We start from the raw sequence: 51,525 nt of genomic DNA on the forward strand, positions 1-51,525 counted from the left end.
CCCATGCGCCACCGTGTACCCCGCGACCACCGCAGGCCCCTCATAGGAGCCTGCGATCGGCACCCCTTTGGCCGTGAACACCGGCGCCGCGCTCCCCAGCCGCCCGCCCGGCTCGCTGGACCAGACCGCGTACGTGTGCTTCGTCAGATGCATCCCCACCCCGGTCACCAGCCCGTGCCCCGACTGCGCCCGCAGCAGCCCCGCCATCGTCGCCGTCGAGTGCAGCACGTAGTCGCTGGCCGGCCCGCCCGCGTACGGCAGCCCGCCCGTGACCGTCAGCCCGCGCCGATCCAGCGGGTCGAGCCCGATCGCGTCACACGCCTGCCGCAGCGCGATCGCGAAACAGCTGTAGAGATCGATCGCGTCCATGTCTCCGAGCCCGAGCCTGGCCCGCTCGAAGGCGGCCTCGGCGACCCGCGGAATCGCCTGCGAGGCGCCGAGCGCGGGCCGCGCCGCCACCTCCCAGGTGTCCTCCCCGTAAGCCCACCCACGCAGGTACACCCGCCCCTCGGCGGGCACGCCGAGCCGGTCGGCCAGCCGCGAACCGGCCAGGACGACCGCCGCCGCCTGGTCGACCTCCAGCACGGCCACCGTGTCCCTGGTGTAGGGCCAGCCGACGAAGCGGTCGCCGTTCACGAGCTGCTCGGGGGTGCGGGCGGTCCTGCGCCACGCGTACGGGTTCGCGGCGGCCACCTCGGTCATCGGCGCCATCAGCCGCCCCCGGTCGCGCATCTCCTCCTCGATCGCGATCCCGAGCGCCGCCCGCCGCGCCGTCTCCATGATCGCGTACGTGTGCACCGGCAGGAACAACCCGTGCGCCAGCTCGGCGGGGTGCGGCGGGCGCTCCCAGCCGTACGGTGGCTTGGGGTCGGCGGGGTGGCTCCACGGCACGTGCTCGCCCGCCAGCCGGTACGCCCGCCGCGTCGCCAGCGCCTCGGCCCCGGCGACCAGCGCGCAATCGAACTCACCCGCCGCGATCCCGGCCGCGGCCGCGCCGATGAGCAGCTGCGGGGCGGTACCGCTGACCTTGGAGTACGCCCGGTGGCGCGGCGTGGCGCCGAGGCGCTCGGCGAGGCGGCCGACCGGGGAGTCGTACTGCCAGGAGTCGGTGTAGACGATCTGGATCGAATCGAGCCGCTCGACGGGGAGCCGGGCGTCCCCGGCGGCCGCGCGCGCGACCTCCTCCCACAGATCGAGCGGTTCCGGCCCGGGCTGCTCGCGAACGGTGCGCTGCGCGATACCGATGAGACAGGGGGTGCGTGGGTCCATAACTCCATTCAACCAGAACAAGATTCGGTTGATAAGCAGTGGCTTCTGATAATTAGCGTTACCGCTGTTACCAGAGACAATTCAACAGCCCCGCTGCCTGCGGAAATGCCTTCTCGGAATACATGCGATTTCGCTATTTCTATAACGGAATGGAACCGGGCCATGCTTTTTCGCGTCGTTTCCTGGCCGCCGGGTCGCGCCATTCATTAACGTTCCGATCGTTTTCCTGGCCCACCGGGGCGCAGTACCCCGCTCTGGGCCGCCGAGAACTGAGAGGAGCTCCATGTTTTCCCGAGCAAGGCGCATCGCGATCCCACTCGCCGGCCTGGTGGCCATCGGGCTGACGGCGGGAACGATCAGCGGCGCCGCGGCGAACGCGACGGCACCCCGAGACGTCGTGTCCAAGAACGCCACCACCCCCGCGGAGCAGGCGATCCAGTTCTGGACGCCGGACCGCATCAAGCTGGCCACCGACTACGACGACAGCCTCGATCTGTCCACCAAGGGCGTCAAGGGCAGCAACGACACCCCGGACGGACCTCCCGGCTCCGTGCCGCCGATCGGCGCGGAGAAGACGAAGACCAAGAAGAGCAAGCACGTCAACCTGCCGAACACGGTCGGCCGGGTGTTCTTCACGCTGCCGAAGGCCGACCCCCGCGATCCGAGGAACTGGCGCTACTGCTCGGCCAGTTCGGTGCAGAGCAAGTACCGCAACCTCGTGGCGACCTCCGCCCACTGCGTGTACGACACCAAGAAGAACACCTTCTACGACAACTGGATCTTCATTCCGTCGTACTGGGACGGCGACAAGGTCTGGGAGGGCAAGGCTCCCTACGGCATTTACGCCGCCAAGACGTTCAACGCGCACGACGACTTCGTGGTGAAGGAGGACTACGACTTCGACTACGCGTTCGTCAATGTCTACAACGGCATCAAGGTCTCGTGGGAGAAGGTCAACGGCCGATGGAAGTGGACCGTCAAGAACGCCGGCCGGCTCGGTGACAACGTCGGCGGTCAGGGCTTCACCTGGAACCGGAGCACGAAGCTGAACGTGTTCTCGTTCGGCTACCCGGCAGGCGAGCACCCGGACGGCGACAAGCCGTTCACCGGCCGCACGATGAAGTACTGCTACGGCAAGACCAAGCCGATGCCCGAGGCCAGGAAGTACAACCTGCAGGAGCACATCGGCTTCAAGTGCTCCTTCACCGCCGGCGCCAGCGGCGGCCCGTTCCTCTACAACTACAAGAGCGCGTCGCGCACCGGCTACCTGGTCGGCGTCAACAGCGTCGCGTGGGACACCGACGGCAACGATCGCTACGACCACATCTCGTCGCCGTACTTCAACACCGACACCTACAAGGTCTACAAGGCCGCCGCCAACCGGTGGACCGGCAACATGCCGTGACGAGTTGGCACCCTTGGCCCCGGGTCCCGCATGGGATCCGGGGCCTTACCCCATCCCCCATTCGGGGTGGTGTGCGCCACTCGAGAGGCTGAAAGCGACGCTCAATTCGGCCACGCGCCCACCTGGACCGCCTCCCTCCCGACCTGCGGCGATGCTCAAAAGTTATGATCGTTTAGGCGTATCGGGAGTGGTCGGCTGAGGATGAACTTATAGTTCACGGTGGACGCTAGATCAGGTAACGAATCTCTATCCAAGCTGCAATAGAGTCTGGACATCTGGAAAAATCCACCCTTACGACCTTAAGAAAGGCATTTCATGATCTCCCGGGCCAGGCACATCGTGGCCGCCGCGCTCAGCGGCGCGCTGCTGATGCTGCCTGCCTTCACGGGGATCGCCAACGCCGCGTCGGCCGGCAAGGTGTACCCCGTCCCGCTGGCCAAGACCGCGGCGGACGTCAAAAGGGTCGCCGACCACTGGAAGCCCGACCAGCTCAAGAAGGCCGACATCTACAGCCCGGCCACGCCCGGCGCCGCCGCCGCACCGGCGAGCTCCGCCGCCGGCGCCGCCGCCGGCCCCGCCGCGCCCGCCGCCACGGTCAAGCGGACGACCGCCGCGGTGCCGAGCGCCACGCCCGTGCTGCCACGCAAGGGCCAGGTCGCCAGCACCATGGGCAAGGTCTTCTTCCTGCTCGGGGGCAAGGAGTTCTGGTGCTCCGCCAGTGCCGTCACGGCCAAGAACCGCAGCGTGGTCGCCACGGCCGGGCACTGCGCGTACGACCCGCGGCAGGCCAAGGCGGCCGAATTCTGGATCTTCGTCCCCAACCCCGGGCCCAACGGCGAGACGCCCGAGGGCATCTACGTGGGCTCGTCGATCAGCATGCACGAGGACTGGGCCGGGAGGGGCGACTACGACTACGACTACGCGTTCGTGACGGTGCACCGCGGCTTCACCTGGGTGGCCAAGAACGGCACCTTCGTCATGCAGGACGTGGGCCGGCTCCAGGACAACGTGGGCGGCCTGGGTCTCGAGCTGAACAAGAAGCCGGACACGTACGCGGTGGTCGCGTTCGGCTACCCGGCCGGCACCCAGCCCGACGGCAGCCGCCCGTACGACGGCAGGAAGCTGCACATGTGCCTCGAGGGACGGACGCGCTGGACCGTGGCCCCCAGCCTCGACCTGCAGAAGGGCGTGCAGCTCCAGCGGTGCGACTTCAGTCCCGGCGTGAGCGGCGGCCCCTGGCTGATCGGCTACGACAAGGACCGCAGGCTCGGCAGCCTGGCCGGCGTCAACAGCCTGACCTGGAACAGGGACGCCAAGGACAGGTACGACGCGGTGTCGTCTCCGTACTTCGACAACGCCACCGGAGACGTCTACCGTCGCGCCGCCGCACAGACCACACCGGCAAATGTGACGTAAGTCACAGCAACGGTTTGATCACTGGTCGTGATCAGGCGAGATCTTGGTCTCGAGAAGGTCACGACGGGCATTGGGAACACTGACATGATCTACCCAAAATTCACACAACCATGGTCAACGCTGTAGGTTCCGGCTGACCGTTTGCTGAGATTTGGGGGTGCACGAGGCGCCTCATGTCAGCGCAACCTGGAGTTACCTTGAAGCGAATCCTTCTCCCCGCCGGTAGTGCCGTTCTGGCGACCGGCCTGCTCGCCGCCGGCCTGTCCGGCACCGCGCAGGCCGAGCCGGACGTCGCCCACGACCCGATGGCTCGCAACACCTCTCAGGCCGCCTCCGTGGCCTCCTTCTGGCTCGCGTCGAACGGCGCCGCGCTCCGCGCCGCCACGCAGTACACCTGGGACTCGAACGAAGTGCGGAAGGTCGTCTCCAAGGGCGGCGCCGACCCCGACGGCCGGCCCGGCACCACGGCCCCCACGGGTGAGACGAAGTCCACCGGCCGCGCCCAGAACGTCAACCTCCCCAAGACCATCGGCAAGGTCTTCTTCGTCGACGGCTCCGGCAAGTTCCGCTGGTGCTCGGCCACCTCGGTCCAGTCGAACTACCGCAACCTGGTCTCCACCGCCGGCCACTGCGTCTACGACACGGACAGCAACAAGGCCGTCCTGGACAACTGGGTCTTCGTCCCCGGTTACTACCAGGGCAAGGCTCCTTGGGGCATCTACGTGGGCAAGCAGGCCTTCACCCACTACGACTTCGACGTGTACGAGGACTACGACCGCGACTACGCGTTCGTGACCGTCTACAACGGCATCCTCTTCAACGGCGTCAAGCAGGTGGACCGCAAGGACTACGAGGGCTTCACCGGCCCCAAGCGCCGGTGGGGCGGCCACTACTACATCCTGCTGTCCAAGGATGCCGGGCGCCTCGGCGACAACGTCGGCGGCCAGGGCTTCGCCTGGAACCAGCCCACCGGCAAGGCCGTCCGCGCCTTCGGCTACCCGGCGGCCCCGCACCCCGACGGCGACAAGCCGTACAGCGGCGTCACCCCGAAGCACTGCTACGGCAAGACCACGGCCAAGACCGTCGGCGCCCCGTGGCTCAAGATCGAGGAGCACATCGGCCTCAAGTGCGCCGTGACCCCCGGTTACGACGGCGGCCCGTGGCTCCTGAACTACAGCAACGGGAAGCGTCTCGGCTACGTGAACGGCACCACCAGCACGTTCGCTGACCAGGACGGCAACGACCGCGTGGACTACATCACGTCCCCGTACTTCGACGGCGAGACGTCGGCCGTGTACAACGCGGCCAAGAACGTGTGGTCCGGCAAGATCGTCGGCCCGCGCGGCGAGCTGTACAAGTAATCCCTGCCAGGGGAAGCGAGGGTCTCGGCTACCGAGGCCCTCGCCTTGGTTCTAGGCCACAAGCATGGCCTTCCGCTGGAGGGCGCTGCGCGCCTCTGAGAGCTCCAGACAGCGCCTCCCAAGAGGACTCCGCCCCCTTTCCTTTCGATCCCCCGGACAAGCACGCTCGCTCCGCTTGCCGGACGCCCAACCTTGCCCCATGACCCAGCGAGCCCGCCTCACCTCACTGTTCGCCAAATCGACGGCATAACAGATGGTGATGATCTGGCATCGCATCGTGACTGTCCACATTCGAAGCATGGAAGAGAACGTTGATGCCTCAGAGGTGATCGACTACGAGGCAATTCGTCGGCGCTTTCCCTGGGTGGGCCTGGGTCCCCGCGGGGAACATGATTTCTCTCAGAGCTATCGGGACGTGATGGCCGAATTACGGCTTGGCCGGGAGATCATCCAGGCGGTCGAGACCATCAGGCGTGGCGCATGAGGGAACTACTGATCGACTCCGGGCCGGCGACCCGGCGGGCCGAATTCAACGCCATGATGGTCAACTTCTACCGGACCAAGGACGCCACCGCCGCCTTCGCCTTCCTCGCGTCATGCCATCCGGATTTCGAGGAGTCGCCGGGCATCCTGTAGGCCGGTCGCCTGGTCAGAGAATCATGCGGCAAATCAAGGAGTCGGAGGTGCCGCGCAGGGCTGCCGTGACGGCAGGAGCCCGCGTGGTCTGTCGGCACGTTGACGGGCTTCCACTCCTGGGTCCCGACGAAGCGGTACTGAACAGCCTGCGCGCCTGCGGGAAGCCCTTCGAAGTAGCCGTGGACCTTGAAGGTCACCGGACACTTCGATGCGGTTGTCCGCTCGGAGGCGATGCTGGCCTTTCGTACCAAGTTCTGAGCCGGCTGGTCATCGTCCTTCCCGGCCGGAGGCGGGGTAGCCGAGTCGTCCGGCTTGTCGGCTCCATGGGCGGAGATGGCCAGGCTGTCCCACGCGTCGCCCGTGCTCTCCTCGCCACCAGCGCAGGTGACGGCGAACGAGGCCTTCTTGGAGGTCTTCTTCACCGGGCTGACGAGGCGAACCGCGCCCCAGCCACGGGCGTCGCCGGTGACCTTGATGGACGTGGACAGCTGAACGGTCTTAAGGCCCTTGCCCCCGACCTTGGTGGCCGTTGGCAAGATCGACCTGCACGATCAGACCTGCATCGGTCACACTGGAGACATGGACACTAGGGGATACGGAGCACTCCGGCCTTACGTCGTGCCGACAACCTTGGAAGAGCTCACCGGACCCATCAGGGGTGTCATATCGCTTCCCCGCCACCTCGACTGGGGGCCGAAGCGCAGCTACGACTTGGAACAGACCGCCGACGCGCGGCTGATGTACATGCGTGTGATCAGGGAAAGTGCCACGCCTGACGACCTGCGACGCTTCCTGAACGCCTCGCTCCTACGGAGGCTCTGGCCCGAGTTGGTTTTGCCGCCGCGGGTTCGCGCCCTATGGCTAGACCGATTCCCCGAACTCCAGCGCCAAGCCGCCTGATGGACGAATTCCACCGTCGCCTGGCCCGTATCGCACTGGCAGCAGCCGCAGACAACGGATTCGCCCTGGCAGGCGGCTATGCGGTCCAGGCCTATGGCGTACTCCAACGGCCCAGCGAAGACATCGACCTGTTCACCTCGAGCCTCCGCGACGACTTCGCTGACGGCGTCAGCAAGATATGCGCCGCCTACACCGCTCAAGGCCTTACCGTCAAAGTTGATCTCGACAGCTCTCATTTCGTACGACTCGGCGTGTCCGACCCTGCAATCGGTCGAACCAGCAAGGTCGAATTGGCCACCGATCTGCGATCTCACCCACCGGTCACCATGGAGATCGGTCCAGTTGTCCACCTCGAAGACGTCGCAGGCGGCAAGGTCGAGGCCCTGTTCACCCGAGCAGAAGTTCGCGACTTCATCGACGTCGACGCGTTTCTCACCAGCGGTCGGTTCACCCGCGATCGCCTGCTTGAACTCGCTGCGTCCCGCGACCTCGGCTTCGACCGGGCCGTGTTCGCACAGATGCTCTCCGCTCTGGAGCTCTATCCAGATAGCGAGTTGCTCGCCTATGGTCTGACAGAACCCGAGGTGCGCGAGCTGCGCTCGCGGTTCAACGCGTGGCGCGCAAATCTGGCCCAGGCCTAGCCTCGAACCCAAAGCACGACATCCAACAAGGGGATGAGCGCTGTCAACATCTCCTGGAGGCCATTCCAGGCGATCAAGGTTTGCACACCCGCGATGGCGGCGGCCGCACGGTAACGATCATCAAGATCAGGGCCTTTCCATTCGATCGAGCAGTTGCTTGTAGTCGTCCCAGACAACGGTGTGACCAGCGTCCTCGGTCAGCGCGAGCTGAGATCCATCAACGAGAACGGAAAAAGCACGTTGGTATCGACGAAGACCCGCGTCATCGGCCAGCACTTCTCGGAAAGTCAGTAGGGCAGTTCTGCCTCCTCCGCAGCATCCATGATCCTGCGACTGCCTTCGGCGCGGCCCTGCTCCCTCATTTCGGCCACGTGGTACACCGGCTGATGTGAACCAGTTCCGCCTGGCAGGACAAGGTGGCCCCTAGCGTGACGGCATCCGGCTGCCGCACAGTCTCGACAACCCCGGCGATCCGCATCTGATCGGTGATCGGGCGCCGCAACTCGGCCACCCACCCCAACATTCCAGCCACGTCGGTTCTCTGAACGTAAATCTCCCAGCCGGGGTAAGTGGTCCGCAGGGCGGTAAGCTGGCGAGCCACTCAATCGGCTGACGTGCCGGCCTCCTGCGCGACGCTCCGTAGATCCGGAACTGCCCCCTCCGGATGAGCGTCCAACTCGCCGCCAGTCATTCTCTCGCCCCACCGTCGCCACCGGCCTCGACCAGGAGCGCACCGGTGGCCTTGTCGCGGCGGATGCGCACCAGGACTTCGCCATGGATGTAGGACGGCTGACGGGCGTACCGATCGAGACGTACCAGCCGCACCGAACCTCGTGCGCCGTGCGAGAGGGTGTTGACCGCGGCATTCAGCAATGCGGTCGCCCTACCAGCCTCATCGGTGATACCACCGGCCCCTCGGCCCTCGCCATCGCGAGCGTGCCACGAGTAGAAGCAGTCCGAATCCAGAGAGTTCCCATGCATGTACGCAACGTACGGTCGCAGTCGAGGGCCAGCGGGTGCCACGTGCACCACTGCCTCGCCGGGTGCACAGTGCACCCATTCCTACAGGGGCAGTCCGAGATGCTCCGCAAAAGTACGGGCCCGGCGTTGGATCAGTGGTCCGCCGTGCTCAACCGCCTCGGAGGCCATCTGCCGCCCGGTCGGGCTGTAGTGGACCGAATCATGCGAGATCGAGTACGCCTGATTCAGCCAGTCGAGCATGGATGACCAGTCGCGTCGTTGGTGATACGTGCGGGCGATCTCGACATGCAGCCGGGCTCGCCGTTCACGGCTGGGGATAGAGTCCGGATCGATCTGTTCGGCACGTTCCTTGGCAGAGGCGGACTTGGTGAGGTCAGCACCGATCGACACCGCGTGCAGGGCGACGTTTGAACGGCCGAACTGGGTCCATGCATGGTGGTAGCCGTCGGGAAGGCGTTCCGCGGTCGCGGCGGCCTCGTCCCAGTACCGCCACGCGTCACCCTCGCGTCCAGCACGCGCGGCGGTCGTGGCGGCGTGGAGCTGCATGGCGCCGTAGAGAGCACGCAGCTCGTCGGTGCCCTCCTGCAGCCGGTCGCGCAGCAGGTTGGCGGCATCGGTGGCAAGGGTCAGGGCTCCTTCGGTGTCACCGCCGGACCGCTGAACCATGGCGTAGGTCCATGCGGCCCCGGCAAGCGCGGCTGGCTGGTCAGCTTCACGGGCAGCGGCCATGGCTCGATCGGCGACGACCCAGATCAACTCCGGCTCGCTGGCCCAGACGATGGCGTGCTGCACGAGCGCCCATAGGTCGGCGAGCACGGCGTTGGCGTCGCGGCGTTCCTCGCCTTGGGCTTGGCGGGCGGTGGCCTGGGCGTCACGGATGAGGGCAGGCAGTACGCGGCCGACGTCGGTGCGGTGGGTGCGAGATGTGTGCCACACGTGCCAGGCTTCGACCGTACGCCGGCGAAGCGTGGCGACGGGAAGTGGCTGATCCGTGATCGTGAGGAGAGGATCTCGAACGGCATCCCGGATGGCGGGCACGGCCTCGTGCGGTATCCGCGCGAAGGCGCTCACGGGGATCGTGGTGTGCCCGCCGAGGTCCATGTCACTCCCGGCGAGAACGGCGACATCGCCGACGGCGAGCACCTCGGCGAGGCGGATGAGCACCGGGAGGCGGGGCGGCAGGCGTCGCCCGCTTTCGATGCCCTTCAGCCACTCCGTGGAGTAGCCGACGAGTCCGGCCAGCACGGGCCGGGGCATCCCTTTGCGTTCCCGGATGATGCGAATCCGTTCGCCCGTCTTCTTGCCTTCGAGATCGTCAAGCATGGGGAACACTCCCGCTTGGCTTCTTGTCGACAGCCAGGTTACGTCTTCGGGCTTGTCGCGTGACAGGGATCGAGCACCCTGCCAATACAGCAGCCAGTGCAGGCTTACTCCAGTGGGCCGGTATCTATCGCCTCCAGGCGATCGACCGGTCGGAGTCACCATGCGGTGCCGTTCGAGATGCGCAGCCAGAGGCGTTCCGCCGCAGGGGCCAACGTCCAAGGACTCTCTACGATGATCGCCGCGTCGCTCTCGTCCGATATGCGGCGAACGAACGACAGCCCGCCGGCCGCGCATAGCTCAAAGAACGGGGCTCGGCACATACACGTGTAATCGCGAACCCGTACGCGAGGCACGCGGCCGGCGCTTTGTACCCATGCCACCCGTTCGGCATCAGGTGGAGCGGCCACGTGGAGGCCGTGGCACAGCGGCACGGAGAAGGGTGACGTACTCATTCATCACCGCCTGGCGCTCCTTGCAGCAACGCCATGAGCGTGGCGACATCATCGGCGCTCACCGTCTGCCGCAGCCCACGCTCCAATGCCCTGCCGCTCAACACCACCCCCGCCTGGTGGCGTAGATGGCGCCCGCGTCGCTGCGGAAGCATGCCCAATCCGGAAACGCGGCCCGGACGGCATCGAGGTCATCGCTGGATGTTGCCATGGGGGAAGGCTAAGGGCCTACGGTCTACAGTCGTCTATAGAGCACGTAGGACATCTACAGATCAATGGAGATACAGAGGTCCCTACAGTGGTAATGTGATCGAGTTTCGCGAGGATCAGCCCAGATGGCAGCAGGTTGCCCAGATGATCCGCGAACGCATCGCGGCAGGGACCTACCGCCCCGCCTCGCGAGTGCCGAGTGAGAATGACCTCATGCAGGAATTCGGCATCGCCCGGATGACGGCCCACAAGGCCATGAAAGCCCTCCGCGCGGAGGGATCCATCTACACCGTACGCGGCATGGGCAGCTTCGTCAGTCCACCTGACGACACGAAGAACTCCTGAGACAATGTGGCGACTCGACGCCACCCGGCCAGCTCGGCTCTCGCGTGAATCTATGCCGCTTGGCTCGACCCCGACGCGTGGCTGTCTGTCCGAAGCCATCGTGGCGTGCCGGGCACGCTGGACCTCACATGCGGACCCCTGAGGGAATTCGGACCCTTGCGGCTCGCGCAGCGCCACCAGCGTGGCATTCACCGAGGCTCTCGGCACGGCTCGCGGACGATGGCTCCCAGGACCCGCCCGTCTGCCCGCTCAGCTCTCCGTACGGCCCTCCCCTCTGTCAGGAGGATCCCCCTTGCCTGTCGACATGGATCTCTTCTCGAGCAGGATGATCGGAATAGTACATAGAGCAAGAATACTGCCCATCCACACGAGCACCAGCGCTGACGCCCTGACGTCGACCATGGTAGCGAGGATCATGACGAACCCCGCGAAGAACGCCGAGCCCGAGGCCAGGCCCACCATTTGCCGCAGGACGGTTATTCTGGACCGGCGCCTACTCACTGCGATCCAATCTTTATCTCTGTCGGTGCTACAACGGGCATTCCGGACTGCTGATCGTAATACGTCGTGGTCTTGAACGAGAACCAGATGCCATTGCCCTTGTTGTGGCTGAGGACGGCTGCCACGCCCATTCCGATCAGGGCCGCCCCCGCCTCGCAGACAAGGGCTATCGGAATGCCGACCAAGCTGAACCCCCCTACAGCGCAGACGCCCGCGGCGAAGCCCGCCACGCCCGTCAGGCCAGCCGCCAGCATGTTCGCCGCGAAGTTGCTCAGATAGTAGGTGCAGCCGCTCTTGTTGCATTTCTTGCCGGTGAACCCGCCCCCCTCGGTGCAGTCCCGCTCCGACTTCATCTTCGCGCATTCGAGATACACGTCGTCGACCCACCAGCAGTCCTTCGCCGCACTGGTCTTCATGCAACCCAGCTGGCTGTCGAAGGCACTGTTGCAGAACGGGGAGCTGTGCCGGCCGTACTTCTGCGAGGACAGGCAGTCCAGGTAGGAGTCGGCATACGATGCGCACCCGGCGTGGTCGGCCGCCTTAGCCTGATCACGGCACTTGATGTAGTAGTCGACGTCCGTGGCGCAGGTGGACTGGTAGTGCTTGTTGCCGTAGCGGCAGTCGCGGTATGCCTCCGACGCGTTTCCGCACATCTCCTTGGAATAGTCCGGCCGCGAGTTGTGGCCGACGCGGCAATCCCGGTAGACGCCGGCGTCTTCCCCGCACACGGCTCTTCTGTTTCCCTGGGACCGGCACTCGATGTAGTTGTCCTTCACGTCGAGACAGGTAGATTTGCTTGCTGTGGGCCGGCAACTGGCATAGGTGGACGCCGCGTCTCTGCAAGCGCCCTTCGTGCTGCCTCCTGAAACGACCCCCATGTGCGAGGTGCCGTCGGCCCGACAATCACCGTAGACGTCCTTCGTCGCAGTGCAGTAGGTCTTGCCATGCCCCTTCCGGCAGGACGTGTATTCCTTCTCGGTTTCCGTACAGTACTGCTTGCCGTAGTCTTTCACGCACCGGCCGTGGTCGACGATGATCTCCGCACAAGCCTTACTCTTCTTCGACTGCTGCTTGCACTCGCCGTACGTGTCGACCGGATTCTTCGTCTTCGTCTTCGTCTTGGTCTTGGTCTTGTGGCCGTCCGGGTCGACGTTCGTCAGGGGGTTGTCATTGGCGTAGGCGTAACGATTGAGCTGGATGGAAGGGTCGGGGCTCTGGGTGAGCGTGTCGCGGGAGACGAAGCTGCCGGTCGTGGGCTGGTACCAGCGGGCGGCCATGTTGACCTTGCCCGAGTCGGGGTCGGTGTAGGCGCCCTGGTAGCCGAGGGCGTGCACGTTCCCAGTGCGGATGATCACCTCGCCGAAGGGGTCGTAGGCCACCGAGTCTGCCAGCGCGGTTCCGCCGGCGGCGAAGGCACCGATCAGGTCGCCGCGCAGGTCGGAAAAGGCGAGCTGGGCGCCACCGCCGTCGCTGATGCCCAGCGTGCGGCCAAGGGCGTCGCGGCCGAAGGACGCCGTCCTGGCGCCGTTGGCGTCGGTGACGGCGACCAGGTTGTTGGTGAGGCCGTCGTAGGTCATGCGGCTGGTCTGGCCGCTCGCGGTGCGTGTCCCGACGCGGTCCAAGGCGTCGTAGTCGTAGGTGATGGCGTCATCGGTGATCAGGCGGTCGAAAGCGTCGAACTTGGTGAGCCGGACGATGCCCGCTGAGTCTTCCTTGAGGGTGCCGCGGGCGGTGTAGGTGTAGGTGTGGCCGTCGCCCGATGTGAGGCGGTTGCGTTCGTCGTAGGTGTAGGTCTTGTCGCCGGCCCTGGTTCGGTTGCCGGCGGCGTCCCACTCATAGGCGGTCTTCTTGCCGTCGGGGGCGGTCCAGGAGGTGAGCCGGTTGGACCAGTCGTGGGTGTAGGTGTTGGTCCCCGCGCTCGCCGTTCCCGTGGTGGTCTTGGAGGTCAGGTTGTCGTCGAGGTCGTAGCCGTACTCGATGGAGGCGATGGCGCCGCCTGCGGAGGTGGTGAGCTGGTCCTTGGTAAGGCGGTTGAGGGCGTCGTAGGTGTAGGACCGGCGGGCGCCTGAGGCGCCGTAGGCCATCGAGGTCAGGCGGGAGGCCTTGTCGTAACCGTAGTCGATGGTGGTGGCGCTGACCGAGTCGACCGACTGGGTGAGGCGGTCGGCGTCGTCCCAAGCGAAAGTGGACGTGCCGGTGACATCGACACGCTGGACGAGGCGCTTATTGGCGTCGTAGGCGTAGGCGTTGAGGTCGCCGCCCGGGCCTGCGCTCTTCAGCAGCAGGCCGCGGTCGTCGAGGGTGAAGCTCAGATCGTCGGCGCTGACCAGCCGGCCCGCGAGGTCGTAGGCGAACGTCTTGTCCTCGGTGGCAACCTCGGCGCCACTGCCGGTCTGCTTGACCAACCGGTTCAGCTCGTCGAAGGTGCGGTCGACGCGGACGCCGCCGGGGACGAGGCTGGTGACCGGGTTGCCCGCGGCGTCGTAGACGGTGGTCCAGGTACGGTCGGCCGGGTTCGGGTGGGCCGCGGTGCTGGGCTCGATCATCGACTCGGCCAAGCCCAGGCTGTTGTAGGTGGTGTAGCTGGCGTTGCCGCGGCCGTCGGTGGAGCGGGTTCGCGCTCCCGCGGCGTCGTGGCCGAAGGTGGTCGTGATCGTCTCGGTGGCCGAGACCGGCTCCTTACGCTCGATCAGCCGGTTCGCGGCGTCGAACACCTGCGTAGTGGTATGGCCATCAGCCGACGTGTGGCTGGTGGGGTTGCCGACCGTGTCGTAGCCGTATTTCAGGGTGCGCAGCACGGTCCCGTTCGCGTCCAGTTCCTGGGTCTGAGTCTTCCGTCCAGCCAGGTCGTAGTCGGCGGTGCTGACCGCGCCCAGCGGATTGGTTGTCTTGACGACGCGTCCGGCCATGTCGTACTCAAACGCCGTGGCGTTGCCAAGCGCGTCGGTCTGGCTGGTGAGCGCGCCGAGGGCGTCATAGGCGCGGGTGGAGGCGTCCCCCGTGGGCCGGATGGTCTTGGTCACCCGGTCGGCGTCGTCGTACTCCAGTCTGGTGACATAGGCGGCCTGGGAGGGCTTGCGCTCGATGGTGGTCAGCGTGATCTGGCGGCCCAGATCGTCATAGGTGGACTCCGAGCGGGCGCCGGTCGGGTCGGTCTGCGACAGTAGCTCCCCGAGCAGGTCGTAGCCATAGGTCCAGACGCCGGCCAGGGCCGTGGCGGTCTTCGGTGCGGTGACCTGCACCATGTGGCCGAGGCCGTCGTAGACCGCCTTGGTGGTCTGCCCGCGCTGGTCGGTGGCGCTGATCAGATCACCCGCGGCGTTGTAGCCCGCGGTGGCCTTGGGCACGATCGGCTGCCCACCGGGCGGCGTGTACGTCGGGATGGCCTGTTCCACGACGCGCCCGGCCCGGTCCACGGTCGAAGTCGTGATCCGGCCCTCGGCGTCGACGTGGTGGGTCTTGTCGCCGAAGGTGTCGTAGCCGAGCTTGGCGACGGGCCGTTCCGTCGCCGGGGCGCCGCCCGCCCGCTCCACGGTGACCGGCGGCAACTGGACCTGGGTCGGCACGCCGAGCGCGTTGTAGGTCATGGTGGTGGTGAAGGCTGCCGGGTCGGCGCCGGAGGCGTTCCCGCGGGGGTCGGTCATCGCCGTCACCAGGCCGCGCTCGTCGAGCGTTAACGTGGTGATCAGGTCCTGGCCGTCATTGTGGGCGGTCTTGCGGGTGACCTGGTTGCCCGCGTCGTAGGCGTACTCGGTGATCTCGGTCCGACCGGCGCCGGCCGCGGTGAGGCTGACCTTGGTCACGTTGTCGTTGGCGTCGTAGGCGGCCGTGGTGACGCGGTTGAGCTTGGCCGGGTCGACGGTTTGAGAAGTGAGGCGTCCGGCGGCATCGTACGCCGCGTCCACGCGCAGCGTTCCGCCGTCCGTGGTCTCGCGGGTGATGTTGCCGGCGGCGTCGTACACCCTGGATTCCAGCACCACGTCGCGGGGAGTGTCCGAGCCGTTGAGCCGCGAGCCCTTGGCTATCTTCTCAGCGGGCAGGTTGTCGTTGTAGTAGGTGTAGACCGTGGTGTGGCCCATCGCGTCCGTCTGCGAGGCCAGCCGTCCGGCCGGATCGTAGGCGAACGACGTCATCACCACGTCCGTGGCCGGCTGCGGGTCGGCCGGGCTGCCGGTCCAGCCCTTCAGCGTGGTCGTGGCCTGCTCGCCGCGCGGGGTGTAGCCGTAGTGGAAGGTTGTGCCGCGCTCGTTGGTGAGGCTGGTCTTCTGGCCCTTGTGGTCGTAGGCGAAGCGCTGCACGCCGCCCTCGGGGCCGGTGACCGTCTCCACGCGGCCGTAGGAGTCGTAGGTGTAGGTGGTGGTGCGGGCCGCGTCGCCGCCGGTAAGGTCCTCCTGCGTCTCGGCCAGCGGCAGGCCGTCCGGGTCGTAGGCGGCGCTCCACTTCGAGGTGTGCGTCACGCCGGTGACCTCGTTCTTGACCCCGGTGCCGGTCCGAGAGGTGATCTTGCTCAGCGCGTTGTACGTGACGGTGGTCTTGATGCCCTGCGGATGGGCCGTTGAGATCTCGGTCTGGGTGGTGACGCGTCCGAGCTCGTCATACTCGTACTTCTTGACCAGCCCGGTAGGGGTGGTCTGCACCGCGGAATCGCCGGCGGCGGTGTAGACGTAGGTGGTCTCGTTGCCCTTGAAATCCTTGGACGACTTCACCAGTCCCGCCGGAACGAGGCCGCCGCCGACCGCGGGTTCGGTGCCGTCGGTGTAGGTCTTCGTCATTGAACGGCCCTGCGGGAAGTCTGGAGTGCCCGGCGTCGTCTGCTTGGCCTCCTCCCCGAACGTGCTGTAGGTCCAGGAGGTCTGGTATGTCTCATCGGTTGGCGAAGCCGACCGGGCGTCCCGATGGGCGGTCTTCAGGTCGTTGCGTGGGTCGAAGGGATTGTCGACGTTCAGGTAGTACGTGAAGTACTCACTGGAGCAGCTGTCGCTCGTCCGGCAGGTCTTCCTGGCCAACAGGTTGCCGCGGACGTTGAACGACACCTCCACGACGTTGCCGTTGGGGTCGAAGACCTTGGCCGGGAATCCGCCTACGTCGTAGGTGTATCTCGTGGTCTTGCCGAGTTGGTCGATCTGAGAGATCGGCCGGCTGCCATGCAGGGCGTCGTCCACGTACGTGAGGGTGCCGCCGTGCGGATCCGTCACCGTCGTCGTGGCGAAGATCAGGACCGTGGTCTCCTTGCTGTACGCCTGAGCCGACAGCTTCCACGCGCCGCCGTTGGCGTCGGTGTGCTGGGTGAGGCGGCCGCCGTCAGCGGCGTAGACGTTCTCCGTCTCCGTTCGCCCCGACGGGGTCAAGGCCTTGATGAGCTGCGGTTGCGGCGACTTGGCCGCATAGTGGGTGTTGATCACCTGCTCGCCCAGCGGCTTGCCGTATACCGCGACCTCGTCGATGTCGCCCGTGAACGAGAAGGGCGCCGTCGAGGTCGTCGTGGCGGGCCAGGTGGGTGAGCCGAAGCCGGAGCCGATGCGCGTCTCCCACTGGCCGGCGTGCGTGATCTGCCCGGCGAGCGTGCCGACGGCCTGACCGTCCAGGTAGAGGGTCTGGGTGTTCTCGGCGGCCGACAGCACCACGTGGTGCCAGCCACCGTCATTCACCGGGGCGGCCGAGGTGATGGGGGCTGGAGTGCCGGTGTAGAACTGGCCGCGCAGCTTGCCGTCCGTGCCGACGTACAGCAGGGGGGTGAAGGCCGACGGGAGGCGGGAGGCCGCGTTCTGGTAGCCGACGATCGTGCCCGCACCGGTGGTCTTGAACCACGCCTCCACCGCCACGCTGCCGCCGCGGCCGCTGATGGTGGCCTGGGGCAGGGTCACGTACGCGGAGCTGGACGTGCCCTTGAAGCGCATCGCGGTGTCCGGCGAGCCGGTCAGCGCGCCGGGGTTCCCTGTGGTGGCATCGGCCGTGGTGCCGCTGACCTTGGCCTCGTCCCCGGGTTCGGGAATCCCGGGGGCCGCGCTGTTGATCTTCGTGCCGATGGTGGCGACCGTCTCGTTCAGCCGCCAGTACCCGAGGGGTCCGGAGTCCAGGACTGCGCTGCGGTAGCGGGAGGCGTCGCCGTAGGTATAGGTGGCGCAGGCAGTGTCCGAGCCGGGCGGGCAGACCTTCACCAGCTTGTCGCCGTCATAGGTGTACGTCCACGTGAGGGGGGCCCCATTCAGTGGATCGGTGGACACGCCGGTCACATGGTTGCCCGTCCAGGTGAACGTGAGCGCCCTGTCCCCGGTCGCGGTCGCCTTGGCCAGCTTGCCGTCGCTCCCGTAGGTCAGCTGCTGCGTGCGGTTTCGGTGGTCGGTGACCTTGGTCAGGCGGCCGTTTGCGTCGAACCAGTACGAGGTGGCCGACTTGTCCATCAACCGCCAGCCACCCTCCGGGAGCGTGGCCAAGGTGGCGAACGTGCCCTCCGGCGGCGCGTAGGTGCCGTCGCCCTTGGCGGCGAAGCGCATCTGCTCGCCTCCCGGATAGGTCACCAGCAGCGTCGACGTCTTCGGGTCCGGCTCGATGCGCATGTCCCAGCGGGTCGACCAGCCCGCGCCGAACGCCCCGGCGGTACGAGGGTCAAGACTGTTGTAGGTGCGCGTGACGTTCAGCGGCGGCCCCACCACTGAGACCGACGCGTCGGTCTCAGTGTGGGTGAAGTTGCCGGAGGAGTGGTTGAACGCGCGGCCGTCAGTGCCCGCGGCCAGCGACGCGTTGATCGTGCCCTGCTCCGGCGTTGGCGTGAAGGATCGCCACGAGGAGGTCACGGTCGTGGTGCCGGTGGTCGCCTTCGCCTGCCACCAGTAGGTCTGCCCCCAGGCTAGCTTGTGCGCGCCGGCGATTCGTGTGTTAAAGGGCGTCCAGGTTCCCGACTTCTCCCAGGTGGGGGTGCTATCACACCAGGTCCAACTCGACGGCGTGCCTGCGCAGAGCTGGAACCAGTAGGTGACCGGATCCTCGTTCGCGGACTGGGCGTGCGCCGACAGCGTCGGCTCCAAGGTGCCGACCTGGCTGTTGTGAGCGGGTGCGAAGCCGATGAACGGCAGCGCGGTCACAACCCCCGACTGCCACTCCGACCAGGGGCCGCTCACGCCGGTCGTGGTGACGGCGCGCACGCGCCAGCGGAAGAGCCAGTTGTCCTGCAGCTTGGCGGCGGGGACGGCCATCCAGGCGTTGGCGCCGGAGGGGTAGGAGGTTGTGGACTTGCCCGCGTAGATCAGGCCGGTGCCTTGCTCGGTGGCGGCCGGGTCGTGCTCCACCTCTATGGCGAGTTGGGAGGCGCGGTTCTCAGGGTCGGTGACCTTGGCGTACAGGGAGGGTGTGAGCGTGGTCGCCGACCAGGACGCGGTGCCCCGCCTGGCCGGGGCCATGCCAAGCCCTTCAACGGACGGGACGTTGAGGTTCACCCGCGCCGTCTGCCAGTCCGACCAGGGGCCGTTGACGCCGGTGGTGGTCACGCCGCGGGCACGCCAGCGGACCTGCCAGCCGTCCGTGAGCTTGCCCGTCGGGACCTGAAGCCAGGCGTTGGCGCCGGACTCGTACGAGGTGGTTCCCTGTCCGGCCCAGATTAGGCCCGAGCCCTGGGCGGAGGCGGCCGGGTCGTGCTCGATCTCGACGCCGAGGTAGGAGGCGCGGCCCTCGGACGAGGTGACCTTGCCGAACACCCACGGGGTGAGCGAGGGGATCGTCCAGCCGTCGGCGCCCGACGTGCCGGGGGTCATGCCGACGCCTGCCACGCTCGGCTGGGTGAGCGCGACCACGGCCGACTGCCAGTCCGACCAGACGCCGGCGGTGCCGGAAGTTGGGACTCCACGGACCCGCCAGCGGATCAGCCACCTGTCCTGCAGCCTGCCCGAGGGCACCTGCACCCAGGCGTTGGAGCCCGACGCGTACGAGGTCGTGCCCTGTCCCGCCCAGATCAGGCCCGAGCCCTGGGCGGGGACCGATGGGTCGTGCTCGATCTCGGCGCCCAGGACGGAGGCGGCGCCGTTCGGGCTGGTGATCTTCGAATAGAGCCACGGAGTGAGCGAGGACAGCGTCCACAGGCCTGCCCCCTGGGTGGCGGGGACTGCGCCGATCCCGGTGCCAGCCGGGTTGTTGACATCAATCCTGGCGGTTTGCCAGGTCGACCACGGCCCGTACAGGGTCTGGGAGCTCTCGGTCGGGGTGATGCCGCGCGCCCGCCAGCGGATCAGCCAGCCGTCGCGTAGCTTCCCCGAGTCGATGGTGAAGCGGATGGCCGAGCCGGACGGGCTCGCTGCGCCGCCGGTGTAGCTCCATATCGTGCCGCTGCCCTGCCCTGGGACGGAGGGGTCGTGCTCGACCTCCACCGACAGGCCGACGTTGCGTCCCGCGGTGTCGCTCACGGTGGCGCCGAACGATGGTGTCACCGAGGTCAGTGTGGACAGGGTCGTCCCGGACACGCCGGGCGTGGCCGACAACGCGGACACGGCGGGTTTGGTGATGTCCACTCTGGCGGTCTGCCAGCCCGACCATGGCCCGTATAGGGTCTGGGAGTTCTCGGTCGGGGTGATGCCGCGCGCCCGCCAGCGGATCAACCAGCCGTCCTTCAATGCGCCCGAACTCACCGTGAAGCGCACCGTGGACCCGTTCGTGCTGCCCGCTCCCCCGGTGTACGTCCAGATCCGGCCGCTGCCCTGCGCCGGAACCGACGGATCGTGCTCGACCTCCACGCTCAACCCGACATTGCGCCCGTCAGGATCGGAGACCTTCGCCTCCAGCCACGGCGTCAACGTGCTCAAGGTCGTCAGCCCCGAACCCGTCGTACCCGGCCCCGCCGCCAGAGTCGACGCCGCAGGCTTGCTGATGTCGATCCTGGCGGTCTGCCAGCCCGACCATGGCCCGTATAGGGTCTGGGAGCTCTCGGTCGGGGTGATGCCGCGCGCCCGCCAGCGGATCAACCAGCCGTCCTTCAATGCGCCCGAACTCACCGTGAAGCGCACCGTGGACCCGTTCGTGCTGCCCGCTCCCCCGGTGTACGTCCAGATCCGGCCGCTGCCCTGCGCCGGAACCGACGGATCGTGCTCGACCTCCACGCTCAACCCGACATTGCGCCCGTCAGGATCGGAGACCTTCGCCTCCAGCCACGGCGTCAACGTGCTCAAGGTCGTCAGCCCCGAACCCGTCGTACCCGGCCCCGCCGCCAGAGTCGACGCCGCAGGCTTGCTGATGTCAACGCGGCCGGCCTGCCAGCCGGACCATGGGCCGTACAGGGTGTCGCTGGTCTCCGTCGGGGTGATGCCGCGGACCCGCCAGCGAATCAGCCATCCATCTTTGAGCAGGCCGGAGGGCATGGTGTATGAGACATACGATCCCGAAGGATCGGCGGAGCCGCCGGTGTACGACCAGATGCGACCCGTTCCCTGACCCGCGGCCGACGGATCGTGCTCCACCTCGACGCTCATGCCGACGTAGCGCCCGTCTGGGTCGGTGACCCTGGCCTCGAACCACGGGGTCAATGACGACAGGATCGACTGCCCGTCCCCCGAGGCGCCGGGCCCGGCCGACAGCTGCGACACGGCGGGCTTGCTGATGTCCAGCTTGGCCGTCTGCCAGCCCGACCATGCGCCGGTCGAGCTGGAGGTCAGCCCGTGGGCTCGCCAGCGGATCGTCCAACCGTCCTGGAGCTTGCCCGAGTCGATCGTGTACCGGATCGTTGAGCCCGACGCACTGCCCGTCCCTCCGGTGTAGGTCCAGATCTGGCCGGTGCCCTGCGCGGGAACCGACGGATCGTGCTCGACCTCCACGCTCAACCCGACGTTACGTCCATCCGGGTCGGTCACCCTGGCCTCGAACCACGGCTTCGGCGACGACAGAATCATCATTCCCGAGCCGGGGGTGCCGGGGCCTGAGGTCAGCAGGGACACAACGGGTTCTCCTGCGGACGCCTCGGCGGCGGACCGGGCCGCGGCCGGGCGGGGCGGCGGGGCGGCGGCCGGCGCGTTCTCTGTGGGAGGGGCGGCGAGCTCCGGCTCGGATTCATCAGGCAACGGCGGCGGAGTCATCAGGCCTTCGATGGACGATTCGGCCATTTGGTGCGGCTCGTCCAGCGGTAACGCGCCCTTGGGACGCTTGCCGGCCTTCGCGGCGGGGGTGTCGATAACGGTCTTGGTGGCCTCGGGGCCGACCAAGTGGGGCAGGTTCTTGGCGGTGCCGGTCTGCTGGACCGGAACGCTGCTCGACGCGCCCTTGGCGGGCGACTGGGGGATCTCGTAGCGCGTACGGACCGGATCGGCGACCGCGGGCTCGATCTGGAGCTGGACGATGCTCGGGATCAGCGCGGCCGCCAGGACGACGGTGATCCTTGCTCGCAGGCGGCCCTTCGACTTCAGCCCGAACCCACTGCGTCCCATTACGCCAGTCGACCGATTTCGCGCACGCCAAAACGTCATGCGTCACTGCTCCTGCCGTACAAGGACGCTCGCGCAACGAGAGGCGCGTCCGATCCGATGCCCGCTGTAAGATCGACATAAAGAAGATCACCTCTGTATAACCGAGCGGCCTATCGCCGCATAGATCGCGCGATGAACGCCCGCCCCTACTTTCTGGAACGGAACAAACGCGATTCGATATCGGCGCAGCTTGCAGAGCGCGCATCGGCAACGCCTGTGACCAACGTCACACTGGTAAGCGGTTGTGCCTGATCAGAACGGGCGCGTATCTACTGCCCGCCCTCCTGCTTAGCCTCAGGTATTCAAGCGGTCGGATGTAGCGGCCTAAACAAGAGAAAGGTGCCCCTGCGCTGCAAGGATTCGAGTGTCGACGTCGTATCCGCTACAGAAGCAGGTGCAGCCTTCCCAGCCGCCCGCCGGGCCCGCCGTCCCGGGCCTGGGAGTATGCGGATCTTGGCCAGCACGGTGCGCAACTGCGGGCTGTCGCCGTACTGGGCGGCCGTCAGCACCAGTGCCAACGGCCGGCACCGACCATCGGTGGCAAGGTGCGGCTCCGTGCTTCGTGATGAAGGCGCCGCAGGAGCGTCCTAAGCACTCGCCGCCTTGACCACCTCCGCCAGCCGAGCGCGCAGACCGGCCCGTATCGGATCGCCTCGCTTGGTCCGAACCGCCTCCTCTTGTTGCCCGGCCGGTGGGTGCGGCGCCTGGCGGGGCGCGCCAGCCGCGTGCCTGTGGGCGCGTAGGGGGGTGGAGTCCACCGCCACGTCCCAGTCCAGCCGACCCGCCTCGTCGGCGATCGCTTGCATCTCGGTCAGCAGTCGTTCCCAGGTCCCGTCCGCCCGCCAGCGGCGATGCTGCTTGTAGACGGTCACCCAGCAGCCGTAGCGCTCGGGCAGGTCACGCCAGGGCACTCCAGTACGGATCCGGTAGAGCACTCCGTTGATCACCGTCCGGTGGTCGTTCCAGCGACCACCACGCGTGCCGTCGGCGGGCAGCAGCGGCGCCAGTCGTTCCCACTCGGCATCTGTCAGATCACCACGACCCATACGCCAAGCGTGACAGCATCGCCACTCAGTGTCAGCAGATCCAGCAAACAGTTCCTATCTCGACTACATAGGTTCGCGGCTGGAACCGCACCTACTAACAGGCAGCACCACACGGCCCTGGGCCGGCGCGCGCACACCCCAGGAGCCCACCCGCACCTCTCACCCAGACGACCTCGCCACACCCCGCCGAACCGGACTGCGAAGGAGAAGTCGGAACGCTCCATGACTCAACCTGAAGATCACCTGTGAAATGGGGAGCAGTTTAGACGGAGTTGGTTCCAATCTGGTTCCTGTGATCTAAGTCACATTAGAGTGACTACACTATGCGTCGGATCACTAACGGAACTTTCGTTCCAGCAGCAACATCCCCCACATATCCTGCAAAAACGTGACCCCTCGATCACGGCGCGCAAAGATCTCTGACTGATAACAGCACGGTAACGGCGGTCACGCCGACTATCCGATCACTCAAACCGGGTTCCACCTGCGGAGATCACCACGCTATGTTCCTTGCTATCCCTTTACTGACGCATGGGACGCATGTTGCGACCCACGACAGAGCAAGGAGCAGTTCCCTTGAAGCGCATCCTCATCCCCACCGGTGGCGTCATCATGGCTACCGGCCTTCTGGCCGCCGGCCTCGCCGGTGCGGCCCAGGCCGACCCGACGACCGCCGCCGACCCGATGGCGGCGTCCGCGGCCAACGCGAAGGCCATCGCGGAGTTCTGGGCGGACAACAACGGTGCTGCCCTTAAGGCCGCTACCGCGTCCGACATCTGGGACAAGGCCGACGTCGCCAAGCTGCAGTCAAAGGGCGGCTACAGCTCGGACACCAAGCCGGGCTCGACCGCTCCGATCGGCCAGGAGAAGAAGACCACCTCGAAGGTCCAGAACGTCAACATGCCGAAGACCATCGGCAAGGTGTTCTTCGTCAACAGCAAGGGCGAGAAGAAGTGGTGCTCGGCCACTTCGATCCAGTCGAAGTACCGCAACCTGGTCGCCACGGCCGGTCACTGCGTCTACGACACGGCGAACAACACCGAGGTCGTGTCCAAGTGGGTCTTCGTCCCCGGTTACTACCAGGGCAAGTCTCCTTGGGGCATCTACGTGGGTAAGCAGGCCTTCACCCACTACGACTTCGACGTGTACGAGGACTACGACCGCGACTACGCGTTCGTGACCGTGTACAACGGCGTCCAGCTCGGCGCTGGCAAGGCCACCAAGGTCACGATCGAGGAGTACAAGGCCGCGACGGCCAAGGGTCAGGTCACCGACATCAAGGCGACCCAGGTCAGCAAGGAAGAGTACGAGTCGGCCATCAAGGACCCGACGAAGTACCCGTACTACGACATCAAGCCCGGCACGGCGAAGAAGGTCACCGGTCCGGACTACCCCGGCGCCATCGTCGACAAGAAGGAAGTCACCAAGGCCGAGTACGAAGAGGCCGCCAAGAAGGGCACCGGCCGCGGCCAGGGCTTCATCTACGGTGACCCGGTCGTCGAGATGGTCGACAAGGACGCCTACGACGCCTGGAAGGGCGAGAAGAAGACGGACGCCGCCGGCAACTACCTCATCACGCACTACTACGTGCAGGAGTGGTACGTCCCCGGCACGGACACCAAGTACTACCGCCTCGACTACTACGTGATCGAGGGCTTCGCCAAGGACGCGGGTCGCCTTGGTGACAACGTGGGTGGCCAGGGCTTCGCCTGGAACCAGCCCACCGGCAAGTACGTCCGCGTGGTCGGCTACCCGGCCGCACCGCACCCTGACGGCAACAAGGCCTACACCGGTGTCACGCCGAAGTGGTGCTACGGCAAGACCACCAAGAAGCTGGTGGGCTCCGCCGCGAAGAAGATCGAGGAGCACGTCGCCCTCAAGTGCGCCATGACCGAGGGCGCCGACGGTGGTCCGTGGCTGTACAAGTACAGCAACAGCAAGCGCCTCGGCTACGTCAACGGTGTCACCAGCACCTTCAACGACCAGGACGGCAACGGCCGCGTGGACTACATCTCCTCGCCGTACTTCGACGGTGAGACGAACACGGTCTACAAGGCTGCGGCCAACGTCTGGTCCGGCAAGATTGTCTGATTGACGGACAGTGACCGGCCCTGAGCCGTTCGTGTAACCGTTCCAAGCGAAGGGCCCGGCATCCGCCGGGCCCTTCCGCTTTTCCGAGCCAAAAGTGAAGGCGTTTGGACGCATGGCACGCCCAGACGGTGCCATCAACTCGGTGTGATCTGCATCACACCACATCGCCGGCTCGCATCAAGAGGTCGACTCAGTCTCGAGAGTCACACTCACAACTTCCTTATGTTGATCAGGGCAAATGGCCACGCGGCGATCTCTGCTCGGCTCCTGCGCATCAGCCACTCAAACATCACAGAACGATCACGCCCGGCTTGTCACATCTTTTCCCGCCAAAGCGGCTACCGGATTTCAAGATCGACACTGTATGTTCCTGGCTATCCCTTTACTGACGCCTGGGACGCAAGAGGCGTTCCACGACAGCGCAAGGAGTTACCTTGAAGCGCATCCTCCTCCCCGCCGGTGGCGCCATTCTGGCCACCGGCCTGCTGGCTGCTGGTCTGGCCAGCACCGCCGTCGCCGACGACACCATCGCGACCGACCCGCTCGCGAAGACCTCGGCGCAGGCAGCTGAGACTCTGGACTTCTGGACCGCGTCCAACAACGCGGCGCTCAAGGGCGCCAAGGCCTTCAGCCCCGACGCCCTCGAGGTCGACAAGATCAAGAGTGGTGGAGGCTATACTCCGGACACCAAGCCGGGCTCCACTGCCCCCATTGGCGGCGAGAAGAAGTCCACGGTCAAGGTTCAGAACGTGAACCTGCCGAAGACCATCGGTAAGGTTTTCTTCGAGAGCGGCGGCAACCTGTACTGGTGCTCCGGCACCTCGATCCAGTCGCAGTACCGCAACCTGGTCGCCACGGCCGGTCACTGCGTGTACGACCTCGCGGCCAACGACGAAGTCGTGTCCCGCTGGGTCTTCGTCCCCGGTTACTACCAGGGCAAGGCTCCTTGGGGCATCTACGTGGGTAAGCAGGCCTTCACCCACTACGACTTCGACGTCTACGAGGACCTCGACCGCGACTACGCCTTCGTCACCGTCTACGACGGCATCGGCGGCGTGCTCAACGTTCCCTCGAAGGTCACGTACGAGGAGTACAAGGCCGCGACGGCCAAGGGTCAGAAGACTGACATCGTGGCCACCGAGGTCAAGGAAGCCGAGTACCTTTCGGCCGTCAAGGACCCGACGAAGCTTCCTTACTACGACATGAAGCCGGGTACCGCGAAGAAGGTCACTGGCCCGGACTTCCCCGGTGCCGTGGTCGACAAGGTCGAGGTCACCAAGGCCGAGTACGAAGAGGCCCTCAAGAAGGGCGCCGGCAAGGGCACGGGCTTCGTCTACGGCGACCCGGTCGTCGAGATGGTCGACAAGGCCGCCTACGACGCCTGGAAGGGCGAGAAGAAGACCGACGCCGCCGGCAACTACCTCATCACGCACTACTACGTGCAGGCGTGGTTCGTCCCCGGCACGGACACCAAGTACTACCGTCTCGACTACTACGTGATCGAGCACAAGGTCAAGAGCGTTGGTCGCCTCGGCGACAACGTTGGCGGCCAGGGCTTCGCGTGGAACCAGCCGACCGGTAAGTTCGTCCGGACGTTCGGTTACCCGCAGGGCGCGCACCCCGACGGCAACAAGCCCTACACGGGTGTCACGCCGAAGTGGTGCTACGGCAAGACCGGCACCAAGACCGTCGTCATCCCCAAGTACAAGGTCGAGGAGCAGGTCTCGCTGAAGTGCGCCGTGACCGGCGGCTACAGCGGTGCGCCGTGGCTGTACAAGTACAGCAACGCCAAGCGTCTCGGCTACGTCAACGGTGTCACCAGCCTCATCATCGACAGTGACGGCAACAACCGCTACGACACCCAGACGTCGGCGTACTTCGACGGTGAGACCAACACGGTCTACAAGGCCGCTGCGGCCGTGTGGTCCGGCAAGCTCATCCCGTAGTTCGACGCGGATCGGAACGACGACCTGATCTTCGTTCAGTAGCAGTAACCAAAGGGCCCGGCCTCCAGCCGGGCCCTTTGGCCTTTTTCGGTGAAAAATCTGAGATGAAGCCTCACCAGAGTGACTAATGGGACGATAGGGTCTTTACACAGTTTCTTGACAACCCGTAGTGGAGTCTCCCCTTGAAGCGCCTGCTCATCCCCCTCGCCGCCGCCGGCTTGAGCGCCGCCGCCCTTGCCTTCCCCGCCAACGCCGAGCCGCACTGGGCCACAGACAACCTCCAGCCCAAGCCCGCGGACGCGTACGGCGCCGCCTACTTCTGGCTCGACTCCAACGGAGCCGCCCTGCGCAAGGCCACCCAGTACCGCCTGGACGCCAAGGACGTGCCCAAGCTGGTCACCTCGCAAAGCAAGGGCGCCCCTGACGGCAAGCCCGGCATGACCACCCCGACCGGCACCACCAAGCCCACCGCGTCCAAGAACATCAACCTGCCCAAGACCATCGGCAAGGTCTTCTTCCTCGACCAGGCGGGCCGCTACCGCTGGTGCTCGGCCACCTCCATCCAGGCCCGCCACCGCAACCTGGTCGCCACGGCCGGCCACTGCGTGTTCGCGAACGGCAAGAACGATGTCTATGAGAAGTGGATCTTCGTTCCCGGCTATTACCAGGGCAAGGCTCCTTGGGGCGTCTACCCGGGCGCATACGCCTTCACCGCCTACGACCTCGACACCTACGACGACTACGACGGCGACTTCGCCTTCGTGGCCGTACACAACGGCTTCTCGCTGGCCGGCGAGAAGGAGGTGTCGCACAACGAGTTCAAGGCATGGGCGGGCGACAAGTGGATCAAGCCGCGCGAGATCGATGCCAAGGAATTCCTCAAGTGCCAGATCAACTTGGGCGAATGCTGGTCGGAGGGCGAGGACAAGCCCGCTGACCTGGTCGGCCCCGACTACCCCGGCGCCGTTCTGGAGAAGGTGGAGGTCTCCAAGGAGACCTACAACGCCGCCAAGGCCAAGGGCACCGGCCGCGGGCAGGGCCTCATATTCGGTGACCCGGTTGTAGAGCAGGTCACCAAGGACCAGCTGGACGCCTACAAGGGGCCCGGCGACAGGGGGACCGACAGCCTCGGCAACCACACCATCACCCACTACTACACCCAGAAGTGGGTGAGGCCCGGCACCTCGCGTAAGTACTACGAGGCCCACTACATCATCGGCATCGCCAAGGACATGGGCCGCCTCGGTGACGTCGTAGGCGGTCAAGGAGTCGCCTGGAACCAGCCCATGGGCCAGAAGGTGATCGCTTTCGGCTACCCCGCCGACCCGCACCCCGACGGCGACAAGCCCTTCTCCGGCGTCACCCCCAAGTGGTGCTCCGGCAAGACCGGCACCAAGACCTACCAGGTCAATACCTTCAGGGTCGACACGCACCAGGTGCTCAAGTGCTCCATGACCGGCGGCGCCGACGGCGGCCCCTGGCTCATGCGGTACGACAACGGCAAGCGCACCGGCTACGTCAACGGCGTGACCAGCATGTTCCTCGACCAGGACGGCAACAACCGGATCGACTTCATCAGCTCGGCGTACTTCGACGGCGAGGTGGCCAGCGTCTACAACAAGGCCAACTACGCGGAGACGAAGGCGATCGTCGGTCCCAAGGGCGAACTGCTCCGGTAGACGAAACAAGAACGACGGCCCGGAGCGAAGAAGGCTCCGGGCCGTTCCCGTTTCAGATGATCATTAAGCGGCCCCGCACCGAACAACCGTAGGCCGAGAACCGTTTCACACGGCGGTGAGCTCGCGCGTCCGCTCGCGCAGCGCCCTCACAGGCCGCTCGTTCTTGTACGGCTCCAGCCGCCGCCTCAAATCGGCCGCGTACGACCGCGAACGCGCCGACTGCAGCTCCCCCGCCAGCGCCAACGCCTGGGCGGCCGTCGAGCAGGCCTCATCCAGCTCCCCGGACTGCAGCAGCCCCGCCGCCAGCAGCGACAGGTTGAACATCCGCCCCCGGACGTACCGGGAGTCCATGTCGAGCGAGCGCTGCGCGTGGCGGACGGCCCGCTCCCCCTCCCCCAGGTCGCGGAAGCAGTGGGCGAACTTGGCGGACAGGTAGGCCTCGTCGAAGTAGCTCAGCCACCTGGGCTCCTGGGCGGGCTTGCGGGCGTCGAAGGCGCGTTCCGCCTCGTGCAGGGAGGCACCGCAGGAGCGCGCGTCGCCCCGGCCGGCGTGCGCGTGGGCCTCCAGGACGTGCGCGGAGGCCAGCAGGGTGCTCACGCCCGCGCTGCGGGCCGCCAGCTGGGCTGCCCGGGCCAGGTCGAGGGCGTGGGCCGGCTGGCCCATGTAGATGGCCTGGTGTGCCATGCCGGCCAGGATCTCGCCGCCCAGGGTCTGGTCGTCGGCGCCCCTGGCGAGGCGGAGGGCCTGGATGAGGTAGCGCTGGGCCAGGCCGTGCTGCTCCATGTCGTAGGCCATCCAGCCGGCCAGGCGGGTCAGCTCGGCGGCCGCGGCGGCGAGGTGCCGGCCCGTGGACTCGCCGTACGAGCCGTCCTTGAGCAGGGGCGAGACGGCGGTGTCGAGGTATTTGACCACGGACGAGCGGACGCGGCCGCTGCCGAAGCGATTGTCGAGCTCACCGAAGGACCGGGTGACCTCGTGAATGGCGGCGATGTCGGCGCGGCCCACCCGCCGCGTTCCCCTGCCGCTCGGGCGTCCCTCTGACGGGGACGTCAACCAGCGTACGGCTCCTACGGAGCCTGCTCCTATCGCGAACGTCGAGTCGATCAGAAACCTCCGTCTCTCTACATCGGCCCGCCACAGCGCGGTCACAGTCGCGACCCCCTCCTGCCACGTGTGCGTGAACTCCTGTCCGAGATCGAGGGGTGTAATGATGGCCGGCATGCCCAGGTCCTCCGAGCTCACCGGCCTGCCCAGTCGCATGGCGAATATCTCCGTGAGCAGGCACGGAACAGGATCCCGCGGTCGCTGGCCACCGATCCAGCGCAGCACTGAGCTGTGGTCGTACTTCAGGCCCGGGGTGCCACGAGCGGCTCCCAGGTCGTTGAGGCACCTGGCCAATCCCTTGTGAGAAAAACCCGCCTCCGCGATGAGCTGCTGCAGCAGTCGATTCGGCTCGCGTACCATCGCTCTCCTCGTCACAGGAGTCGGCGCCCACATCATTACAGAGAGCTCCTGTTATAGCACCTTGCGTAAATGATTTATGGCGGTTCCCAAAGGTCGTCCAACTCCGTTCGGCTTTCGCCGCCGGCCCTGCTCAGGGAGGAGGGCAGGCGACGACCCCAGTCTCGGGCGGATACCTCACATACCCATGGGAAAGCCAAGCAATCTGAAAGCGGTCTCTACCTGGGACGAGGGTGGCGAAAGGGGTGAGCGGGGGCCGAAGGCCCCCGGCTACTCAGACGCGGGCGACGCCGTCGGCGCGGGCCTGCGCGGCCACGGCGGCCGTGACGGCGGGGGCGACGCGCTCGTCGAAGGGGCTCGGGATGACGTACGTCGCCGCGAGGTCGTCCCCCACGACGCCCGCCAGCGCGCCGGCCGCGGCCACCTTCATGTTCTCGGTGATCGTGGACGCCCGGACGTCCAGGGCGCCCCTGAAGACGCCGGGGAACGCCAGCACGTTGTTGATCTGGTTGGGGAAGTCCGAGCGCCCGGTCGCGACGACCGCGGCGTGCCTGGCGGCCACCTCGGGGTGGACCTCGGGCGTCGGGTTGGACAGGGCGAACACGATCGAGTCGTCGGCCATGGCGGCGATGGCCTGCTCCGACACGGTGGATCCGGACAGTCCGACGAACACGTCGGCGCCCGCCAGGGCCTCCTCGGTGGAGCCGGTGAGGCCCGCGCGGTTGGTGTCGCGGGCGAGCGCCTCCTTGACCGGGTTGAGGCCCTCCCTGCCCGCGTAGATCATGCCCTTGGAGTCGGAGACCGCGATGTCGCCGATGCCGGCCTCCAGGAGGATGCGGGTGACCGCGACGCCGGAGGCGCCGGCGCCGGCCACGACCGCGCGCAGGTCGCCGAGGCCGCGGCCGGTCAGGCGGGCGGCGTTCTGGAGCGCGGCGAGCACCACGATGGCGGTGCCGTGCTGGTCGTCGTGGAAGACGGGGATGTCGAGCAGCTCGCGCAGCCGGGCCTCGATCTCGAAGCAGCGGGGCGCGCTGATGTCCTCGAGGTTGATGCCGCCGAACGACGGCGCGAGGCGCACGACGGTCTCGACGAGGGCGTCCACGTCGGTGCAGTCGAGGCAGATCGGGACGGCGTCGACGTTCGCGAACTCCTTGAACAGCAGCGCCTTGCCCTCCATGACCGGCATGGCGGCCGCGGGGCCTATGTCGCCCAGGCCGAGCACGGCCGTGCCGTCGGTCACGACGGCGACCACCCGGGAGACCCAGGTGTAGTCGTTGACCAGCGAGGGCGTTTCGGCGATGGCGGTGCAGACCCGGGCGACGCCCGGCGTGTAGGCGAGCGAGAGGTCGTCCGCGTTGCGGACGGGAACGGTGGAGCGGACCTCGAGCTTGCCGCCGCGGTGCAGTGCGAAGGCCGGATCGAGATCGAGAGTTTCGACGGAAGCAGAAGCGGGCGTGGCAGCCACAGCGACCCCTGTAGTCATCGGAAGCGGAAGAACCTTCGGCGGACGAGCGCGAGCGGGCTGGCTTCGGTAGCTGCCAGGATCCCCTCGGCGATCATCTCGGGAGGGGGGTTCGGGGGTCACCCGTGATCCCATAGTGCCACATGCTGAGATGATGTTCGGTGTCGGAGCCGACGCCGTTCTGTTGACGCATTGTTAAATAGCCGATGACGGACCGCAGCTAAACCCCATCTAAACTGCACAAAACGCAAGTTTCATGGCATTTAACTCCAAGGAGGCCGTACATGGCCCTCAGCTCTATGCGCCGCCGGGGCTACACCGCCGGTGTGCTCGCGTTGACCGCCGCTTTCGCGCTGACCGCGTGCGGCAGTGACACCGGCTCGGGCTCCGGCACCACCAGCGCGAGTGCCTCCGCGGCCGGCGGAGCCAAGCTGGTCCAGCCCGGCAAGCTCACGGTCTGCACGAACATCCCCTACGAGCCGTTCCAGTTCAAGGACGCCAGCGGCAAGATCGTCGGGTTCGACGTGGACATCGTCGACCTGGCCGCGAAGAAGCTGGGCGTGACCCAGAACATCGTGGACATCGACTTCGCGGTCATCAAGAGCGGCGCCGCCATGGCGGCGGGCAAGTGCGACGTGGCCGCCGCCGGCATGACGATCACCGAGGATCGGAAGAAGAACATCGACTTCTCCGACCCGTACTTCGACGCCACGCAGGCCCTGCTGGCCAAGAAGGGCACGGGCGCGACGTCGCTGGCCGACGTCAAGGCGAAGAACCTCAAGCTCGGCGCCCAGGCCAGCACCACCGGCCTCGACTACGTCAAGGGGCAGGGCTTCGACCCGACCGAATACGCCGACTCCGCCAAGGAGCTGCTCGCCCTGCAGTCCGGGCAGGCCGACGTGATCGTCCAGGACCTGCCGGTCGTGCTCACCTGGCTGAAGAAGCCCGACATCGCCGCGAAGTTCGAGCTCATCGGCAGCCTGGACACCGGTGAGCAGTACGGCGTCGGCCTGAAGAAGGGCGCCGACCCGGTCCTGCTCAAGACGATCAACGAAGAGATCGCCAAGGCCAAGCAGGACGGCACCTACGAGAAGATCTTCGTGAAGTGGTTCGGCAAGAAGCCCGGCGAGCTGGGCTGATCCATGGCCGACCAGCCGAAGACGGCTGAGCCTGCCCGCGCCAGGCTCAGCCCCCGGAAGAGGCAGCAGATCAGCCGGGGCGTCCAATACGCCATCCTGGTCGTCGCGCTCGCCGCCCTGGTCCTGTACGCGGACTGGGGCGGCCTCGCGCAGAACTTCGCCAAGGCTGACGTGGCCCAGGAGGCGCTGCCCGAGCTCTTCACCATCGCGCTGCGGAACACGATCATCTACACGATCAGCGGATTCGTCTTCTCGTTCGTGGTAGGTCTGCTGCTCGCGCTCATGCGGCTGTCGCCGGTCCGGCCCTACCGCTGGATCGCGCTCGTCTACATCGAGATCTTCCGCGGCCTGCCCGCGCTGCTGATCTTCATCATGATCACCTTCCTGCCGCTGGCGCTGCCCGGCTTCCAGGTGCCCTTCGGCACGTACGGCCAGGTCGCGCTCGGCCTGGGCCTGATCGGTTCGGCCTATCAGGCGGAGGTGTTCCGCGCGGGGCTGCAGGCCGTGCCCAAGGGGCAGACCGAGGCGGCCAGGTCGCTGGGCATGTCCGCCTCCCGCGCCCAGTTCACCGTGGTGATCCCGCAGGCCCTTCGCATGGTCATCCCGCCGACCACCAACCAGTTCGTGGCCTTGCTCAAGGACTCCTCGCTGGTGCTGTTCCTCGGCGTGTCCAGCGAGTACGTCGAGCTGGCCAAGTTCGGCAACGACCTGGCCTCCCAGTACGCCAACGCCACGCCGATCATGGTCGCGGGCGTGACGTACCTGATCGTCACGATCCCGCTGGGATACCTCGCGTCCCGGCTGGAGGGACGAAAGGGGAGGAACCGATGACGCACGCCATCGAGATCAAGGACCTGCACAAGTACTTCGGCTCCAACGAGGTGCTCAAGGGCATCGACTTCGCCATCGACCCCGGCCAGGTCGTCTGCGTCATCGGCCCGTCGGGCTCGGGCAAGTCCACGCTCCTGCGCTGCGTGAACCTGCTGGAGGAGCCCACGAAGGGCAAGGTGTACGTGCGCGGCGTCGAGGTCACCGACCCCGACGTGGACATCGACGCCGTACGACGGCACATCGGCATGGTGTTCCAGCAGTTCAACCTGTTCCCGCACATGACCGCGCTGCAGAACGTGATGATCGCCCAGCAGCGGGTGCTGAAGCGCGGCAGGAAGGAAGCCGAGATCGTCGCCAGGGAGAACCTGGAGAAGGTCGGCGTGGGCGAGAAGTGCGACGCCTATCCGGCGCAGTTGTCCGGCGGGCAGCAGCAGCGGGTGGCGATCGCCAGGGCTCTGGCCATGAACCCGGACCTGATGCTGTTCGACGAGCCCACCTCCGCGCTCGACCCCGAGCTGGTCGGCGACGTGCTCACCGTCATGCGCAAGCTGGCGGAGGAGGGCATGACCATGATCGTGGTCACCCACGAGATGGGGTTCGCGCGCGAGGTGGCCGACCGGGTGGTGTTCATGGACGGCGGCGTGATCGTCGAGGACGGCCCGCCGGCCCAGGTGATCGGCGACCCGCAGCACGAGCGCACCCGGGCGTTCCTGCACCGCGTCCTGCACCCCGAGGGGTAGCCGCGGGCGGGCGGGGCGCCGCGGCGCCCCGCCGTCTCGTGTAATACTCCGGCATGGACCTGACCTCTTACGCCGAGTGGGCGGTCCGCCTGGCCAACGACCCCGCGCCGCCACCCGAGCTCAGAGGGCTGCGGGACGAGCTCGTCGCGGTCTTCGACGCGGCCGGCGACGAGCGGGCCGTGGCGGGGCTGCTGAACGCCCTGCTCGTGCGTTATCCCGTACGCCCCCAGCTCTCGGACCACGACGGCCGGCGCTGGCACCTCCACCTGGCCGAGGACCCCGCGGCCACCGCCGTGATGGGCCTGGCCGCGGTCGTGGCCGAGCTGGGCGTGGAGCGGCTGGGCCGCTGCCGGGAGCCGCGCTGCGGCCGCGCCTTCCTCGACACCTCCTCCAACCGCTCGCGCCGCTACTGCTCGGCCCGCTGCGCCAGCCGCGCGAACGTGGCCGCCTTCCGCGCCCGCCGCAAGGACGATTCCTAACCGCCAGAACAGGTTCTAACGACGCGCGCGGGGGGCCCGGCGAAGGAGCGGCCAATAGCGCAGGACCACGCGGCCGACGATGTCGTGGACCGGGCCGAAGTCCCAGCTGTCGCGCCGCCCGCCGGCCCGCTGGTTGTCGCTCTCCAGCCACCACCCGTCCTTCCCATGCCACTGGGCCCGTTTCACGATCAGCTGATCGGGGTCGTCAGGAAGCCTGGCCACGACGAGGTCGCCCGGGTGGACGGTGGCGTTCCTGCGTACCAGAAGCCAGTCGCCGGGAAGCAGCGCAGGACGCATCGAATCGCCTTCGACACGCACTCTCATGGGCTGTGACCCCCCACTCCGCAGGCGTTGGGACCCGAGTAAGGTCGGTTGTGGACCAAGCTGATTCAGCATCCAGGAAGGATTTTCTGATGCTCGCACGACTGCTACGACCCAAGCATGTCGCTTCCGCACACTGCGACCTGCCCTGTGGGGTCTACGACCCCGCTCAGGCCCGCATCGAGGCCGAGTCGGTCAAGGCGATCATGGAGAAGTACGCGGCCAACGAGGACGCGGTCTTCCGCGCCCGCGCGCTGACCATTAAGGAGGAGCGCGCCGAGCTCGTCAAGCATCACCTGTGGGTGCTGTGGACCGACTACTTCAAGCCACCGCACCTCGAGAACTACCCCCAGCTCCACCAGCTCTTCTGGGACGCCACGAAGCTCGCGGGCGCGGCTGGCGCCAAGGGCACGGTGGACGTCGCCAAGGCCGAGGACCTGCTGGGCAAGATCGACGAAATCTCCAAGATTTTCTGGGAGACCAAGGCCGCCTAAAACGGCACATAAGGCTCTGCGCGGTCGCAGGCCGCGCAGAGCCTTTTCCGTTGACGGCGAGTCTGAATCGTCCAAGCACCGCTCCGGGGCGGTAAGTTGCAGTTGGCGTCGGATACGCGAGGAGGAACGTGACCGAGGAAACCGAGACGCGCGCTGAGGGCGTGGCCGGCATTCGTGACGTGGTGAGCATCCGGCTCCCCGCCGCGAGCGCCTACCTGTCCGTGCTGCGTACGGCCACCGCTGGGCTGGCGGCGCGGCTGGACTTCACGCTGGACGAGATCGAGGATCTGCGGATCGCGGTCGACGAGGCGTGCGCCATGCTGCTGAGCGTGGCGGTGCCAGGCACCGACCTCACCGCCGAGTTCGAGCTGACCGGGCATGAGATGCAGGTCAGGGTCGAGGTGGCGACGGTCGGGAGCTCCGCGCCGAAGCGCGACGACTTCGCCTGGATGGTGCTGACCGCCTTGGCCGACGACGTCGACGCGGTGAACGACTCCCCCGATCGCATGGCGATCGTCCTGCGTAAGCGCCGAGGCGCGGCCCATAGAACGGCGGGGCCGGCGTGACGGAAAGGACTGGAGCCATGGCCACCAGCGAACACGCCGTGCCCGACAGGGTGCGCGCCCGCATGCTCTTCGCCGAGCTGGCCGAGCTGGGCCCCGAGGAGCCGCGCCGCCAGCGCATCAGGGACGAGCTGGTCGAGCTTCACCTTCCCCTGGTCGAATACCTGGCCCGCCGCTTCCGTAACAGAGGCGAGTGGCTCGACGACCTCACCCAGGTCGCCACCATCGGTCTGATCAAGTCCATCGACCGCTTCGACCTCAACCGCGGGGTGGAGTTCTCGACCTACGCCACGCCCACCATCGTCGGCGAGATCAAGCGGCACTTCCGCGACAAGGGCTGGGCGGTCCGCGTGCCGCGCCGCCTGCAGGAGCTCAAGCTCTCGCTGACCAAGGCGATAAGCGATCTGTCGCAGCGCGAGGGGCGCGCCCCGACCGTGGCCGAGCTGGCCTCCTACCTGAAGATGACCGAGGAGGAGGTGCTCGAGGGCCTGGAGTCGGCGAACGCGTACTCGACCGTGTCGCTGGACGCGCCCGACTCGGGAGACGACGACGCCCCCGCGGTGTCCGACTCGCTCGGCATCGTGGACGAGTCACTCGAGGGCGTCGAATATCGCGAGTCGCTCAAACCGCTGCTCGAGCGGCTGCCGCCGCGTGAGAAGCGCATCCTGCTGCTGCGGTTCTTCGGCAACATGACGCAGTCGCAGATCGCCACCGAGCTCGGCATCTCGCAGATGCACGTCTCGCGCCTGCTCGCCCGCACGCTGGCGCAGCTGCGCGAGGGCCTGACGGCCGACGACTAACCCCGCGGGGCAAGCCCCGCGAGCCCCGGATGGCGCTTCGCTCTTCTTTTCGGAGCGACTGAACGCTGCGCGTTCAGTCGCCGTAGAGCGCATGGGTGGTGGGAGGCGCAAGCAGCGTCGCGAGCCCGGCCAGGGCGAGCACGATCAGCGGGATCCCGAGCTGCGGCTGGTCCGACTGGATGAGCGTGACGGCGACGGGCAGCATGAAGATCTGGGCGAGCACGCCCGGCGACCTCCCCCACCGCTCCATCTTGAACAACCCGCCCCAGGCCACCCAGAGCAGCCCGGCGCCGACCAGCACGCCGAACGCCGCCTCTGCCACGGCGGTCGTCAGGTCATCGGGTGTCCCGGTCAGGGTCTCCACGGCGACGAAGACGCCGAGCCCGAGTGCGACGAGGCCCTCCAGGGCGACGACCGCGGCGGCGATGACGAGAGTGAGCGGGCGACGATTCACGCCCGTACCCTACCTCGCACCTGCCACGATGGGACTTTCGGCCGATAAGGCGGGCGGCGAGCACGGGCTACGCTGGCGATATGCGCGCGATGCTGCTGGTGAACCCCAAGGCCACGACCACGAACGCCCGCACCCGTGACGTGCTGATCCGTGCGCTCGGCGCGGCCGTGGACCTGGCCGTGGAGGAGACCCGGTACCGCGGGCACGCGGCGGCGCTGGCTGCCACCGCCCGCGCCAAGGGATACGACGTGGTGGCGGTGCTCGGCGGCGACGGGACGATCAACGAGACCGTCAACGGCATGCTCAACCCGGTGAACGGCGATGATGCGCAGACCCTCGCCGATCCCAGCGCCGGGCGGCCCGCGCTCGTCGTCATCCCCGGCGGCAGCGCGAACGTGTTCGCCCGCGCCCTCGGCCTGCCGAACGATCCGGTCGAGTCCACGGGCGCGGTGCTGGAGGCGCTCAGGGAGGGCCGGCGCAGGACCGTGAGTTTGGGGCAGGCCCTTTGGGAGGGGCAGAGCCGCTACTTCACGTTCTGCTCGGGGATGGGATACGACGCCGAGGTTGTACGGGCCGTAGAGGGCCTGAGGGGCACCGGCCGGAAGGCTACCCCGGCACGGTATGTGAACACGGCTCTACGGCACTATCTGGCCACGGACAAGCGGCATCCAGCCATGACGCTGACCGGCCCCGGGATCCCGGCCGCCAAGGGCGTCTTCATGGCGATCATCTCCAACACCTCGCCATGGACCTACGTGGGCAGCAGGCCCGTGACCCCGACCCCGTGGGCCGGCTTCGAGACCGGGCTCGACCTGCTCGGACTGCGCCGGATGGGGCTGATCTCGCTCGTGCCGGTGCTCCAGCACATCCTCACGGAGAGTGACACCCTTCCGTCCGGCCGGCACCTCGTGCAGCTCCACGACGAGGCCGAGTTCACGCTCACCGCGGACCGCCCCGTGGCCTTCCAACTGGACGGCGACTACCTGGGCGAACGCGAAACCGTAACATTTCGGGCTACACCGAACGCGTTACAAGTACTGGTCTAGCCGGTTACATTCGGTCATTGTGTGACGCATCCGACATCTATATCGGGCAAAACTTCGCTCCAACCCTCTTGCGTGCACTCTCCGTGGCTGAAAAGCTCAACACTGACGTCGGAACGTAGGACCTTTAACAACCCCAAGGTTCTCCGATGATCAGCGGACGACCCCGGTCCTCACAGGATTCGGGTACTCGTTCGCGGAGGTTAGTGAAACTCTTCACAAAGTAGTGGCCGCACGGAGCCGACCAAGGCTTCATCTACTAAGGAGTGAACGCATGGACTGGCGCGACCGAGCTGCCTGCCGTGACGTGGACCCCGAGCTGTTCTTCCCAATCGGCAACACCGGCCCCGCACTCATGCAGATCGAAGAGGCCAAGCAGGTCTGCCGGTCCTGCTCTGCCGTCGATGCCTGCCTGAAGTGGGCGCTGGAGTCCGGACAGGACGCCGGCGTCTGGGGCGGTCTGAGCGAGGACGAGCGCCGCGCTCTCAAGCGCCGCAGCGCCCGTGCCCGGGCCCGCGCCACTGCCTGACGAAACCGTCGTCAGGCCGCGGGGAGCGGGATAGACAGCACGGCCTCCGTGCCGCCCTCGAGGCGCGGCCGGATGGAGATCTTGCCCGACAATTCCCCTTCGACCAGCGTGCGGACGATCTGCAGGCCGAGGCTCGTAGAGCTGTCGAGGTCAAAGCCCACGGGCAGACCCCGCCCGTCGTCCCACACGGTGACGTTGAGCCGGTCCAGCGCCGGCTCCACCACCACCTCCAGCCGCTTGGGCCGTCCATGTTGCAAGGCGTTCTGCAACAGCTCGGTCAGCGCCATGGCCAGCGGTGTGGCGATCAGCGACGGCAGCACGCCGAACCCCCCGACACGCCGCGGCGTGACGGCCGCCTCCGCCGCCCCCACCTCCCCGGCCATCGCGATCACCCGGTCGGCGATCTCGTCGAAGTTCACGAACTCCTCCGGCGCATGAGAGAGCGTCTCGTGCACGATCGCGATCGACCCGACCCGGCGTACCGCCTCCTCCAGCGCCTCCCTGCCCTCCGGCACCTGCAGCCGCCGCGCCTGGAGCCGGAGCAGGGCTGCCACCGTCTGCAGGTTGTTCTTCACCCGGTGGTGGATCTCGCGGATGGTGGCGTCCTTGGTCATCAGCTCCCGCTCGCGCCGCCGCAGCTCGGTCACGTCCCTGATGAGTACCAGCGCGCCGATCCGGCCACCGCCGACGATCAGCGGGATGGCTCTGAGCTGCACGATCGTCCCGCCGGATTCGACCTCGGTCTCCTTGGCCGCGCGACCGCTGGCCACGATCATGAGGTCCTCGTTGATCGGCTCGTCCGAGTAGCACAGCGTCGCCGTGACCCGGCCCAGCTCGGCGCCGACCAGGTCGGCGTGCAGGCCGAGCCGGCGGTAGGCGGACAGGGCGTTCGGGGAGGCGTACGTGACGCGCCCGGCCCGGTCGAGCCTGAGCAGGCCGTCGCCGACGCGGGGCGAGCGGACCAGGATCGGCTCCTCGCCGGAGAACGGGAAGCGCCCCTCGGCCACCATCTGTGCCAGGTCGGAGGCGCTCTGCAGGTAGGTCAACTCCAGGCGGGAGGGTGTACGCGCCGAGGACAGGTTCGTGGAGCGCTGGATCACCGCCAGGAAGCGGCCCTCGGCGCCTTCGACCGCACGCCGGACCGGGATCGTCTCCTCCCTGACCGGAACCCCTGTGGACCAGTCGGGGTCGCCCTCGCGGCAGATGCGGCGCTCGTTCCACGCGGTGTCGATGAGCTGCCGCTCGCCCTTGGCCGCCACGCTGCCGACGATGTCGTCGTGGTAGACGGTGGGGCCGGTCGTGGGGCGCATCTGGGCGATCGCGATCCAGCCGTTCTCCCCCAGCAGCGGCGCCCACAGGACGAGATCGGCGAACGACAGATCGGCCAGCAACTGCCAGTCGGAGACCAGCGAGTGCAGCCAGTCGAGATCCGCCTCGTCGAGAGCGGTGTGGCGGACGACGAGGTCGCTGAGAGTCGGCACGACTGCATCATGCGTGCTTTTCCCCGCAACAACCAAACCGGCCCCCTGAAGGAATGCGCACGTGACCGAGCGGGCAGTAGTCCGCCGAGGGCCGCCGCACGCCCGCTCACTCGCGCAGTGAACATGGATACGGCATCGTTCACTCAACTGGTCTTTTTGCGAAATCTCATATTGTGAGAACCGTCACATTGCTGAAAGCGCTCGGGTCCCAGGACGGGGCTGTGCGGGGCAAGCCGGAGGTGATCTCCACGGGCACGTGGTGCCGCCGCGACACGGGTCGCGTAGGTGCGCAGACCGCTACCTGCGGCGGGCCGCAGGACGGAGCCACCGTAGGTGCTACCTGTGGCGGGCCGCTGGGCGCGGCCATCGCACCGACCTCGGTTGCGATCGCGATCGCCGCTGTGGATATCCTTCACCATCGGCCTGAGCAGCCCGGATTCGCGCGTGCCGGGCGCTCGGTGTTGGTGGGCTGCGATGGCCCGCGGTTGACCGCCCGGGCCAAAGTGAGTTCCGATGATCTCGCGGTGATCAGACACGCCTCACCGCCGTGGCAGAAGTGAAGGTGAGCGCGTGACAGACGACAGCCCCCGCGTACCGAAGTACTACGACGTGAAACGCAGCCTGCTCGAGCTGACCAAGAGCCTGCCTCCGGGCACGGCGCTGCCGCCCGAGCGGACGCTGGCCGTACGGTTCGAGACCTCGCGCACCACGGTCCGGCAGGCGCTCACCGAGCTGGTGGTCGAGGGGCGGCTGCTGCGCATCCAGGGCAAGGGCACGTTCGTGGCCCAGCCGAAGGTGGCGCAGGTGCTGCAGCTGACCTCGTACATCGGGGACCTGCGCACCGCCGGCCTGGAGCCGGACACCAAGATACTGGAGATGGGCTACATCACCGCGGACGAGCCGCTGGCCCGCCGGCTGGCCATCAACCCGGGCGGGCGCGTGCTGCGCATCCACCGGCTCCGGCTGGCCAACGGCGAGCCCGTCTCGATCGACACCACCCACCTGTCGGCGCGCCGCTTCCCGCGGCTGCGGCGGGAGCTGGAGGTGCACGCGTCGCTGTACGAGACGCTGCACAACGCCTACAACGTGCGGCTCACGGACGCCGAGGAGATCATCGAGACCGTCCTGGCCACGCCGTACGACGCCAAGGCCCTCGGCGTCGACGTCGGCCTGCCGATGCTCCTGCTCACCCGCCACGCCTTCGACGCCGACGGCAACCCGGTCGAGTGGGCGCAATCCCTCTATCGCGGCGACCGCTACAAGTTCGTCACCCGCCTCAGGAGGCCGTAGGCTCCTGAGCTCCATCATGGTCGTTCCCGTGGCTGGGAAGGAGCCTGTGGGACCTTTGGCCGCACGTGGCCGCATGCTTCCTGCACGGCGAGGCCCGATGAGGAGCCCAGGTTGAGCGGGCACCACGTCTAGGCTGGTCACGTGAGTGTTCTCGTCGTCACAGGGACGGACGCGGCGGTCGGCAAGACCATGGTGACGGCGGCCGTGACCGCCTTGGCGCTCGGCAGGGGTTCGAGCGTGGCGGTGATGAAGCCCGCGCAGACCGGGCTGCCACCGGGAGTGGCCGGTGATCTGGATGAGGTGATCCGGCTGTCGGGGGTGATGACCACCTTCGAGCTCGGACGGTTTCCCGAGCCGCTCTCACCCGCGGCCGCGGCGAGACTGGCGGGGTTGCCGCCGGTGTCGCTGGCGGATGCCGCTCGCCAGGTGCGTGAGCTGGCCGAAAGCAACCGGCTGGTGATCGTGGAGGGGACCGGCGGGCTGCTGGTGCGCTTCGACGAGGACGGAAGCACGATCGCCGACCTGGCCAGGTCGGTCAACGCTCAGGTGCTGGTCGTGGTGCGGGCCCAGGGCGGGACGCTCAACCACACCGCTCTCACCCTCGAAGCCATGGCCCATCGAGGGCTGGATCTGGCGGGGGTGGTGATCGGCGCGTGGCCGCACGAGCCGGGGCTGGCCGAGCGGAGCAACGTGGCCGATCTGGAGATGCTGGCCGCCCGGCCGCTGGCCGGCGCCCTGCCCGAGGGGGCGGGCGGTCTCGGCAGGGATGCGTTCGCGCAGGCGGCACGCAGGGGGTTGGGCGCCACGCTGGGCGGCACGTTCGATCCCTTGGTGTTCCGCCAGCAGGTTCTCTAACGGGGCACGGAAGATAACAGCCTAAATCGCTAGACTCCAGATCTTCGTGGACGACGGGAGCGCACCCTTGAGGCTGAAGATCAGGTGCCTTGGCCCTTGGGAGGTCGAGGCCGACGGTGTCTCGGTCAAGATCGTCGGACGGCGGCGGATCGGGGTGCTGGCCCGGCTCGCCCTGACCGCGGGGCAGGCCGTGCCCACCGACCGGCTTCTCACCGACGTGTGGGCACGCAGTTCCGCCGCGACCGCGGCCAAGCAGTTGCACATCGTGGTGTCGAAGCTCCGGGAGACACTCGCCTCCCACTGCGGTGCGGAGATCATCGAGACCGTGCCCGGCGGTTACCGGCTCGCGGTCGAGCGTGACCACGTGGACGCCCACGCCTTCACCCGCCTGTCCGGGAGGGCACGCGCCGCCCGCGCCGAGGGCGCCACGGTGACCGCTGACGCGCTGTTCCGCCAGGCGCTCGGGCTGTGGCGAGGACCGGCGCTGGCCGAGGTGGACGCGCCCTGGGCGAATATCGAGGCCGACCGCCTGGAGGAGGAGCGGCTGGCCGTGCTGGAGGACCATGCCGACCTGCGCCTGTCCGCCGGTGACCATCGCGCCGTGGCCGCCGACCTCGCGGCGCACGTCAGAGCACACCCGCTGCGGGAGCGACCTGCCGCCCAGCTCATGCTCGCCCTGTACCGCGACGCGCGGGTGCCCGAGGCGCTCGAGGCCTACCAGCGCCTGCGCCGGGTCATGGTCGAGGAACTGGGCATCGAGCCCGGCTCTGAACTGCGCCGCCTCCACCAGGCCGTCCTCGTCAAGGATCCCGTGCTCGACCTGGCGCCGGGGCGGCAGACCACGCCGGCCGGACACGTCGCGCCGGCTGAGCTCCCCGCCGATACCCGGGCGTTCACGGCGCGGGCGGCCGAGATCGAGCGGCTGCGTGCCGATCTGGTGAGCGGTGCCGCAGTCACCGTGATCGACGGGCCGGGCGGCATCGGCAAGTCCGCGCTGGCCGTCCATGTCGCCCATGCCGTCGCCGGGCGCTTCGGCGACGGCGTCATCTACGTCAACCTGTACGGTTCCACCGCCGGGCTCGCCCCGCTGGCTCCCCTCGAAGCGCTTCGCCATCTGCTGCGCACCCTGGGGTTGGACGGCGCCGCCGTACCCGCCGACCCCGGGGAGGCTGCCGCGCGCTACCGTTCGCTCACCGCCACGGGCGACCTGCTGGTGATCCTCGACAACGCCCGCGACGTGCGCCAGGTTCGCCCGCTCATCCCCGCCGGGCAGGGCTGCCGCGTCCTGGTCACCAGCCGCGACCCGCTCGCCACTCTGGACAACGCCCAGCACCTGCACCTCGGCAGGCTCGACGCCACCGGCGCGGCCACGCTGCTCACTCGGATGGTCGGATCCGATCGCGTGGACGCCGAGCCGCGGGCGGCGGAGGAAATCGTACGGCTCTGCGGCGGTTTCCCGCTCGCCCTGCGCATCGCCGGAGCCCGCCTGGCAGTCCGCCCCGACTGGTCGCTCTCTGATCTCGCGGTACGGCTGGCCGACGCCACCCGGCGGCTTGACCTGCTGGAGTACGCCGACCTGGCCGTACGCGCGAGCATCGCGGTCAGCCACCAGCAGTTGCGCGAAGAACCGGCCGGACGGGACGCGGCGCAGTTACTCGCCCTGCTCGGGCTGCCGGACCTGACCACGCACACTCCGGCCACCACGGCCGCGCTGGCCGGGTGGACCGAGCACCGTGCCGAGACCGCGCTGGAAGACCTGATGGACGCCCGCCTGCTCGAACCTGCCGGACCGGGCCGCTACCAGTTCCACGACCTCGTCGGCCTGTACGCACGGGAGCAGGACGTCCCCGCCGAGGAGCGGGTGAGCGCGGTCGGCCGCGTGCTGCACCACTATCTGGCCACGTCGCAGCGGGCCTCCGCGCTGGTGAACGGCAGCGCGGAAGCCGCCATGTTCCCCACCGAGCAGCCCGGGGAGGAGCTCGCCACCCTGGAGGCCGCCAACGACTGGGTCGACCGCGAGCGGGACAACCTGCTGGCCGCAGTACGGCAAGCGGCGCGCGAAGCCGATCGCTCGGTCACGGGACTCGCCACTGCGGTCCAGTGGTTGTTCGAGCGTCGAGGCTGGTTCTCCGAGCTCGTCGAGGTGGTCGAGGAGGCGGTGCGGCGCGCCAGGGAAGAGGAGGACTGGGAGGCCCAGGCGATCTTGCTCCGCGGGCACGGCTCCGTCCACCAGCAGCTCGGGCGCTTCCAGGAGTCCGTGTCCCACCTGGAGGAGGCCCTGGTCTGCTGGGACAGGGCCGGGCAGGTGCACCGGAAGGCGGGCACGCTCAACGACCTGGGCATCACCTACACGATGATGGGGCGCTACGACGACGCACTCGCCGCTCTGGAGAGCGCCCTCGCCCTCATCGAACGGTCGGGACGCAGGGACCACGAGGCATTCGTTCGTAACAACAGGGTTCACGTCTACTACCGCCAGGGGAGACACGAGGAGGCCGTGGACGAGGCGCGGCACGCCCTGGCGATGGCGGAGGAGCTGCTGGTCGACACCGGCAGTCTCGGCACCGCCTTCGACACTCTCGCAGACTCCTACCGGGCGCGCGGCCTGCTGCACGAGGCCGTCGAGGAGTACCAGCAAGCGATCAAACTCCAGCGCGAGGCCGGATTCACCATGGGCACCGCCGTGTCCCACTGGTGGCTCGGCCACACCCTGCACGACCTGGGGCGGCACGAGGAGGCCAGGAAGTCCTGGCGGGAGTCGCTGGAACTCCTGCGCGAAGCCCGCCTCCTCGCCCCCGTGGAGGTGGCGGACTACCTCGCGCAGCCGGTCCCGGACACACCGGAACCGATCAGGAACCAGCTGTGACGATCCGAACAGCTTGAGAGGAAGCAGAACCTCCCCATTCGTCTGATCGAATCGTGAGACGTCGAGAGAGGTGGTTTTGTTCGAGGGTGGGGCTAACCCCACCATCCGTCCGCACACCAGACCCATTTCACCTACACCTCCCCCGCCAATACCGTTGAGCCATGAAAGTCCCCCGTCCGTGGTCGGCACGGGCCTGGCTCGACACGGCCCACGTGATGATCGGCCTGCCGATCGCCGTGGTGCTCGGCGGGCTGACGCTCGTCCTGGTCGCGGCGCCTCCCCTGCTGTGGCGCGGGCTGCCGCGGTTCACCGGGGTGCAGCGCTCCAGGTTCGCGGCGTTCCTCGGGGCGCACATCGCGCCCGTGCGCTCGCCGAGCAACTGGCGCAGCGCGGCCACGTGGCGGCAGATCGGCTACCACCTGCTGTCGCCGTTCGTGGGCCTGGCGGCGGCGTTCCTGGTGGCGGTTGCCTGGGGCGGGGCCATCGTGGGGCTGCTGGCGTTTCTGCCGGCGAAGCTGCACGGCCCGCCGCTGGAGTTCGTGTTCGATCTCAGGGACCAGCGGGTGGTCATGGTGTTCATGGCGGTCGGGTTCGCGCTGCTGCTGCTGGCGCCGGTTCTGGCGCGCGGCATGGCGGCGCTGGACCTGTCGGTGGCGCGTACGCTGCTCGGCCCCAGCCGGTCCGAGCTGGGCCAGCGGATCGACACGCTGACCGAGAGCCGGGCGGGCGTGATCGACGCAGCCGACGCCGAGCGCCGCAGGATCGAGCGGGACCTGCACGACGGCGCCCAGCAGCGGCTGGTCTCGCTCGCCATGAACCTGGGGCTGGCCAGGGCCACCCTGACCGACCTGCCCGAGCCCGCCCGCGAGGCCATCGTTCAGGCGCACGAGGAGGCCAAACAGGCGCTCAAGGAGCTGCGCGACTTCGTCCGCGGCCTGCATCCGGCCGTGCTCAACGACCAGGGCCTGGACGCGGCGCTGTCCGGCGTCGCCGCCCGCGCCCCCTTCCCCGTGAAGCTGCGCGTCGACATCGAATGGCGTGCCACTCCTACCATCGAGGCGGTGGCCTTCTTCATCGTGTCCGAAGCACTGACCAACATCGCCAAGCACGCCGCGGCCACCAAGGCCGAGGTACGCGTGCGGCGCGAGCGCGACCGGCTGCACGTGCTCGTGTACGACGACGGCTGCGGCGGCGCCCGGCTGGACGGCGGCACCGGCCTGCGCGGCCTGGCCCAGCGCATCGACTCCGTCGACGGGACGCTCCGGCTGTCCAGTCCGCTCGGCGGCCCGACGACGATCGAGGTGGACCTGCCGTGCGAGTAGTGCTCGCCGAGGACTCCGTGCTGCTGCGCGAGGGGCTGATCCGGCTGCTGGACGCCTCCGGCATGGAGGTGGTGGCGGCCGTGGACGAGGCCGAGGGGCTGCTGCGGGCCGCCGAGAAGCACCGGCCCGAGCTGGTGATCACGGATGTCCGGATGCCGCCCACGCACACCGACGAAGGGCTGCGGGCCGCCCTCGTGCTACGCCGCCAGCAGCCTGGCCTGCCGGTGCTGGTGCTCTCGCAGTACGTCGAGGAGCGCTACGCCGCCCAGTTGCTCGCCTCCGCCGCGAACGGCGGCGTCGGCTACCTGCTGAAGGACCGGGTGGCGGACGTGACCGAGTTCATCGACGCGCTGCGCAGGGTGGCCTCCGGCGGCACCGCGCTCGACCCCGAGGTGGTCGCCCAGCTCATCCTGCGCGGCAACAGCGACCCGCTCGAGCGGCTGACGCCCAGGGAGCACGAGGTGCTCAAGCTGATGGCGGAGGGCCGCTCCAACGCCGGCATCGGTCAGGCGCTCGTGCTCAGCGAGGGCGCGGTGGGCAAGCACATCGGCAACATCTTCACCAAGCTCGATCTGTCCCCGACCGAGGGCGACCACCGGAGGGTGCTCGCCGTGCTGCAGTTCCTGAAGATCAGGAGCCTGCCGTGAGGGCGGCTTGGCTGGCGGCCGGCGCCGTGGTGACCGTGATCGCGCTGGTTGTGTCCACGACAGCGCTCTGGCGCGGGTTCGCCAGGGCCAGGACACCGGTGGACACCACACAGAGGTCCATCCCGTTCGCGAAGGACAAGGTCGAGATCAAGGGTGCCACGACCCAGGTGAGCGTGATCGTCCTGGCCGGCGAGGCGGGAGAGCTGCTGATCCACAGAACGCTGCGGTGGTCCAGAGACCGGCCCGACATCACCGAGGACTGGGAGGCGGCCACCTCGACCCTGCGGCTGGAGGCCGCCTGCCCGGGCTCCGACCAGCCGGACGGTCCCGTGTGCCGGGCCGACTACGTGATCTTCGTGCCGCCGGAGACCGACATCGTGGCCGACACGACCGGCGGCGAGCTCGCCGTGAACGACATCTTCGGCAGCGTGCGCCTGACCACCGTCTCCGGCGACGTCCGCGTTCATAACATCTCCGGCCCCATCTGGGCCAGGACCGGCACCGGCGACGTCGACGCGGAGCGGCTCGACGGCGATACGGCCGACGTGGAGGTCGGCTCCGGCAACGTGGACCTGTCGTTCGTCAACCCGCCGATGTCCGTCAGGGCCGTGGTCAGGACCGCGGGAGACGTCCGTGTGAACGTGCCCACCGGCCTCTACGACCTGACGGTGGACGCCGCCAACACCACCCTCGACGTCAAGAAGGACGACGAATCGCCGCGGAAGATCACCGCGAAGGCGCCGGGAGGATCGGTGTCCCTGTGCTGCCGTTGAAGATCCCGGCACACGCCTTAAGGTCTGTTTACCGCTGTGACTGGTTGGTAAGTTCCCGGCATGGAGTCTGCGAAGCACGCCGGTGACGCCGCCGTCGCCGTGTCCAAGGCCTACGGCGTCGAGACCATGTTCACCCTCTCCGGAGGCCACGTCTTCCCGCTCTACGACGGGGCGGTGCACGAGGAGATGCGCATCCTCGACGTACGCCACGAGCAGAGCGCGGTCTTCGCCGCCGAGGCGACGGCCAGGCTGACCAGGAAGCCCGGGCTGGCCGTGCTGACCGCCGGGCCGGGCATCACCAACGGCGTCAGCGGCATCGCGACCGCCCACTTCAACGGCTCGCCGGTGGTCGTCATGGGAGGGCGGGCGCCCCAGTCGCGCTGGGGCAGCGGCGCCCTCCAGGAGATGGACCACCCGCCGCTGCTCGCGCCGATCACCAAGCTGTCGTTCACCGCGGCCGGCCCCGAGTCGGTCGGGCAGGACGTCGAGTCGGCCTTCCGCACGGCCGTCGCGCCCCACCGGGGCCCGGTCTTCCTCGACTTCTACATGGACCACCTGTTCTCCCCCTCGCCGGTGCACGACGTGCGGACGCAGACTCCCTCGCCGTACGAGCCCGACCCCGACGACGTGGCCGCCATCGCCGACCTGCTGGCCGAGGCCGAGCGCCCGGTGCTGGTGTACGGCTCCGACGTGTGGATGGACCGGGCCGAGGAGGCCGCCCGCGACTTCGCCGAGACATGGCGGCTGCCGGTGATCCCCAACGGTCAGGGCCGTGGCATCCTGCCCTCGGGGCACGAGCTGCTCGTCACGCGCGCCCGCGGGCTCGCCTTCGCCCAGGCCGACCTGGTGATCGTGGTGGGCACCCCGCTCGATTTCCGCCTCGGCTACGGGTGGTTCGGCGGCAAGGACGGCGCGCCGCTGGCCCGCGTCGTGCACATTGTGGACGCGCCGTCGCAGCTGGCCACGCACATGCAGCCGGCCGCGTCCGCCGCCGGCGACCTGTCGGTGGTGTTCTGGAGCCTCGGCACGGCCTGCGGTGATGCGGGCGTCAAGCCGGAGACGTACGCCTCGTGGGTGTCGAAGCTGTCGGAGACGGCCGCCGCGGCCATCGCGGGCGACGCCGAGCTGCTGGCCTCCGACTCCGACCCGATCCACCCCATGCGCGTGTACGGCGAGCTGGGCAAGGTGCTGGCCGACGACGCCGTGGTGATCGGCGACGGCGGCGACTTCGTCTCCTACGCGGGCAAGTACGTCGAGCCGAAGCAGCCGGGCAACTGGCTCGACCCGGGCCCGTACGGCTGCCTCGGCACCGGCCTCGGCTACTCCATCGCCGCCCGCCTGGCCAGGCCGTCCTCACAGGTGGTGCTGCTGCTCGGCGACGGCGCGGCCGGTTTCTCGCTGATGGACGTCGACACCCTCGTACGCCACCGGCTGCCGGTCGTCATGATCTGCGGCAACAACGGCATCTGGGGCCTGGAGAAGCACCCCATGCAGCTGCTGTACGGCTACGACGTGGCGGCCGAGCTGCAGCCCCAGTGCCGCTACGACCAGGTCGTGACCGCGCTGGGCGGGGGCGGCGAGCTGGTCACCAAGCCGTCGGAGATCGGGCCTGCACTGCGCAGGGCGTTCGACTCCGGGATCCCGTACATGGTGAACGTCGCCACCGACCCGCAGATCGCCTACCCCCGCAACACGACGGGGGTGTGACCTACTGCTTCGCCGTGGCGGTCGTGCTGGGAGTCGGCGAGGCCTCTGGGCAGATTCCATCGACGACGAACAGCCTGACCGGTTTGTCCACCGCAAGCTTCACCCCGCCGGCCGGATCAGTCCGGCTGATCTTGCCGCAGCGCGGGCCGTTGGTGGTGGTGGTTTCGTCGGTCACGCGCACGTCGAAGCCTGCCACCTCGACCCGCTCCTGGCCCTCCAGGAACGGCATCCCGACAACCTTGGGCACGAGCACCTGCTTGACGGTCGGCGTGGGACTGCTCGTCGGCGTCTTCGACGGTGTCGGGGAGGGCGTCTTCGACGCGGTGGGGGTCGGGGTCTCCTCCTTCTCGGTCTGCGTCACCCTCGGCCTGGTGGTGGTCGGCTTGGGATCCCGTGTCGGGGGCTTCGTGATCCTGGGCTTCCTGGTGGAGGGCGAGGGCGAGGGCGATTTGATCACGTCGATGGGAGCCGCGGTGTTCGTGGGCGTCGGCTCGCCGGTGGTCATGCCGGTCAGCGCGACCGCGGTGGCGCCCGCGCCGAGCACCGCCACGGCGGCGATGCCCGCGATCAGCCCCGTCCTGCGCGGGGCCTTGGCCGCACGGCGGCCGCCGCGTCGCTCGGCGACTGTCGTGTCCTCGTGGGTCATGCGCGCACCGGTCTGGTACGGTCCCGGACCATATTGGTCCGCGGGCTGCGCCCCGGTCCGGTACGCATCCGTCGGCGGCGCCATCGAGGCCCCTGTGGCCAGCGGCGGGCCCTGCTCGGGAGCCGGAGCCGGCACCTGCCCGCTGGCGATCGCGCGGGCCGCGTCGCTCATGGCCTTGGCCGTCGGGTAACGCCTGGCCGGATCCTTCGACAGGGCGATCTCGACCAGCGTGCGCACGGGCGGGGGGATGTCGGGCGGCAGCGGCGGCGGGGCCTCCCGGATGTGCTTGAGCGCGATCGTGACCGCGCTGTCGCCGTCGAACGGCCGCTGCCCGACCAGGCACTCGTACGCGACCACGCCGAGCGCGTAGATGTCGACAGCGGGCGTGACGGGAGCGCCCTCGGCCTGCTCGGGCGCGCAGTAGGCGGCCGTGCCCAGCACCATGCCGGCGTCGGTGAGCCGGTTGGCCAGGTCGGAGCGGGCGATGCCGAAGTCGGTGATCACCAGCGTGCCGTCGCGCTGCACGAGCAGGTTGCCCGGCTTGACGTCGCGGTGCACGATGCCACGGTCGTGTACGGCCTGCAACGCCGACGCGGCCTGCGCGATCAGGTCCATGGCCGCCTGCGGCGGGATCCTGCCCAGCCGGCCCAGCAGCCGGTCGAGCGGCTCTCCGTCGACGAACTTCATCACCAAATAGACGGTGTCGCCGCTGACGCCGTAGTCGTAGACGTCGACGACGCCAGAGTGGTTGATCGTGGCCATCGCCCGCGCTTCCCCCTGGAAGCGAGCGACGAACCCCGGATCCTCCATGCGGCCCGGAAGCAGCACCTTGACGGCGACGGTGCGGGCGAGCACGATGTCCTCGCCTCGCCACACCTCGCCCATGCCACCGGCGCCGATGCGGGTATCGAGCCGATACCGCCCCGCCAGCGTCGTTCCTTGGGCCACCATGATCCCCCCGTTACCCCCCTACCTCTGTAACCT

37 protein-coding genes are annotated in these 51,525 nt (G+C 67.9%); 26 read left to right on the forward strand and 11 right to left on the reverse strand.

Annotated elements, in window-relative coordinates; all coding sequences use genetic code 11:
• Window positions 1–1,269 (reverse strand): acetyl-CoA synthetase (locus tag EJK15_RS32945; RefSeq protein WP_138714390.1); only part of this gene is annotated, 1,269 nt, incomplete at its 3' end.
• Window positions 1,270–1,552: 283 nt separating this feature from the next.
• Here EJK15_RS32945 and EJK15_RS32950 point away from each other — a divergent pair.
• From EJK15_RS32950 to EJK15_RS32980, 6 genes are all read left to right on the forward strand, one after another.
• Window positions 1,553–2,674: a trypsin-like serine peptidase gene (locus tag EJK15_RS32950; protein WP_138714391.1), complete on the forward strand. Its 1,122-nt coding sequence runs from the start codon at window positions 1,553–1,555 to the stop codon at window positions 2,672–2,674.
• 315 nt (window positions 2,675–2,989) lie between these two features.
• Complete coding sequence (locus EJK15_RS32955) at window positions 2,990–4,090, forward strand: trypsin-like serine peptidase (RefSeq protein ID WP_138714392.1); 1,101 nt, start codon at window positions 2,990–2,992, stop codon at window positions 4,088–4,090.
• A 197-nt stretch (window positions 4,091–4,287) separates the two neighbouring features.
• Window positions 4,288–5,451, forward strand: coding sequence for a trypsin-like serine peptidase (locus tag EJK15_RS32960; protein ID WP_138714393.1), 1,164 nt, complete (start codon window positions 4,288–4,290; stop codon window positions 5,449–5,451).
• Window positions 5,452–5,749: 298 nt separating this feature from the next.
• Window positions 5,750–5,935 (forward strand): hypothetical protein, encoded by a 186-nt coding sequence (locus tag EJK15_RS32965; RefSeq protein ID WP_138714394.1) that lies wholly within the window; start codon window positions 5,750–5,752, stop codon window positions 5,933–5,935.
• On the forward strand, window positions 5,932–6,087 hold the full coding sequence (locus tag EJK15_RS32970; protein ID WP_206061237.1) for a hypothetical protein: 156 nt from the start codon (window positions 5,932–5,934) through the stop codon (window positions 6,085–6,087). Before EJK15_RS32965 ends, EJK15_RS32970 begins: the two co-directional genes overlap by 4 nt.
• A gap of 899 nt (window positions 6,088–6,986) precedes the next feature.
• Complete coding sequence (locus EJK15_RS32980; RefSeq protein ID WP_138714396.1) at window positions 6,987–7,628, forward strand: nucleotidyl transferase AbiEii/AbiGii toxin family protein; 642 nt, start codon at window positions 6,987–6,989, stop codon at window positions 7,626–7,628.
• 687 nt (window positions 7,629–8,315) lie between these two features.
• Here EJK15_RS32980 and EJK15_RS32990 read toward each other — a convergent pair.
• Entirely contained in the window at window positions 8,316–8,501 is a 186-nt protein-coding gene (locus EJK15_RS32990) for a hypothetical protein (protein WP_138714397.1), read from the reverse strand.
• A 189-nt stretch (window positions 8,502–8,690) separates the two neighbouring features.
• Entirely contained in the window at window positions 8,691–10,151 is a 1,461-nt protein-coding gene (locus EJK15_RS32995) for a helix-turn-helix domain-containing protein (protein WP_206061238.1), read from the reverse strand.
• A 536-nt stretch (window positions 10,152–10,687) separates the two neighbouring features.
• On the opposite strand from EJK15_RS32995, the gene EJK15_RS33010 reads away from it, so the two are divergent.
• Entirely contained in the window at window positions 10,688–10,936 is a 249-nt protein-coding gene (locus EJK15_RS33010) for a GntR family transcriptional regulator (protein ID WP_138714399.1), read from the forward strand.
• A 497-nt stretch (window positions 10,937–11,433) separates the two neighbouring features.
• Here EJK15_RS33010 and EJK15_RS33015 read toward each other — a convergent pair whose 3' ends face one another.
• Both EJK15_RS33015 and EJK15_RS33020 read right to left on the reverse strand, forming a co-directional pair.
• The gene (locus EJK15_RS33015; RefSeq protein WP_138714400.1) at window positions 11,434–21,837 is read right to left on the reverse strand and encodes an RHS repeat-associated core domain-containing protein; all 10,404 of its coding nucleotides are present in this window, start codon (window positions 21,835–21,837) and stop codon (window positions 11,434–11,436) included.
• 626 nt (window positions 21,838–22,463) lie between these two features.
• Window positions 22,464–22,922: an IS5 family transposase gene (locus tag EJK15_RS33020; RefSeq protein ID WP_138714401.1), complete on the reverse strand. Its 459-nt coding sequence runs from the start codon at window positions 22,920–22,922 to the stop codon at window positions 22,464–22,466.
• A 576-nt stretch (window positions 22,923–23,498) separates the two neighbouring features.
• Here EJK15_RS33020 and EJK15_RS33025 point away from each other — a divergent pair.
• From EJK15_RS33025 to EJK15_RS33035, 3 genes are all read left to right on the forward strand, one after another.
• Window positions 23,499–25,013 carry a trypsin-like serine peptidase gene (locus tag EJK15_RS33025; RefSeq protein WP_138714402.1) on the forward strand — a complete coding sequence of 505 codons (1,515 nt, stop codon included), beginning with the start codon at window positions 23,499–23,501 and terminating at the stop codon, window positions 25,011–25,013.
• Window positions 25,014–25,447: 434 nt separating this feature from the next.
• Complete coding sequence (locus EJK15_RS33030; RefSeq protein ID WP_138714403.1) at window positions 25,448–26,959, forward strand: trypsin-like serine peptidase; 1,512 nt, start codon at window positions 25,448–25,450, stop codon at window positions 26,957–26,959.
• A 182-nt stretch (window positions 26,960–27,141) separates the two neighbouring features.
• Window positions 27,142–28,638, forward strand: coding sequence for a trypsin-like serine peptidase (locus EJK15_RS33035; protein ID WP_138714404.1), 1,497 nt, complete (start codon window positions 27,142–27,144; stop codon window positions 28,636–28,638).
• 105 nt (window positions 28,639–28,743) lie between these two features.
• Here the strand turns inward: EJK15_RS33035 and EJK15_RS33040 are convergent, their stop codons facing one another.
• A complete protein-coding gene (locus EJK15_RS33040) occupies window positions 28,744–30,102 on the reverse strand; it encodes an NsdA family TPR-like regulatory protein (RefSeq protein WP_138714405.1) in 1,359 nt (452 codons plus the stop codon).
• A 271-nt stretch (window positions 30,103–30,373) separates the two neighbouring features.
• The gene (locus EJK15_RS33045) at window positions 30,374–31,582 is read right to left on the reverse strand and encodes an NAD(P)-dependent malic enzyme (RefSeq protein WP_138714406.1); all 1,209 of its coding nucleotides are present in this window, start codon (window positions 31,580–31,582) and stop codon (window positions 30,374–30,376) included.
• 263 nt (window positions 31,583–31,845) lie between these two features.
• Between EJK15_RS33045 and EJK15_RS33050 the strand changes: the two genes are divergently transcribed.
• The 4 genes from EJK15_RS33050 to EJK15_RS33065 are packed head-to-tail and all read left to right on the forward strand — an operon-like array spanning window position 31,846 to window position 34,750.
• Complete coding sequence (locus tag EJK15_RS33050; RefSeq protein ID WP_138714407.1) at window positions 31,846–32,700, forward strand: ABC transporter substrate-binding protein; 855 nt, start codon at window positions 31,846–31,848, stop codon at window positions 32,698–32,700.
• 3 nt (window positions 32,701–32,703) lie between these two features.
• Window positions 32,704–33,531 (forward strand): amino acid ABC transporter permease, encoded by an 828-nt coding sequence (locus tag EJK15_RS33055; protein ID WP_138714408.1) that lies wholly within the window; start codon window positions 32,704–32,706, stop codon window positions 33,529–33,531.
• Entirely contained in the window at window positions 33,528–34,271 is a 744-nt protein-coding gene (locus EJK15_RS33060) for an amino acid ABC transporter ATP-binding protein (RefSeq protein ID WP_138714409.1), read from the forward strand. The genes EJK15_RS33055 and EJK15_RS33060 overlap by 4 nt, the downstream gene beginning before the upstream one ends.
• A gap of 53 nt (window positions 34,272–34,324) precedes the next feature.
• Complete coding sequence (locus EJK15_RS33065; protein ID WP_138714410.1) at window positions 34,325–34,750, forward strand: CGNR zinc finger domain-containing protein; 426 nt, start codon at window positions 34,325–34,327, stop codon at window positions 34,748–34,750.
• Between the two features lie 15 nt (window positions 34,751–34,765).
• On the opposite strand, the gene EJK15_RS33070 is transcribed toward EJK15_RS33065, so the two are convergent.
• A complete protein-coding gene (locus EJK15_RS33070; protein WP_138714411.1) occupies window positions 34,766–35,074 on the reverse strand; it encodes a S24 family peptidase in 309 nt (102 codons plus the stop codon).
• An 89-nt stretch (window positions 35,075–35,163) separates the two neighbouring features.
• On the opposite strand from EJK15_RS33070, the gene sodN reads away from it, so the two are divergent.
• The 3 genes from sodN to EJK15_RS33085 all read left to right on the forward strand — a co-directional run bounded on the left by sodN (window position 35,164) and on the right by EJK15_RS33085 (window position 36,928).
• The gene (sodN, locus tag EJK15_RS33075) at window positions 35,164–35,565 is read left to right on the forward strand and encodes a superoxide dismutase, Ni (protein ID WP_138714412.1); all 402 of its coding nucleotides are present in this window, start codon (window positions 35,164–35,166) and stop codon (window positions 35,563–35,565) included.
• Window positions 35,566–35,693: 128 nt separating this feature from the next.
• Window positions 35,694–36,131: an ATP-binding protein gene (locus EJK15_RS33080; RefSeq protein WP_138714413.1), complete on the forward strand. Its 438-nt coding sequence runs from the start codon at window positions 35,694–35,696 to the stop codon at window positions 36,129–36,131.
• A gap of 17 nt (window positions 36,132–36,148) precedes the next feature.
• A complete protein-coding gene (locus EJK15_RS33085) occupies window positions 36,149–36,928 on the forward strand; it encodes an RNA polymerase sigma factor SigF (protein ID WP_171074665.1) in 780 nt (259 codons plus the stop codon).
• A gap of 73 nt (window positions 36,929–37,001) precedes the next feature.
• On the opposite strand, the gene EJK15_RS33090 is transcribed toward EJK15_RS33085, so the two are convergent.
• Entirely contained in the window at window positions 37,002–37,382 is a 381-nt protein-coding gene (locus tag EJK15_RS33090; protein ID WP_138714414.1) for a hypothetical protein, read from the reverse strand.
• A gap of 80 nt (window positions 37,383–37,462) precedes the next feature.
• Between EJK15_RS33090 and EJK15_RS33095 the strand changes: the two genes are divergently transcribed.
• A complete protein-coding gene (locus EJK15_RS33095) occupies window positions 37,463–38,428 on the forward strand; it encodes a diacylglycerol/lipid kinase family protein (RefSeq protein WP_138714415.1) in 966 nt (321 codons plus the stop codon).
• Window positions 38,429–38,699: 271 nt separating this feature from the next.
• Complete coding sequence (locus EJK15_RS33100) at window positions 38,700–38,954, forward strand: WhiB family transcriptional regulator (protein WP_138714416.1); 255 nt, start codon at window positions 38,700–38,702, stop codon at window positions 38,952–38,954.
• Window positions 38,955–38,965: 11 nt separating this feature from the next.
• Here the strand turns inward: EJK15_RS33100 and EJK15_RS33105 are convergent, their stop codons facing one another.
• Entirely contained in the window at window positions 38,966–40,435 is a 1,470-nt protein-coding gene (locus EJK15_RS33105; RefSeq protein ID WP_138714417.1) for a PAS domain-containing sensor histidine kinase, read from the reverse strand.
• A gap of 570 nt (window positions 40,436–41,005) precedes the next feature.
• Between EJK15_RS33105 and EJK15_RS33110 the strand changes: the two genes are divergently transcribed.
• The 7 genes from EJK15_RS33110 to EJK15_RS33140 all read left to right on the forward strand — a co-directional run bounded on the left by EJK15_RS33110 (window position 41,006) and on the right by EJK15_RS33140 (window position 49,895).
• A complete protein-coding gene (locus EJK15_RS33110; RefSeq protein ID WP_138714418.1) occupies window positions 41,006–41,725 on the forward strand; it encodes a GntR family transcriptional regulator in 720 nt (239 codons plus the stop codon).
• A gap of 141 nt (window positions 41,726–41,866) precedes the next feature.
• Window positions 41,867–42,580 (forward strand): dethiobiotin synthase, encoded by a 714-nt coding sequence (bioD, locus tag EJK15_RS33115; RefSeq protein ID WP_138714419.1) that lies wholly within the window; start codon window positions 41,867–41,869, stop codon window positions 42,578–42,580.
• Window positions 42,581–42,647: 67 nt separating this feature from the next.
• The gene (locus EJK15_RS33120) at window positions 42,648–45,446 is read left to right on the forward strand and encodes an AfsR/SARP family transcriptional regulator (RefSeq protein WP_138714420.1); all 2,799 of its coding nucleotides are present in this window, start codon (window positions 42,648–42,650) and stop codon (window positions 45,444–45,446) included.
• Between the two features lie 161 nt (window positions 45,447–45,607).
• Window positions 45,608–46,768, forward strand: coding sequence for a sensor histidine kinase (locus EJK15_RS33125; RefSeq protein ID WP_138714421.1), 1,161 nt, complete (start codon window positions 45,608–45,610; stop codon window positions 46,766–46,768).
• Window positions 46,759–47,415 (forward strand): response regulator, encoded by a 657-nt coding sequence (locus EJK15_RS33130; RefSeq protein ID WP_138714422.1) that lies wholly within the window; start codon window positions 46,759–46,761, stop codon window positions 47,413–47,415. The genes EJK15_RS33125 and EJK15_RS33130 overlap by 10 nt, the downstream gene beginning before the upstream one ends.
• Window positions 47,412–48,188: a DUF4097 family beta strand repeat-containing protein gene (locus EJK15_RS33135; protein ID WP_138714423.1), complete on the forward strand. Its 777-nt coding sequence runs from the start codon at window positions 47,412–47,414 to the stop codon at window positions 48,186–48,188. Before EJK15_RS33130 ends, EJK15_RS33135 begins: the two co-directional genes overlap by 4 nt.
• Before the next feature lie 60 nt (window positions 48,189–48,248).
• Complete coding sequence (locus tag EJK15_RS33140) at window positions 48,249–49,895, forward strand: acetolactate synthase (protein ID WP_138714424.1); 1,647 nt, start codon at window positions 48,249–48,251, stop codon at window positions 49,893–49,895.
• Window position 49,896: 1 nt separating this feature from the next.
• Here the strand turns inward: EJK15_RS33140 and EJK15_RS33145 are convergent, their stop codons facing one another.
• On the reverse strand, window positions 49,897–51,492 hold the full coding sequence (locus EJK15_RS33145) for a serine/threonine protein kinase (protein WP_138714425.1): 1,596 nt from the start codon (window positions 51,490–51,492) through the stop codon (window positions 49,897–49,899).
• Window positions 51,493–51,525 lie beyond the last annotated feature (33 nt).

Source organism: Nonomuraea basaltis (genome assembly GCF_005893125.1).
GTDB classification, from domain to species: domain Bacteria; phylum Actinomycetota; class Actinomycetes; order Streptosporangiales; family Streptosporangiaceae; genus Nonomuraea; species Nonomuraea basaltis.

Bases quoted from the DNA above. Each gene is read 5' to 3' on its own strand.
- EJK15_RS32950 (WP_138714391.1), top strand. From the start codon at position 1,553: ATGTTTTCCCGAGCAAGGCGCATCGCGATCCCACTCGCCGGCCTGGTG.
- EJK15_RS32955 (WP_138714392.1), top strand. From the start codon at position 2,990: ATGATCTCCCGGGCCAGGCACATCGTGGCCGCCGCGCTCAGCGGCGCG.
- EJK15_RS32965 (WP_138714394.1), top strand. From the start codon at position 5,750: ATGGAAGAGAACGTTGATGCCTCAGAGGTGATCGACTACGAGGCAATT.
- EJK15_RS32970 (WP_206061237.1), top strand. From the start codon at position 5,932: ATGAGGGAACTACTGATCGACTCCGGGCCGGCGACCCGGCGGGCCGAA.
- EJK15_RS32980 (WP_138714396.1), top strand. From the start codon at position 6,987: ATGGACGAATTCCACCGTCGCCTGGCCCGTATCGCACTGGCAGCAGCC.
- EJK15_RS33015 (WP_138714400.1), bottom strand. From the start codon at position 21,837: ATGGGACGCAGTGGGTTCGGGCTGAAGTCGAAGGGCCGCCTGCGAGCA.
- EJK15_RS33020 (WP_138714401.1), bottom strand. From the start codon at position 22,922: ATGGGTCGTGGTGATCTGACAGATGCCGAGTGGGAACGACTGGCGCCG.
- EJK15_RS33040 (WP_138714405.1), bottom strand. From the start codon at position 30,102: ATGGTACGCGAGCCGAATCGACTGCTGCAGCAGCTCATCGCGGAGGCG.
- EJK15_RS33045 (WP_138714406.1), bottom strand. From the start codon at position 31,582: ATGACTACAGGGGTCGCTGTGGCTGCCACGCCCGCTTCTGCTTCCGTC.
- EJK15_RS33050 (WP_138714407.1), top strand. From the start codon at position 31,846: ATGGCCCTCAGCTCTATGCGCCGCCGGGGCTACACCGCCGGTGTGCTC.
- EJK15_RS33055 (WP_138714408.1), top strand. From the start codon at position 32,704: ATGGCCGACCAGCCGAAGACGGCTGAGCCTGCCCGCGCCAGGCTCAGC.
- EJK15_RS33060 (WP_138714409.1), top strand. From the start codon at position 33,528: ATGACGCACGCCATCGAGATCAAGGACCTGCACAAGTACTTCGGCTCC.
- EJK15_RS33065 (WP_138714410.1), top strand. From the start codon at position 34,325: ATGGACCTGACCTCTTACGCCGAGTGGGCGGTCCGCCTGGCCAACGAC.
- EJK15_RS33070 (WP_138714411.1), bottom strand. From the start codon at position 35,074: ATGAGAGTGCGTGTCGAAGGCGATTCGATGCGTCCTGCGCTGCTTCCC.
- sodN (WP_138714412.1), top strand. From the start codon at position 35,164: ATGCTCGCACGACTGCTACGACCCAAGCATGTCGCTTCCGCACACTGC.
- EJK15_RS33085 (WP_171074665.1), top strand. From the start codon at position 36,149: ATGGCCACCAGCGAACACGCCGTGCCCGACAGGGTGCGCGCCCGCATG.
- EJK15_RS33095 (WP_138714415.1), top strand. From the start codon at position 37,463: ATGCGCGCGATGCTGCTGGTGAACCCCAAGGCCACGACCACGAACGCC.
- EJK15_RS33100 (WP_138714416.1), top strand. From the start codon at position 38,700: ATGGACTGGCGCGACCGAGCTGCCTGCCGTGACGTGGACCCCGAGCTG.
- EJK15_RS33125 (WP_138714421.1), top strand. From the start codon at position 45,608: ATGAAAGTCCCCCGTCCGTGGTCGGCACGGGCCTGGCTCGACACGGCC.
- EJK15_RS33140 (WP_138714424.1), top strand. From the start codon at position 48,249: ATGGAGTCTGCGAAGCACGCCGGTGACGCCGCCGTCGCCGTGTCCAAG.
- EJK15_RS33145 (WP_138714425.1), bottom strand. From the start codon at position 51,492: ATGGTGGCCCAAGGAACGACGCTGGCGGGGCGGTATCGGCTCGATACC.